A 56,148-nucleotide genomic window follows, 5' to 3' on the forward strand; every position below is an offset into this window, starting at 1 on the left:
CGTGGAGGCCTTGGGGTACACCAAGTAGGGGGAAGGTGCCAAGGAAACCCGTAACGGGGACAAAAAAGAGGACGGTCCCAAAAAAAAGAAAAAACGAAAAGCGGGGGGGGGCGAAGGAACCCCCCCACCGCACTCAAGTCCCACGTCAAGGGCGGACTTTACTAACCCTTGGCCTGCTTCGCCAGCTGGTCGTCCAGCTGCTCGTACGCTTCCTTGGCCTTCTTCAGGAAGTCCGAGAGCCCGTGCAGGCCCTGGATCGTCTTCGTCGCACCCTTCGTGAAGTCCTTCATGGAGTCGTCGTACGCTCCCGAGGCCTTCTGGGTGGTGAAGCCCTCCTCCACCAGTGCCGAGACACGCTTCTCGATGTTCTTGATCTTGTCTTCGAGCTCGTGCATGTCCTTGATCAGGTCGCCGGCGACCTTCTCCATCTCGGCATAAGTAAGGTCCGTGTCTTTGCCCTTGCCCATGTCGGCATCCCTCCCGTTGTGTTGTGGCCGCCCCAGGGCTCGCCCCCGTGGCTTGCTCCGATGGATCGGCCGGTCCTGACCCGGCCGTCCCATGCGCAAAGATCCTACGGGTGGGAGGCACGTGGCCGCAGGGGCCTCGTGCGAGGGAATCGTGAACCGGCGCAATCCCGTTGCGCCCGGGAAAGCCCGTCCGGCTAAGGTCACACCGAATGTGCCGGGCCTGCGAGGAGGACGAACGTGCGCCTGAGTCTGACGGTCGTCGACCCGGTCGGCGGTGCCACCGCCGACGTCGTGCTCGACGCCGATCCCGAGTCGACGGTCGGTGACGTGGCCCGGGAGCTGGCCCGGCAGGTCGGTCTGGGCTACCCGGACGTCGGCGAGGTCGCCCAGGTCATACCCATCGGGGCGCCGAGGGGGACCTCGGTCGTCCAGGCGGCCGGTCCGCTCGCCTACGTCGACGGCTACGCCCTCGACCCCGCCGCCACCGTCGTCGGCTCGCCGCTGCGCGACGGTGTCGTCGTCAGTCTGCACGACCCGGCCGGGTGTGTGCTCGGCGAGCCCACCGGGATCGTGGAGTTCCGGGTGGCGGGCGGTCCCGCGGCCGGTGCCGTGCACCGCCTCGGTGTCGGGCGGTACGACATCGGTACCGGCCCCGCCTGCCACATCCGCGTCGAGGACCCGGAGCTGCCCGCCCGCGCGGCCACCCTCACCATCGCCATCGACGGCACCTGCAAAGTACGGACACACGGCGACGGCGCCCGGCTCGACGGGGAGGAGTTCGAGGGCGAGGGCGACTGGCCGCTCGGTGCCCAGCTCGCCCTCGGCAACTCCCTGCTGGAGATCACCGGTTACGCGCCGCCCAACGCCGCCCTCAAGTGGTCCGACGACGGTGCCGGGCTCGACTACAACCGGCCCCCTCGGCTGCGCCCCGCCGAGCACCAGACGCACTTCTCGCTCCCGAACCCGCCCGGCGACTACGAGGCCCGGCCGCTGCCCTGGCTGATGGCGCTGCTGCCGCTCGTCGGTGCCGTGGTCTCGGTGTTCATGTTCCACCGCTGGTACTACCTGATCATGGCCGTGATGAGCCCGGTCATGCTCTTCGGCAACTACTTCATGGACAAGAAGCACGGGCGCAAGTCCCATGCCAAGCAGCTGAAGGAGTACAAGGAGCACAAGGGCCGGATCGAGGAGGACGCACAGGACGCCCTGAAGACCGAACGCAGCGACCGGCGGGCCGCCGTGCCCGACCCCGCCGCGGTGCTGACGTACGGCACCGGGCCGCGCACCCGGCTCTGGGAGCGGCGCCGCACCGACGCCGACCATCTGCTGATCCGCTTCGGCACCGGGCGCGTCCCCTCCGAGGTCGAGCTCGACGACCCCGAGCAGGACGAGCACAAGCGCAAGGTCCGCTGGTACATCGAGGACGCCCCGGTCGCCCTGTCGCTGCGCGACCTCGGGGTGATCGGCGTGGCCGGGCCCGGTGACGCGGCGCACGCGCTGGGGCGTTGGGCGGTCGCCCAGACCGCGGTCCTGCACAGCCCGATGGACGTGCAGTTCTACGTCCTCACCGACAACGACGCCGGCACCCGCTGGGACTGGGTGCGCTGGCTGCCGCACTCCCGTCCGGGCGGCGGCCAGGACGTGAACGTCCTGATCGGCACCGACTCCGAGACCGTCGCCGCCCGCGTCGGCGAGCTCACCCAGCTCCTCGACGGCCGGCAGAAGGCCCTCCAGCAGGGCGGGCGCAGCAAGATCGAGGGGCCCGCCTTCTCCGATCCGGACATCGTGATCGTGTGGGACGGGTCGCGGCGGCTGCGGTCCATGCCGGGTGTGGTGCGGCTGCTGAAGGAAGGGCCGGGAGTGGCCCTGCGCTCCATCTGTCTGGACGAGGAGGAGCGGTTCCTGCCGGGCGAGTGCCAGGGCGTCGTCGTCGCCGAGCCGGTGGCGGCCAAGGACGCGCCCGCGGCGGCCGTGGCGCAGCAGGCCGTCGGCGGCTTCCCCTCCTTCCGTGCCTGGCACCCGCAGGCCCAGGCCCAGCAGGGTGCGGAACAGGCCCCGCAGGACCTGGAGTTGCGGCTGCGGGTCGAGCAGAGCGGGGCGCTGCGCAAGCGCGACGTACGGCCCGACTTCGTCTCTCCCGCCTGGTGCGCCCGGCTCGCCCGCTCCCTGTCGCCGCTGCGTGACATCAGCGGGGAGTCCGAGGACTCGGCGCTGCCCGCCGCCAGCCGGCTGCTCGACGTGCTCCAGCTGGAGCCGCCCACCCGGGACGCGATCGCCGCGCGGTGGCGGATGGGCGGGCAGTCGACGATGGCGGTCATCGGGGAGTCGTACGACGGCCCGTTCGGCATCGATCTGCGGCGCGACGGGCCGCACGGGCTCATCGCCGGTACGACCGGTTCCGGCAAGTCCGAGCTGCTGCAGACCATCGTGGCCGCGCTGGCGGTGGCGAACACGCCGGAGAACATGACCTTCGTGCTCGTCGACTACAAGGGCGGCTCGGCGTTCAAGGACTGCGTCAAACTCCCGCACACCGTCGGCATGGTGACCGACCTCGACGCCCACCTCGTGGAGCGCGCGCTGGAGTCGCTGGGTGCCGAGCTGAAGCGCCGCGAGCACATCCTCGCCGCCGCCGACGCCAAGGACATCGAGGACTACCAGGACCTGGTGAGAAGGGATCCGTCCCGGCCGCCGGTCCCCCGGCTCCTCATCGTCATCGACGAGTTCGCGTCCATGGTGCGGGACCTGCCCGACTTCGTCGCGGGGCTGGTGAACATCGCCCAGCGTGGCCGGTCCCTCGGGATCCATCTGCTGCTGGCCACCCAGCGGCCGTCCGGTGTGGTGTCCCCCGAGATCCGCGCCAACACCAACCTGCGGATCGCGCTGCGCGTGACCGACGCCGGTGAGTCGACGGACGTCATCGACGCGCCCGATGCCGGGCACATCGCGAAGAGCACGCCGGGACGGGCGTACGTCCGGCTCGGGCACGCCTCGCTGATCCCCTTCCAGTCGGGCCGGGTCGGCGGCCGGCGCCCCGGGGCGGCCGACCCCGCGACCCTCGCGCCCTGGGCCGGGGCGCTGTCCTGGCAGGACCTCGGGCGGGCCGCGCTGCGCAAGCCCAAGTCCGAGGCCAAGGAGGACGACGAGATCACCGACCTGAAGGTGCTGGTCGACGCCGTGCGCGAGGCCAACACCGCGCTCGCGATCCCGGCCCAGCACTCGCCGTGGCTGCCCGCCCTGGACGACATGCTGCTGCTGGACGACGTGCCGGCCGTGCAGGCACAGGGTGCGCTGCCCGCCGCCCCCTACGGTGTCGAGGACCTGCCCGCCGACCAGGCCCGCCGTGCGGTCGCCGTCGACTTCGCGAGCTTCGGGCACCTCATCGTCGCCGGTGCCCCGCGCACCGGACGCTCGCAGGTGCTGCGCACCATCGCGGGGTCACTGGCCCGCACCAACTCCTGCGCGGACGTGCACCTGTACGGCATCGACTGCGGCAACGGCGCGCTCAACGCGCTGACCCGGCTGCCGCACTGCGGTGCGGTCGTCGGCCGTAACCAGACCGAGCGCGTGGAGCGGCTCATGGCCCGCCTCTCCGGCGAGCTGACCCGACGTCAGGAGCTGCTGGCCGACAAGGGGTTCGCGGACATCGGCGAGCAGCGGGCCGCCGTACCGGAGGCGGAGCGGCTGCCGCACATCGTGCTGCTCCTGGACCGCTGGGAGGGCTGGCTGCCGACCCTCGGCGAGCTGAACCACGGTGATCTCACCGACCAGGTCATGGTGATGATGCGGGAGGGTGCGAGCGTCGGCATCCATCTCGTGCTCACCGGTGACCGGCAGATCCTGGCCGGGCGGATCTCGTCCCTCACCGAGGACAAGTACGGTCTGCGGCTCGCCGACCGCGCCGACTTCTCGATGCTGGACATCAACTCGCGCAAGGTGCCCGAGGAGATCCCGCCCGGCCGCGCCTTCCGCAGCGAGACGGCCGCCGAGACGCAGTTCGCGCTGCTGTCCGCGGACACCACCGGTCAGGGGCAGGCCACCGCGATCGCCGCGATCGGCGAGGCGGCGGCGGCCCGGGACGCCCAGGTGCCGCGCTCCCGGCGTCCGTTCCGGGTGGACGTGCTGCCCAGCCGGATCTCCTTCGAGGACGCCTGGGCGATGCGGGATCCGGCGGTGGCGGCTTCACCACTGTGGGCCCTGGTGGGCGTCGGCGGCGACGAACTCACGGCCTTCGGGCCCGACCTGGCGCAGGGCGTGCCCGCGTTCGTGATCGGCGGTCCCGCCAAGTCCGGGCGTTCCACGACCCTGTTGGGCTTCGCCCGCTCCTACCTGGCCAACGGCGTACGGATCGTCGTCGCCGCGCCCCGGACGTCCCCGTTGCGCGAACTAGAGGGCCAGGAAGGCGTGTTGAAGGTCTTCACCGGGCGGGACATCGACGAGGACGAGCTGACCGAGGTCATCGCGTCGGCGTCGCCGGCCGAGCCGATCGTGGTCCTGGTCGACGACGCCGAGGTGCTGGACGACTGCGACGCGGAGGACGCCTTCAAGCGGATCGTGGAGAGCGGCGCCGAGGAGGGGCTCGCCGTGGTCATCGCCGGTGACGAGGACGAGATCTGCGACGGCTTCTCCGGCTGGCAGGTCGACGCCAAGAAGGCCCGCCGGGGCATCCTGCTCTCCCCGCAGGAGTCCGGCTCCGGCGAGCTGATCGGCATCCGGACGACCCGCGCGATGGTCGGCGGCCCGATCCAGCCCGGCCGGGGCATGCTGCACCTGGGCAGCGGGGAGCACGTCACGGTGACCACCCCGCAGTAGTCGTGGCCGTGAGGCGGGGGCTCAGTCCCCCGTCTTCGACATCACCGCCACCGGGTTCCCCTCCGCCGAGCTGTCGGACGTGTAGATCAGCTCGCCGTGGCTGGGGGTCAGGTACACGGTGGCCGGGTCGGGGTCGCAGCCGTCGTGGTTGCCCTCGACGCCCTCCGAGGACGCGACGAGCTTCTCGGCGGTCACCGACTTCAGGGTGAGTACGTCCGTGCAGACCCCGCCCAGCTGGTCGGTCTGGCGCACTCGGCCCAGCTCCCGGCCGACCGTCGTCTGTTCGACGCTGACCCGGAAGGTGCCGATGGGCAGGTTGCCGTCCAGGGCGGTGGCCGAGCCCTCCCAGGTGCCGAGGTAGGCGGCCGGGACCGAGCCGCCGCCCGACGAGGACGACGAGGACGACGAGGGTGATGTGGCGGCGGCGCCGCTGTCGTTGTTCGGTCCGCCGTCGCCGCCGAGGTACGGCTTCAACAGGAACCCCGCGCCGACGGTCACCACCGCCAGCGCCCCGGCCACCGCGAGCGCGACCGTGCAGCTCACCCGGCGCCCGCGCCCGCCCTCCCCCGCCGGTACGGCGGTCGCGGCGACGCTCACCGAGACCTTCCCCGGGGGTACGCCCGGGGGCACGGCGTCACGCGGCTCGGGTACGACCGCGGGCGGCACCGTCGGCGGCGGCCCGAACGCCCCCACCGCGGGAACGCCCCCTGGAACGCCCCCTGGAACGCCCGGGGCAGCACCCGTGGCAGCCTCCGGGGGCGCACCCGTGGGAACGCCTCCGGACGCGTCCACCGAAGGCGTGCTGAAGTCCACCGGCCCGGACGCCGGTACCGCCGCGCCCGGCCCCGTCACCTCCAGGTTCAGCACCTCCACCGCGCTCCGGCTGACCCGCTCCACCAGCGCCCCCGGCAGCCACCCGCCCGTCACCAGCCGCGCGGCACCCTCCGGGGCCAGCCGCCTGGCCACCTCGCCGGGGCCGGGCCGCGCCCCCGCCTCCTTCACCAGGCAGGCCTCGGTGACCTCCCGCAGGTCGCCGCTCAGCGCGCCGAGTTCGGGCTCCTCGTGGACGACCTTGTAGAGCAGGGCGGCGGAGGAGTCGCCGGGGAAGGGCGGTGCGCCGTTCGCCGCGTAGGCCAGCACCGCGCCGAGCGAGAAGACGTCCGCGGCGCCGGTGACGCCCTTGCCGAGGATCTGCTCGGGGGACATGTATCCCGGCGAGCCGATCGAGACGCCCGACGACGTCAGCGAGGCCGTGCCGTCCGTGGCCCGCGCGATGCCGAAGTCGATGAGCAGCGGGCCGTCGAGGGTCAGCAGCACGTTGGAGGGCTTCACGTCCCGGTGCACCAGGCCCAGTTCGTGCACGGCCGCCAGCGCCTCCGCGAGGCCGGCGCCCAGCGCCCGTACCGTATGCGCGGGCAGCGGGCCGCCGTCCACGACGGCGGCCGCCAGGGACGGGCCCGCCGCGTAGGCCGTGGCGACCCAGGGCACCGGCGCGTCCGGGTCGGCGTCCAGGACGGTTGCCGTCCAGGCGCCGCCGACCCGCCGGGCGGCCGCCACCTCACGGCGGAAGCGGGCCCGGAACTCCTCGTCCAGGGCGAAGTGCGGGTGCACGATCTTCACGGCGACGGTCCGGCCACCGGCCGAACGGCCCAGATAGACGCGGCCCATGCCACCGGAGCCGAGCCGGCCGAGCAGCCGGTACGGCCCGACGGTCGTAGGTTCGTCACCCGCCAGCGGCTGCATGCCCCACCCCCCAGTAAGTCCGGGCAGCAGCCTATTGCCTGTCAGGCCTCCAGAAGATCGACCTTCACATCCGCCGCGAAACCGGTCGTCGGCCCCACCCGGCGGGCGAACTCCGCCACCGCCGCCAGCTGCGGTGCGCCGAAGCTGAAATCGAGGGTGGTGAAGTACTGGGCCAGGGTCGCCTCGTCGAAGGCCTCCCAGCGGGCGGCCTGTTCGGCGACCTTGGCGACCTCCTCCAGGGAGAGGTTGCGGGAGTCGAGGAAGGCGCCGTGCACCTCGCGGGTGAGGTGCGGCTCGCGCTCCAGGTAGTCCCGGCGCGCCGCCCACACCGCGAAGACGAACGGCAGGCCCGTCCACTCCTTCCACAGCGTGCCGAGGTCGTGGACCTGGAGGCCGAAGCGCGGGGCGTCCAGCAGGTTGGCGCGCAGGGCGGCGTCGCCGATGAGCACCGCCGCCTCCGACTCCTGCATCATCAGGCTGAGATCGGGCGGGCAGGTGTAGTAGTCGGGCTGGACGCCGTAGCGGTCGGCGAGCAGCAGCTGGGCCAGGCGGACCGAGGTGCGCGAGGTCGAGCCGAGGGCGACCCGGCGGCCGTCCAGCTGGTCCAGCGGGACCTGCGAGACGATCACGCAGGACATCACCGGACCGTCGCAGCCGACGGCGATGTCCGGGAAGGCGACCAGGTCGCCGGCGTTGCGCAGGAACTCGACGAGGGTGATGGGCCCGATGTCGAGGTCGCCGCGCACCAACTGCTCGCTGAGCTTCTCAGGGGTGTCCTTGGTCAGCTCGAAGTCGAGAAGGGTGCCGGTTCTCGCGAGCCCCCAGTAGAGGGGCAGGCAGTTCAGGAACTGGATGTGGCCGACGCGCGGCCGGGTGCGAGAATTGTCCACATCGCGAGACTAGACCCCATGAGGTACGGTGCTGAGACCGCCCCCGCCGTCGGCACCGAAGCCACCCCGGGCGTCAACCCACTTGCGAGGCCGTTCAAACGTCCGGGTGACGTGATCTTGGCCTCTGTTGCTTTCGGCTGCCCACATGCTAGGCTCGCCGCAAGTTGCAGTTTGGTTTCCCTTGCAGTACAGAGCCTGCGGAGCATGTAACCGCAGGCTCTCGTCGTTTTCAGACGTATGCAGTTGTGCGGCACTTAGTTTGTTTTCACACTTGCAGGTTCTGGAGCAGGGCGACCCTTTTGAGCCCAAGGAGGGCTTATGGCTACCGGAACCGTAAAGTGGTTCAACGCCGAAAAGGGCTTTGGCTTCATTGCCCAGGAGGGCGGCGGCCCGGACGTCTTCGTTCACTACTCCGCGATCAACGCGAGCGGCTTCCGCTCGCTCGAGGAGAACCAGCAGGTGAGCTTCGACGTCACGCAGGGTCCGAAGGGCCCGCAGGCGGAGAACGTCACCCCCGTCTGATCTCACTGATCCAGACACCCCAGAGTCTGATTCCAGACTGAGTGCAGTACCCAAGGAGCCCCGCGCCTTCCGGCGACGGGGCTCCTGCCTTTTCCCGCCGCCCCCCGAATGCGTCGCATCACGCGTACGAATGCGGGGCCGGGCGCCGCCACCTCGCAGGAATGCGGAACATCCCCGCAGGACGTCGGAAATCCCCCGGGGTTCAATGACGGCTCCGCCGGGCCGAAGCGGTGGACTCGCGCCGCGGGTGAGTCGGGTCGTTGTCAGTGGTGGCCGTTAGTGTCCGCGGGCATGACCTCCGACTTCCTCGCCGCCACCCGTACCTTCTACGACACGGTCGCCGAGGACTACGCCGACCACTTCCGCGCGGACCTCGCCGACCGGCCGCTGGAGCGGGCCCTGTTGGCCGCGTTCGCCGAGCTGGTCGGCGAGGGCGGGGAGGTGGCCGACCTGGGCTGTGGGCCGGGCCGGGTCACCGCCCGGCTGGCCGGCCTCGGGCTGTCGGTCTTCGGGCTCGACCTGTCGGAGTCGATGCTGGCCATCGCCCGCCGGGAGAACCCCGGCCTCCGCTTCGTACCGGGGTCGATGCTGGAGTTGGCGGTGGCGGACGGGGCGCTGGACGGGGTGTTGTGCTGGTACTCGTCCATCCACACGCCCGCCGACCGGCTGCCGGCGCTGTTCGGGGAGTTCCGGCGGGTGCTGCGGCCGGGGGGCCGGCTGCTGCTCGCCTTCCAGGCGGGGGACGTGGCACGGCGGCATGAGGATCCGTGGGGGCATCCGGTGGCGCTGGACTTCGAGCGGCGACGGCCGGAGGAGATGGCACGCCTGCTGACGGAGGCGGGCTTCACGCTCCACTCCAGCACGGTACGGGAGGCCGACACCGCCCTCGGCGAAACGACCCCGCAGGCCTTCCTGTTCGCGCAGACCGGTGAAAAATGAGAAGACTTCCCATTCTGTTACGGTTGCCGCGTGGGTCTGAGGGAGAAGAAGGCGCAGCGGGTCCGGGCGGCGATCTACGACGCCATGATCGCGCTCGCCGAGCGGGACGGGTACGAGGCGGCCACTCTGGAGCAGGTCGCCGAGCGGGCCGAGGTGGCGGTCTCCACGGTCTACCGGTACTTCGCCAACAAGGACGCGATCCTGCTCGACCCGGTCGAACGCACCGTCGGCGTGCTCGCCGGGCTCCTCCGGGCCCGGCCGGAGGGCGAGGCCGTCGCCGTCTCGCTGGGACGGGTCGTGCGCGCCGCCCTCGACCTGGATCCTGACGAACAGGCCCGGATCCGCCGGCTGCGGGCGCAGCTCGACCGCGCGCCCGGGCCGCGGGCGCGGCTGTGGGACCTGGTGTACCGGGAGCGGCTGCTGCTGGAGGAAGCGATCGCCGAGCGCAGCGGCCGGGACCCACTGTGGAACGCGGCCGCCGCCCATCTCACGCTCACGATCGTCGGCATGGCGCACGACCACGCGCGCGACACCCTCGACGGGACGGCGCCCGCCGACTACGCGGACCGGATCATCACGATGCTGCACGAGGGCACCGCGGCACCGATCCCGGTGCTTGCGGGGCGGGCGGGGTAGGACCGCGCATGGCCGACGAACCGATCGACGTGGTGATCGCCGACGACCAGGAGCTGGTGCGGGCCGGTTTCGAGATGATCCTCGACGCCCAGCCGGGCATCCGGGTCGTGGGCGTGGCCCGCGACGGCGCCGAGTGCGTGGAGCTGGCCCGGCGGCTGAAGCCCGACGTCGTCCTGGTCGACGTGCGGATGCCCCGGCTGGACGGTCTGGAGGTCACCCGGACGCTGACCGCCGAACGGAACGGCGGTCACGGTCCGAACGTCGTCGTCATCACCACCTTCGACCAGGACGACTACGTACGGGACGCGCTGCGGTTCGGCGCCTGCGGGTTCCTGCTGAAGGACGCCTCGCCCGCGCTGCTGGTGGAGGCGGTGCGGGCGGCGGCGCGCGGGGACGCCCTGGTCGCGCCGGCCGTCACCGTCCGGCTGCTGCGGGAGCTGCGCGCGGGTCCCGGCCAGGACCCCGGCCCGGACACGGCCGGGCTGAGTACCCGGGAGACGGAGATCATGCGGCTGGTGGCGGTGGGCCGTACCAACCAGGAGATCGGCGACGCGCTGTTCCTGTCGCTGTCGTCGGTGAAGACCTATCTGGCCCGGATCCAGTCCAAGACCGGCGCCCGTAACCGGGTGGAGGTCGCTGCCTGGGCCTGGGAGCACGGCGTGGTCACCTCGCGGCACCACTGAGCGGGCTCATCCCGGCAGGCCGAGCTGCGGGTCCGCCGGGGAGCGGGGCACGCTGGCGCGGACCTCCCACTGGGCGGGGTCGACGGCCCCGGCCCAGAACTCCCCGTCGAGCGCCTCGATGCGCTCCCGCAGCCCGATCAGCCCGAGCCCGCTCTGCCCGCCCGCCGGACTGCCGGTACGGCGGTGGGCCAGGCTGTTGGTGACCGTGACATGGAGCCAGTCCGGGTCGGCGTCCAGCCGTACGACGACCCGCTCGCCCGGGGCGTGTCGGTGCACGTTGGTGAGGGCCTCCTGGACCACCCGGTACACAGAGGTCTCGACCTCGGGGCTGAACCTGCTGGTCCGGGCCGCCGCGCCGGCTTCGAACCGGGCGGCGGGGGCGTCGGAGCGGCGCCCGGAGAAGTCGGTGACGAGGTCCCCGAGGCCGGAGAGCAGGTCGGCGGGGCGCAGGGCCTGGTGGTTGTCCTCGCGCAGGACGCGGACCAGGCGCCGCATCGACTCCAGGGTCTCCGTACCGGACCGGGCGATCGCCTCCAGGGCCGGATCGACCTTCTCGGGCGACGTCGCGTGCACGGTGCGGGCCGCGTTGGCCTGCACGATGATCCCCGTCATGTGATGGGCGATGAGGTCGTGCAGGTCACGGGCGAGGGCGAGCCGCTCGGCGTACCGCACGTCCTGGACGGCACGCTGTCTGCGGGCCTCCATGGCACGCAGGAAGCAGCCGATGAGGACCGCCAGGGAGAGCGCGACCGTCAGCACGTACTGCCCGGCCACCAAAGTGGCCACCGTACGGCCGCGCAGCGGCAGCATCAGCACGGCGGCGACCAGGGCGGCGACGGTCCAGGCCGTGGTGCGGTCGGACTCCGTCTCGGCGAGCACCCGGACGATCAGGAACAGCAGCGCGAGGGTCTCCAGGAGACCCCAGTTCGCCACTCTCCCCGACACGGACAGGCAGACGCAGGTCAGCACGGCGGACATGGCGGCGACGCCCACCGCGCGGAACGTGAGCGAGGGCGACCGGCGGGTGTCGGGCAGCGCCAGCACGGCCAGCGGGCCGGTGACGAACACTGGCAGCCAGCGGACGGGCGCGCTCGCCCCGGCCGGCTGGAACAGCGCGACGAGGTCGACCACCCAGGTCAGGGCGAGGGCCAGCAGGGCGGCACCGGTGAGGAGCCGTCGTACCAGCGGCGAGAACGGAAGCTTCCAGTCCACGCTTCCAGCGTAGGAAACGGGCCGGATCAAGTGGTGTCGGCCGGATGACCGACACGGCGGGACACACCCCGGACGAACGGCCGACACGGCGGCGGGGCGGGGCCGCGCAGCATGGAGACCAGGCACAGGCGGTCCCCGGCACCGGTGTCCTCCCCACCCCTTCATGCCCCTCCCTTTCACGTCCTGACATTCGGAGTCTGTCTTCCTCATGGCTACATTCCTGCACCGGATAGGCCGGGGTGCCTTCACCCGCCGCTGGCTGGTTCTGCTGCTCTGGGCGGTCGTGCTGGGCGTCGCGGGTGCCGCGGCGGCCAACAGCACCGGCAGCGGCAACTCGAACATCACCCTGCCCGGCATCGAGGCACAGAAGGCGTACGACCTGCTCGGCAAGAAGTTCCCCGCCGCCAACGCCTCGGGCGCGAGCGCCCGGGTCGTGCTGCGGGCGCCCGGCGGGGAGAAGCTGACCGGCAGCGGTCCCAAGGCCGAGGTCCGCGCGCTGCTGAAGGACCTGCGGGACTCCTCCCCGCGCGTCGCCTCGGTCACCGACCCCTTCACCGCCAAGACCGTCAGCGCCGACCGCACCACCGGCTACGCCCAGGTCACCTACAAGGCCAAGTCCACCGCCCTCACCGACGCGGACCACCGGCACCTCGACGACGCCCTCGACGCGGCCCGTGCCAAGGGGCTGACCGTCGAGGCGTCCGGCGACGCGCTGGCGGCCGCCGAGTCCGGCAGTTCCTCCGAGGCGATCGGCTTCGTGCTGGCCGCGGTGATCCTGGTCATGACCTTCGGCTCACTGGCCGCGGCCGGCATGCCGCTGCTGACGGCCCTGATCGGCGTCGGTATCACGATGAGCGCCCTGACCGCGCTGACCAGCGCCCTCGACCTCAACAGCAGCACCTCGGCGCTGGCGACCATGCTCGGCATCGCGGTGGGCATCGACTACGCGCTGTTCATCGTCTCCCGCTACCGCTCCGAACGGGCCGCCGGACACGACGCCCGGGAGGCGGCCGCCCGTGCGAACGGCACGGCCGGCTCCGCCGTGGTCTTCGCCGGGCTGACCGTCGTCATCGCCCTGGTCGGGCTGGCCGTGGTGAATCTCCCGGTCCTCACGGCCATGGGCCTGGCCGCCGCCGGTGCGGTCGTCATCGCCGTCCTGGTCGCCGTCACCCTGGTGCCGGCGCTGCTCGCGCTCGCCCCCGAACGCGTCCTCGGCCGTGCCGCCCGCAAGCCGCGGACGGTCACCAAGACGCCCCTCGGCGAACGCTGGGCGGTCTTCGTCCTGCGTCGCCCCTGGAAGGTGCTGCTCGTCGCGGTCGCCGGCCTGATCCTGATCGCCCTGCCCGCCACCAAGCTCCAGCTGGGGCTGCCCGACGACGGTTCCAAGCCCCCCGCCACCACCGAGCGCAAGGCCTACGACATGCTCGCCGAGTCGTTCGGCCCCGGCTTCAACGGCCCGCTCACGGTCGTCGTCAGCGACTCCGACCCGGCGACGGCGAAGAAGGCCGTCGGTGAACTCACCGGCACCATGGGCGGGGCGAAGGACGTGATCTCGGTCGCCCCGGCCGTCTACAACCCGGCCGGCGACACGGCGATCATCACCGTGGTCCCGAAGAGCTCCCCCTCCAGCGAGGCGACCAAGGACCTCGTCCACGCCCTCCGCGACCAGGCCGCGGACACCCGTGCCGCCACCGGTGCCGAAGCCCTGGTGACCGGCACGACCGCGCTGAACATCGACATCGCCGCGAAGTTCGCCAACGCGATCGTCCCCTACATGCTGCTCGTCGTCGGCCTGGCCTTCCTGGTCCTCATCCTCGTCTTCCGCTCCCTCCTGGTACCGCTCAAGGCGGCCCTCGGCTTCCTGCTGTCCGTCCTCGCCGCCTTCGGCGCGATGGTCGCGGTCTTCCAGTGGGGCTGGTTCAAGGACCTGTTCGGGCTGCAGACCACCGGCCCGATCATGAGCCTCGTCCCCATCCTCACGGTCGGCATCGTCTTCGGTCTCGCCATGGACTACCAGGTCTTCCTGGTCACCCGGATCCGCGAGGCCCACGTCCACGGGGCCGGTCCGCGTGAGGCGATCGTCGAGGGCTTCCGGCACAGCGCCAAGGTCGTCACCGCGGCCGCGCTGATCATGACGTTCGTCTTCGGCGGCTTCATCGGCGGCGACGAGGCACTGATCAAGTCGCTGGGCCTGGGCCTGGCCGCGGCGGTCGTCTTCGACGCGTTCGTGGTCCGCATGACGATCGTCCCGGCGGTCCTCGCCCTCCTCGGCGACCGCGCCTGGTCCCTGCCGGGCTGGATCGACCGCCGCCTGCCGCACGTCGACATCGAGGGCGAGCGCCTGACCGGCGCCGCCCCCGCGAACCGTGAACCGGCAGCGAGGGAAGCCGGGTTCACCAGCGTCAACTGAGACCGGCCGAGGCGCCCGCACCCCGGGTGCGGGCGCCTCGCCGCACCACGGTCACGAACACCCGAATCATTTCCGTCCCGGGAGAGCCGTCCATGCGCAAAGGTCCCGCCCTGCTGGCCCTTGCGGCCGTCCTCGCTCTGCTGGCCCTCTCCCAGCACGCGCGGCAGCAGACGGCCGAGCTTCCGGACCTACGTGGCCTGACCCTGCGCCAGGCCCAACTGGCCGCCCGGGGAGCGGGGTTCCGCCAGCTCGCCGGTACGGATGCCCTCGACCGGCACCGCATCCCCATGCTGGGCTCGAACTGGCGGGTCTGTTCACAGCAGCCCCCGCCGGCCCGCCACAGCCTCACCACACCGGTCACCGTGCGCGTCGTGAAGACGGGCGAGGCGTGCCCGAGGAGACCCTGAGCGCGCCGCCGGCTACCTCTCCTTCGTGTCCTTCGTGTAGAGGCTCTCGATCTCCGTCGCGAAGTCCTTCATGACCGCCTCGCGGCGGAGCTTCATCGAGGGGGTCAGATGCCCGGCCTCCTCGGTGAAGTCGACGGGGAGCATCGTGAAGCGGCGGATGGACTCGGGGCGGGAGACCAGCTTGTTGGCCTCGTCGACGGCCCGTTGCAGGATCGCCTGCAACTCCAGGTCGTCCAGGAGGAGTTCCGGCGGCACCGGGTGTTTGCCGTTCATCTGGCGCCAGTGGGTGAGGCCGTCCCGGTCGAGGGTGATCAGCGCGCTGACGTACGGCAGTCCGTCGCCGACCAGCATCACCTGGGAGATCAGGGGGTGGGAGCGGAGCCAGTTCTCCAGCGGGGCGGGGGCCACCGACTTGCCGCCGGCCGTGATCAGCATCTCCTTCTTGCGGCCGGTGATGGTGAGGTAGCCCTCGTCGTCGAGTTCGCCGATGTCGCCGGTGGCCAGCCAGCCGTCCCGGGCCGCCGGGACGACCCCGCCGGCCTGCGGGTCCCAGTAGCCGCGCAGGACGTGGTCGCCGGCGACCAGGATCTCGCCGTCGGAGGCGATCCGGACCTTGGTGCCGGGCATCGGCCAGCCGACCGTGCCCAGCCGGGGCTTGAGCGGCGGGGTGCAGGTGGTGGCGGCGGTGGTCTCGGTCAGGCCGTAGCCCTCGTAGATCTCGATGCCGGCGCCGGCGTAGAACGCGGCGAGCCGGCGGCCCAGCGGGGAGCCGCCGCAGATGATGTGGCGGACCCGGCCGCCCATGGCGGTGCGGATACGGCGGTAGACCAGCGGGTCGTAGAAGGCGCGGGCGGTCTTCAGGGCGCGGCCGGGGCCGCTGCCGGTGCCGGTCTGGCTGGCCTCCAGGGCTTCGCCGTACCGCTGGGCGACCCCGGTGGCCCGGTCGAAGACCGCGACCCGGCCGCCCGCCTCGGCCTTCGCCCGGGCGGTGTTGAAGACCTTCTCCAGCATGTACGGGATGGTGAGCAGGCAGGTCGGTCTGAAGGCGGCCAGGTCCGGGAGCAGGTCCTCGGCCTTGAGGCTGGGGGCGTGGCCGAGGCGGACCCCGGCGCGTATGCAGGCGATCGCCACCATGCGCCCGAACACATGGGACATGGGCAGGAAGAGGAGGATGGAGACCTCGTCGTCGTTGCGGGCCTTGAAGATCGGGTAGAGGAGTTCGATCGCGTTGTCGACCTCGGCGAAGAAGTTGCCGTGCGAGAGGGCGCAGCCCTTGGGGCGGCCCGTGGTGCCCGAGGTGTAGATGAGGGTGGCGATCGTGTCGGGGCCCAGCATGCCCCGCCGTACGGCCACTTCGGCGTCCTGGATGTGGCCGCCCGCCTCCGCGAGCCGGTCCACGTGCCCCTTCTCCATCACCCACAGGTGGCGCAGGTCGGGCAGCCGGTCCAGTTCGGGGCCGAGCGCGGCGGCCTGTGCGGAGGTCTCGGTGACCAGGGCGACGGCGCCGGAGTCGTGCAGGATCCAGCGGGTCTGGAAGACCGAGGAGGTCGGGTAGACCGGGACGGTCACCAGGCCGGCCGCCCAGGCGCCGAAGTCGAGGAGCGTCCACTCGTACGTGGTCCGGGCCATGACGGCGATCCGGTCGCCCGGCATCAGCCCTTCCGCGATCAGCCCTTGGGCCACCGCCATCACCTGCGCGGCGAACTGGGCGGCCGTCACCTGTTCCCACCGGCCCTCGCCCGTCGCCGGCTTGCGGCTGAGCACGATCGCGCCGGGCTCGGCCTCCGCGTTCTCGAACGGCAGGTCGGCGAGCGAGCCGTGCCGCACCGGCGGCGCGAACGGCGGTACGGAGGCCTCCCGCACCACCCCGTCCAGCCGCTGGACGAGGGGTTCGATCAGGATCGGCTTCCCGTCGTAGTCCGTGGCCTGGATCGCGGTACCCGGGGAGACGGGGACGGCGTTCTGGAAAGAGGAAGTGGACACGGGGCGGCTCCTCGGGCGTGCAGCGGGTGAACTGCTTGCTGCATGTCGTACGCGCCTCGCGCACCGAGGCGTTCACCGGGGCCGGGCCTCAGAAAGGGGTTACCGGCAGTTAGGTCTGGAGATCGTACGGGGCCGCTGTGGCGGGGTTGTGGGGTTTCGGGGATGGTACGGGGCCGGGCCTGTGCAATCCCGGAGGTTACGTGAGGACCTCTCACATTAGGCCCCACTTCCGGAGCTTGACAGCTGTGACATAGACTTACCTTGGGTAACCTTACTTCAGAGTCAGCAGTTGGGCGATCCGGGGGGACGGACATGACGGACCGCTGTCGTTGTCCGCGCCGACGGCCACGGGAAGGACGGGCGCGGTGATCGTCCTCGGCGGCCCGCCCGCCCTCGGTCCCCTGCTCGCGCGTGGCGCGCTGCGGTCGCCCTTCAAGAGGCCGGCCGCCGACGCCCCCTTCCCCCGCACCCGCCTCGTGCTCCCCGCCGTCCGCGCCGACGTCGGCAGACTCGCCGCCTACGAACGTGTCTGCGGTTTCGCCACCGGCGACGACGGGCTGCCCGTCACCTACCCGCATGTCCTCGGGTTCCCGCTGGCCATGCGGCTCATGAGCGCGCGGGACTTTCCGCTGCCGCTGCTGGGCCTGGTGCACACCTCGGTCGAGATCGAGCGGTATACCGAGCTGCCCGGTGCGGGGACGTACGAACTCTCGGTCCACATCGAGAAGCTGAGCCCCCATCGGCGCGGCACCGAGGCCACCGTCGTCACCGAGGCGCGCGCAGGCGAGGACGTCGTATGGGCGTCGCGGAGCAGGTACCTGGCGCGCCACCGGACCCCGACGGTCCACGGCGGCACACCCCGGGAGGGCCAGGACCGCCCGGAGCGCCCGGAGCCGTTGCCGGTGGTCGAGGAGTGGCGGATCGCCGGGGATGTCGGCCGGCGGTACGGCGCCGCTTCCGGGGATCGCAACCCCATCCACCTCCACCCGCTCACCGCGAGGCTCTTCGGCTTCCCCCGGGCCGTCGCGCACGGCATGTGGACCGTGGCCCGCTGTCTCGCCGCCCACGGGGTGCCCGAACGCGTCCGGGTGGAGGCGGAGTTCCGGGCGCCGGTGCTGCTGCCGGGGACGGTCGCCTACGCGGCGGAGGGGGGACGGTTCGAGTTGCGCGGCGCGGCGGGACGGGTGCACGTGGTGGGCGGTGTCCGGCCGTGCGCCGGCTGACCACTCCCCCGGGCTGTGCGAAGAATGTGTTTCGCCTTTCTGTGGGACGGCTGTAGGCGGGTCGCAAACCCGCAGCTGGAAGGGGCGGGCACCACCTTTCCCACAGGAGATCCTCACCCTGCCCAAGGCTTCTGGAAGGCTTTCCTCATATTTCACAAAGGGAGCATTCCTAGCCTCTGCTCACTTCCCTGATCCCTTGCACGAAGGGCACTGAGCATGCCTTCCAGACGCGTCGCCGTACTCGCGGACTCGGACACCCGTTGGAAATGGGGTGCGTCGGTGGCCCGTCAGATCGCCCCCGGCCACGAGCTCGACGCGTACTTCCTGCGGAGCCGGTCCACCCCGACCGAACGGCAGCTCGCCGAGATCGGCATCGTGCCCGACACCCGGCGCGAGGTGCCCGCGGCCCGACTGGTCGACGACGAGGAGCTGGCGAACGCCGACATCGTCGTGCTGGCGGTCGCCGGCGGCACCGTCCTGGCGCTCGCCCACAGCCTGGGGCTCGCCTGGGCGGGCCGGGAACACCGGCCGGTCACGGTCAGCGGGTACGTCGGCGTGGTCTACGAGAAGATGGTCGACGGCCTCATGACCCGCGCCGGCACGGACATCGTGCTCGCCAACTCCGGCCATGACGCCCGGCACTTCCGGTCCGTCTTCGAGAGCGTCGGCGTCGACCCGGACTCGGTGGTCGAGTGCGCGCTGCCCTTCCTCGGCGGGGATCCCTACCGGCCGTCCCCCGACCGGCCGTTCACCGTCACCTTCGCGGTCCAGCCCTCCGTGCCCAAGGACCGCGACGCACGGCTCACGCTCCTCGAACGCGCCGCCGCGCACGCGCGGCGGTATCCCGAGCGGCTGGTGCTGATCAAGCTGCGCAGTCTGCCCGGCGAGCAGACCACCCATGTCGAGTCCGCCCCGTACCAGTTGCTCGTGGACTCCCTCGCCGAACCCGCCCCCGAGAACCTCCAGCTGGTCTACGGCAACATGGGCGAGGTGCTGGACCGCACCGACCTGCTGGTGACGGTGAGTTCGACGGCCGCCATGGAGTCGATGCACCGGCGGATCCCCACCGTGATCCTCACCGACTTCGGCGTCCGCGAGGCCCACGGCAACCACTACTTCGTGCACTCCGGCTGCCTGGCCTCCTGGGACGACATCGACGCGGGGGCGCTTCCGCAGCCCGCCCCGGAGTGGGCGGCGGCACACGGCATCGGCAAGAGCGACCCGTACGCGGCGGCCCGTGCCCGCGTCGCCGCGCTCCGGGCCGCCGGTCCGCTGAGGCCGCTGCGCCCGTACTACACCCCGGGGACCGCCGGCATCTACCTCGGCTCGATCCTCCGGCACAACGGGTTCGACGAGCAGGGGCGCCCGCTGCCCGTGCCGCTGGGCGCCGGCGGCCGGGGACGCGTGCGGCGGATGGTGCGGAAGGTGGCCCGGCGGGGCGCCAAGCGGCTGTACCGCGTGGGCTATCAGCGGCTGGCGCCCGCCCTGCGCCGCTGGGGCGCCGTGTGAGTACCGGCGTCCGCCGGCCCGGCCGGGTCCGGTGGCGTCGGCGTCGGCGTCGGCGGCGCCCAGGGGTGCCCGTCCATCAGGTTGCCCAGGCCCGCCCACGCGAAGTTCATCAGGGTCGTCGCCGCCTCTCGCGCGGTGACACCCGGAGTGACGTTCGCCCAGGCCGCGAGGGACTCGGCGGCGCCGACCAGGGCCTCGGCGAGCCCCGCCACCTCACGCTCGGGCAGGTCGGGATCGCGGCGCGCCTCGCGGGCGGCGACCACGATGAGCTGGGTCACGAACTCCACGATCTCCGTGCGCATCGCGGCGACCTCGGAGGCGAACCGCTCACCGTGTGTTCGCGCCTGCAGATGCAACACCGACCAGGCGTCGGGGTGTTCGGCGGTGTGCGCGAAGAACGCCTGTAGTCCGTCCCAGAGTTGGCGGTCGGCGGGCAGGTCCCGGCGTACGCCGGTCCGGATCGCCTCGGTCAGCGCCGTCGCCTCACGGCGGATGCACGCCGTGAACAGGTCGTCCTTGGAGTTGAGGTACAGATACACCAACGGCTTGGAGACACCGGCGAGTTCGGCGATCTCGTCCATCGACGCGGCCATGTAGCCGCGCTGCCCGAAGGTCCGCACGGCGGCGTCCAGCATCTGCTGCTCCCGGACCGCCCGCGGCATGCGCTTGGTCTTCACGGCACCCATGGGGCAAAGCCTAAGGGGGGCCGGCGGTGAGGGCGTCGTCCGGGAAGCCCGGGAAGCTCAGGAAGAGGTCTGGGCCTGCCCCTGGGCCGACGCCTGCGGCTGGGCGGCCTGCGCCTGCGCCGCCTCGTCGACGGCGTCGTCCTCCTGGCTGCGGTTGGCCTCGATGTTGGCCTTCATCCGGTCGACCCGCTGCGCGACCTGGACCGAGGCGCGGTCCCGCTCCTTGCGCAGCACGATGAAGCTGATCGGTGCCGACAGGACGAGGGAGAGCAGCAGGACCCACAGGAGGTTGGAGTCGCCGAAGCCGCGCGGGAACGCGCCGGCGTAGACCAGGCCCCAGACGACGAGGAGGCAGCCCGCGAAGATACCGAGGCGCATCAGCGTGTAGCGGAGCATCTCAATCCAGTCTTCCGATGACGAAAAGGGGCACCGTCCAGTGAAGCACGGCGTGAGACCGATCTTGCGGCGGGGTCAGACGAGCGGCAGCAGCATGGTGATGTCGTCGCGGTCGTCGCCGGGTGCGACGCGGATCGCGGCGGGGACGCGGCCGACCTCCTGGTAGCCGCAGGAGCCGTAGAACTTCTCCAGGCCGTGGCCGCCGCGGCAGCCGAGGCGTATCGCGGCTATGCCGTCGAAGCCGCGGGCCGCGTCGGCGGCGGCCGCGAGCAGGTCGCGGCCGTAGCCCTGCCCCTGGTGCTTGGGATGCACCATCACCGTGTACAGCCACACCCAGTGCTTCATGAGCCGGTGCGTGTTGAAGGAGAAGAAGGCGGTGGCGGCGACGGTACCGGTGTCGTCGTGGCCGACGAGGAGCCGGTGGCGGCCCTCGGCCATGGCGACGAAGTGCTTGACCAGCTCCGGGCGGATGTCGTCCGGGGTGACCGGCGCGACGAAGCCGACGGCTCCACCGGCGTTGGACACCTCGGTCCAGAGGTCGAGGATGCCGTCGCGGAGGGCGGGGGTGACAGCCGGGTCCAGGGTAAAGGTAAGGGACACGTCTGGATGCTATCCATTACATGGAGGCGGGTGCGACGACTATTCACCATGCGGACCGGGGCGCGTTGTCGACTGCGGGTGCGTGGGGGCTGATCGCGCAGTTCCCCGCGCCCCTGAAAGAAGGCCGGCTGCAGTGCGCCCCTTCAGGGGCGCGGGGAACTGCGCGACAAGCCACGACGCACCCGCACCCGAGAACGCACCCCGCGGCTCCCTCAGACCCGCATCGGCTGGGGGGACTCCCGGCGCGCCGGGTCCGGGCCGTCGTACTCGCGGATGATCTCGTATCGCGTGTTCCGCTCCACCGGCCGGAAACCGGCGTCGCGGATCAGGTCCAGCAGGTCCTCGCGGGTCAGCTTGTTCGGCGTGCCGTAGTTGTCCGCGTCGTGGGTGATCTTGTACTCGACGACCGACCCGTCCATGTCGTCGGCGCCGTGCTGGAGCGCCAGCTGCGCCGTCTGGACGCCGTGCATGACCCAGAAGACCTTGACGTGCGGCACGTTGTCGAAGAGGAGACGCGAGACCGCGAAGGTCTTGAGGGCCTCCGCGCCGGTCGCCATCTGGGTGCGCGCCTGGAGCCGGTTGCGGACCTTGCCGTCCTTCATGTCCACGAAGTCGTGCTGGTAGCGGAGCGGGATGAAGACCTGGAAGCCGTTCGTCTCGTCCTGGAGTTCGCGGAGGCGGAGCACGTGGTCGACGCGGTGGCGGGGCTCCTCGATGTGGCCGTAGAGCATCGTGCAGGGCGTCTTGAGCCCCTTCTCGTGCGCCAGCCGGTGGATCCGGGACCAGTCCTCCCAGTGGGTGCGGTGGTCCACGATGTGCTGCCGGACCTCCCAGTCGAAGATCTCCGCGCCGCCGCCGGTGAGGGACTCCAGGCCCGCGTCGATCAGCTCGTCGAGGATTTCGGAGGCGGACAGACCGGAGATCGTCTCGAAGTGGTGGATCTCCGTCGCCGTGAAGGCCTTGAGGGAGACGTCCGGGAGGGCCGCCTTCAGTTCGCGCAGCGACCGCGGGTAGTAGCGCCACGGCAGGTTCGGGTGCAGGCCGTTGACGATGTGCAGCTCGGTGAGGTTCTCGCCCTCCATCGCCTTGGCGAGCTTCACCGCCTCCTCGATGCGCATCGTGTACGCGTCCTTCTCGCCCGGCTTGCGCTGGAACGAGCAGTACGCGCAGGACGCGGTGCACACGTTGGTCATGTTGAGGTGGCGGTTGACGTTGAAGTGGACGACGTCACCGTTCTTCCGCGTCCGCACCTCGTGGGCGAGGCCGCCCAGCCAGGCCAGGTCGTCCGACTCGTACAGCGCGATGCCGTCCTCGCGGGTCAGCCGCTCACCGGCCCTGACCTTCTCCTCCAGCTCACGCTTGAGCCCGACATCCATGCCCACACCTTTCGTCACGACCACGACCACACCACCGTACGGCTAGACCTCTTCGGGCAGTTCCCCGACCCGGTTCTCCCACTTCGTGGACAACACGATGGTGGTACGGGTCCGGGAGACGCCCTTGGTCCCGGACAGCCGCCGGATGGTCTTCTCCAGCCCGTCCACGTTCGTCGACCGCACCTTGAGCATGAAGGAGTCGTCGCCGGCGATGAACCAGCAGTCCTCGATCTCCGGCAGGTCCCGCAGCCGCTGCGCCACGTCCTCGTGGTCGGCCGCGTCGGAGAGGGAGATGCCGATCAGGGCGATGACGCCGAGGCCGAGCGAGGCCGCGTTGACGGTGGCGCGGTAGCCGGTGATGACACCGGCCGCCTCCAGCCGGTTGATGCGGTCGGTGACGCTGGGTCCCGACAGTCCGACGAGGCGCCCCAGCTCCGCGTACGAGGCCCGGCCGTTCTCCCTCAGGGCCTGGATGAGCTGCCTGTCCACGGCGTCCATGCGATCGAAGCCTTCCGCTGAAAGTGCCCGAAGTAGATGAGAGGTACTGCAGAGGTGGTGCCAGGTGGTGCCAGGTGGTGCGTGGTGGTGCCGGGTTCTGCTACTTGCCGCCGCCCCCGAGGTCGCCCTCCCAGCGGCGGTACAGCCGGTGCCCCACACCGGCCGCGTCCAGCACCCGCCCGGCGACGAAGTCCACCAGGTCCTGGATGTGCGTAGCGCCCGCGTAGAACGCCGGGGAGGTGGGGACGACGACCGCCCCGAGATCGTCGAGGGTGACGAGGTGCCGCAGGGTCTGGCCGTTCAGCGGGGTCTCGCGGACGGCGACGACGAGCGGCCGACGCTCCTTCAGGTTGACACTGGCCGCCCGCTGGAGCAGGTCCTTGGAGAGCCCGAGCGCGACCCCGGCGACGGCGGCGGTGGACGCCGGCACGATCAGCATGCCCTTGGTCCGGTACGACCCCGAGGACGGCCCGGCGGCCAGGTCCCCGGCGTTCCAGTACCGCACCCGCGCCAGGTCCGTCTGGAAGGTCCCCGGCTTGCCGTCGGCCCCCCGGGCCAGCCACTCCCCCAGGTCGTCCTGCCAGTGCGCGTCCCGGAAGGAGATCCCCGTCTCGTCCAGCAGGGTGAGCCGCGAGGCCCGGCTGACCACCAGGTCGACGCTCTCGCCCGCGTCCAGCAGCGCACGCAGCACAGCGGCCGCGTACGGCGTACCGGACGCCCCGGACACCCCCACGATCCAAGGCACCCGCTGTGTTTCTCCTGCGTTCACACCTTGAGCGTACCGGCGCGCCCGGCCGAGTTCAGGACGGGGCCGCGGTGGTCGACGGTACTCAGACCGTCAGGCCCCGGACCAGCAGGTCCAGCAGGGCGCACAGGAAGAGGGCGATGCCGATGAAGCCGTTGACGCTGAAGAAGGCGCGGTTGAGGCGGGAGAGGTCGTGGGGGCGGACGATGGAGTGTTCGTAGGCGAAGGCGGCGGCGACGATCACCAGGCCCAGCCAGAAGAACCCGCCCGCGTGGGTCGCCACGGCGTACCAGACGAACAGTGCCGTGGTGATCAGGTGACAGGCGCGGGCGCCCCAGATCGCGGCCGGGATGCCGAAGCGGGCCGGGACCGACCGGACGCCGATCTCGCGGTCGGTCGTGACGTCCTGGCAGGCGTAGATCAGGTCGAAGCCGCCGATCCAGATGCCGACCGCGAGGCCGAGGATCACCGCGTCCCAGGACCACTCGCCGGTGATCGCCAGCCAGCCGCCGATCGGGCCCATGGCCTGGGCGACGCCCAGGATGGCCTGCGGGAAGTTCGTGAACCGCTTGCCGTAGGGGTAGACCACCATCGGGATCACCGCGACGGGCGCGAGGGCCAGGCAGAGCGGGTTGAGCAGGGCCGCCGAGCCGAGGAAGACCGCCACCGCGATCAGCGCGCCGGTCCAGGCGTGCTTCACGCTCATCGCGCCGGTGACCAGCTCACGGTGGGCCGTACGCGGGTTCCGGGCGTCGATCTCGCGGTCGATGATCCGGTTCACGGCCATCGCGAAGGTCCGCAGTCCGACCATGCAGATCGTGACCAGGAGCAGCCGCCCCCAGTGGATGTTCTTGTCCCACTCGAACATCGCGGTCAGCGCGGCGATGTACGCGAAGGGCAGGGCGAAGACCGAGTGCTCGATCATCACCAGACGGAGGAAGGCTTTCGTGCGTCCCGGCTGCGGGAGCGCTGCGGAAGCGGAGCTCACAGTCCGTACTCCTTCCAGCGGCGGTCGACCGTCGCCGCCGTATCCGGGTCCGACAGGACCATGTCCGGCCAGCCCCCGTCCCTGGTGTAGCCCTCCTCGGGCCACTTCCTGGTCGCGTCGATACCCGCCTTGCCGCCCCAGAACTGCTGGTAGGAGGCGTGGTCGAGATGGTCGACGGGGCCTTCCACGACCGTGAGGTCACGGGCGTAGTCGGTGTTGCCGAGGGCCCGCCAGGCGACCTCGTGCAGGTCGTGGACGTCGCAGTCGGAGTCGACGACCACGATGAGCTTGGTGAGGGACATCATGTGCGCCCCCCAGACCGCGTGCATGACCTTCTGCGCGTGCTTCGGGTACTTCTTGTCGATCGAGACGATCGCACAGTTGTGGAAACCGCCGGCCTCGGGAAGGTGGTAGTCCACGATGTCCGGGACGATGATCTTCAGGAGGGGCAGGAAGAAGCGCTCGGTGGCGCGGCCGAGGGGGCCGTCCTCCGTCGGGGGGCGGCCGACCACGATCGACTGCAGGAGCGGCCGCTTGCGCATCGTCACGCAGTCGATGGTCAGCGCCGGGAACGGCTCCTGCGGAGTGTAGAAGCCGGTGTGGTCGCCGAACGGGCCCTCGGGGAGCATCTCGCCGGGCTCCAGCCAGCCCTCCAGGACGACCTCGGCGTTGGCCGGGACCTGGAGCGGGACCGTCTTGCAGTCGACCATCTCGATCCGCCGGCCCGCGATGAACCCGGCGAACAGGTACTCGTCGATGTCGCCGGGGAGCGGGGCGGTGGAGGCGTAGGTGACGGCGGGCGGGCAGCCGAAGGCGATCGCGACGGGCAGCCGCTCGCCCCTGCGCGCCGCCACCTGGTAGTGGTTGCGGCTGTCCTTGTGGATCTGCCAGTGCATGCCGATGGTGTTCCGGTCGTGCCGCTGGAGCCGGTACAGGCCCAGGTTGCGGATGCCGGACTCGGGGTCCCTGGTGTGGGTCAGGCCCAGGTTGAAGAAGGAGCCGCCGTCCTGCGGCCAGGTGAACAGGGCCGGCAGCTGGTTCAGGTCGACGTCGTCGCCGTGCAGGACGACCTCCTGGACCGGGGCGTTGTCGGACTTCACCTTCTTCGGCGGGACGTGGGCCATCGCGCCGAGCTTCCCGAAGGCCTCCCGCACACCGACGAAGCCGTGCGGGAGCTCGGGGCGCAGCAGGCCGCCGATCTTCTCGGAGATCTCGCCGTACGACTTCAGGCCGAGGGCCTTGAGCAGGCGCCGGTCGGTGCCGAAGACGTTCATGGCCAGCGGCATGCTGGAGCCGCGCACGTTCTCGAAGAGCAGCGCGGGTCCGCCCGCCTTCTGCACCCGGTCGACGATCTCCCCGACCTCCAGATACGGGTCGACCTCGGCCTTGACACGCTTGAGGTCTCCCTCGCGCTCCAGTGCCCGGAGCAGGGAGCGAAGATCGTCGTAAGCCATGCGTCCCAGTATCGGCCACCCGGGGCCGGGGCCCGGTCACCGCCCCCTGCGATACCGCCTGCGATACTCGTCGGCCATGATCGTCCGCAGCCGGATACGCCGGTTACCGCTGCTCGCCCTGCTGCTCGTGCTCGCCGCCTGTGCGCCGCGCCAGGACACCGGCGGCTCGCCGGTCTCCGCGCTGACCCGTGTCGCGGCCGCCGACCGCCGGGCGGCCCCCGACCTGTCGGGCAGCGGCCTGGACGGCAGGGCGGTACGGCTCGCCGACTACCGGGGCAAGGTCGTCGTCCTGAACGTGTGGGCGTCCTGGTGCGGGCCCTGCCGGGCCGAGGCGCCCGAACTGTCCAAGGCTCAGCAGGAGTTGGCGGCCAAGGGGGTCCAGGTGTTCGGGGTGGACACGGACGCCCGGCGGGACAAGGGGCAGTCGTTCGCGCGTGCGCACGGGCTGGTCTACCCGAGTCTGCACGACCCCGGCAGCCGCAAGCTGCTCCGGCTGCCCCGGGGCTATGCGCCGCGGGCCCTGCCGTACACCCTCTTCATCGACCGGGGCGGGAAGATCGCCGCGAAGTACCTGAGCCCGCTCACGGCGGCGGACGTGCGCACGATCGTCCGGCCGCTGCTCGCCGAGAAGGCCTGACTACTGATCGCCGTCGCTCGCAAGGCACTTGGCGTCCGCCCTGATGGGCGCCACCAGGTGGCTGAGGTCCAGCAGCACCGCGTCCGGGCGGGTCACCGAACCGCCGATCGAGACCTCCACGGCCGGGCTGCGGCCGTAGGTGACCAGGTACTTGCGGTCGCCGGTACGGTCCCCCGCCTGCTCCCGCCACACCCAGTCCACGCCGTCCACGCTGACGCACGCGTCCGTCGTCGGGGCGGGCGGGGTGAGGCCGCAGCGCAGCTCCACCGCCCCGTGGCCCCAGACCGCGAGGCCCTCGAAGGTGACCGGGTCGCGGCCGGCGCCGCCGAGGCGGTCGGGGTAGCGGTCGGCGATCCGCGCGCACGCCGGGTCCTTCGCCAGTGGCCCCTGCGCCAGGCCGAACACCGGCGAGCTCAGCTCGTACGCCACCAGTCCGGCGCCGGCCGCCAGCCCGGCCGCGGCCACACCGGCCGCCGCCCGCCCCCTGCGAGACCACCCACGCACCACCGCTGCTCCCCCCTGTGCATCGAGGGACCCATCATGCCCACAGGACCGTCACCGGACGTCGCGCACCCGCTACTCTGGCCGCCATGCTCAGGTATCTGCCTCTTCTGCTGGTCCTCGCGCTGTGGATCTACGCCTTCGTGGACTGCCTGAACACCCCTGAGGACGAGGTCCGCGCCCTGCCGAAGCTGGCGTGGGTGCTGGTCATCCTGCTCTTCGGCGAGGTGCTGGTCGGCCCGGTGGCCTGGCTGGTCGCGGGCCGGGCGCGGCAGCCGCGGGAGCGGTGGGTCGCGCCGGACGACAACCCGGAGTTCCTGAAGTCCCTGAAGCCGGAGGATCCGCGCACCGACTGACCGGACGGGCCCCGCTAGAGCAGCGCCTTGACCTGGGCCGCGCTCAACGCCCGCCGGAAGACCTGGACCTGCTTGATCGAGCCGGGGAACCAGTCGGAGGGGCCGCCGTCGGCTGTGGCGCGGCCGATCACCAGGGGGCCGTTGGCGGCGACCGGGTTGCTGTCGTCGATGCCCGCCTCCTGGGTGCCGTCGACGTACAGGACAAGCTGGTTGCGTGGGCCCTCGTAGACACCGACCAGGTGGGTCCAGACGTCCGGCTTCGGGACGGTGTACGACAGGGCGCGCAGGCCGGGCCGGGCAAAGGCCCAGCGGTTCTCGGCGGCCGAGTACTGGAGGTAGAAGCCGCTGACGGCGTCGGCGTCCTGACTGACGGCGGTGGCGTAGGAGGACGGCCGGCCGCTCAGGCACACCCACGCGGAGACGGTGAAGCTGTGGCCCCGGTCGGTGCGGAGCACCGGCCCCCGGGTCATGATCTGGCTGGTGCCGCCGTCGAACAGGGCCGTCCCGTCCTTGCCCCGGCCCCAGCCGACGGCGGTGGCGATCCCGTCGTTGCGGCCGGTGTCGTCGGCGGCGACCGTGCCGGAGGTCTCTTCCAGCGGCCAGGCGCCGAACGGCGAGGGGACGGTGACACCGCCGACGGAGTACTCCGGGACCTTCTTGCCGCCACCCCCGTTGACGACGTGCGCCACCGGTACGGCGGCGAGCGCGGCCACCGCGAGCACTCCCCCGGAGACGAGGAACGCGCGACGGCGCACGGTCGGAGCGGCGGCGGGGGTGGTCGGCGGGCCGGCGTACGACACCTGGTGCTGGGCCGGGTCGAGCCGGGTGAGCGGGCGGGTGGCGGCGGGCGGGGTGCCCGTGGCCGTGAAGTCGCGCCTGGGGTCCTCGGCCACCGGTCTCGCGAGGAAGGCGGTCGCGTCGGCCGCGGGCCCGTTCCGGGCCAGGATCTGGCGCGGGGTGGGCCGCTGTGCCGGGTCCTTGGCCAGGCAGGCGGCGATCAGGGAGGCGAGCACGGGGTCGGTGACGGCGGTGATGTCGGGTTCGTCGTGGACGACGCGGTAGAGCAGGGCGGGGGTGGACCCGTCGCCGAAGGGGTTGCCGCCGGTCGCCGCGTAGGCGAGCACCGCCCCGAGCGAGAACACGTCACTGGCGCCGGTCACCTCCGCGCCCGCCACCTGCTCCGGCGACATGAAACCGGGCGAGCCGACCATGAGCCCCGCCCGCGTGATGGTCCCGGACTCCACACTGCGGGCGATACCGAAGTCGATGACCCGCGGCCCGTCCTCGGCGAGCAGCACGTTCGACGGCTTGAGGTCGCGGTGCACCAGCTGGGCGGCGTGGATGGAGGTGAGCGCCTCGGCGAGACCGGCGGCGAGCCCGAGCACGGTGGCGGCGGACAGCGGCCCCTGCTCCCTGACCGCGTCCTGGAGGGAGGGCCCGGCGATGTAGCTGGTGACCAGCCAGGGGAGCGGGGCGTCCGGGTCGGCGTCCACGACGGGTGCGGTGAAGGCACCGCTGACCTTGCGCGCGGCCTCCACCTCACGGCGGAACCGGGACCTGAACTCCGGCTGCCCCGCGACCAGTTCCGCGTGGACCACTTTCACGGCGACGGCCCGGCCGCCCGGGGAACGACCGAGGAAGACCCGGCCCATACCGCCCGCGCCGAGACGCCTGAGCAGCTGATACTCCCCGACGGAGCGCGGGTCGCCGGGCTCCAGAGCTGCCACGATTCCCTCCCGCCGAACGCCCGAAGACGCGGTCAGCATAGGACCACCGGCACCGGTGGTTGACCGATTCCGGTCCCCTCGGGGCAAGTTGCCCGCGGGTCTGCCCTTGCGGACAAGCCGCGGTCGCGGCGGGAGGCCGGGCATTCGGGGGCCGCGGCGCCGTCGTGGCTGGTCGCGCCCCTCGCTACACCGACGCGACGAAAACGTCCCACGCGGCGCGACCGAGGAACAGGACCGGACCGTCGGGGGACTTGCTGTCACGCACGGGGACGACGGAGGTGACAGATGCGCGCACTGATTCCGCATCACGGCGGGGCTCCCCACCGCATGACGCAGACAGCTCTCGTCCGGACACCCCGGCCCCGGAACCCGTCCCCGACTGCGCCGCCTGTGCGCTACCGCCCGAGCTTCACGGACTACGCCGTGCTGAGCGCCCCGTAGGGGCGCGGGGCCGTATCGGCATGCGGCTCCGCCGCGTGGGCACGACCAGCCACGACACAGCCGCGGACGACCCACAACGCATCGCCGCGCCTGCGCGGCCGCGCGCTCAGCAGGGCGCGTCCGGCAAGTGGTCCCGCGCCCACTCGCCGAGCGTCTTCAGCGACGGCTCCAGCGCGGCGCCCGCCACGGTCAGGCGGTAGGAGACCCGCAGCGGCGGGCCCTCGTCGACCTCACGCACGACGAGGCCCGCGGCGCCGAGTTCGGTGAGCCGGTCGGAGAGCATGCGTTCGCTGATGCCGGGGATGGCGCGGCGCAGGTTGGCGAAGTGGGTCGGCTGATCCATCAGGACGGACAGGATCGGGCCGTTCCAGCGCTTACCCAGTACCTGGAAGACGCGCGTGATGCCGACGTCCACACCTTTGCACTGCTCCGGGTCGTGCGCCTGGTCCACCGCCATGGGATCAGGGTACAGGCCCACCATGGGCAGGGGCTGAAAAAAAGTAAGCACCTGTGTTATCTATAGCTGAGTACGAATTCTCAGCCCCTCGCGTCTCGCGCCGGGCCCGCTATTCCTGTGTCTGGAGACACTCATGGCCACCCTTCTCCACATCGACTCGTCGCTCATGCCGGGCGAGGCGTCCGCCTCCCGTGCCGTCACGGAGGCCTTCCGCACGGCATGGCAGGAGCAGCACCCCGACGGCACGGTGATCTACCGCGACCTGGCGGTGAACCCGGTGCCGCACATCACGGCGGCCTCCCACAGCGCCGGTTTCGCCGACCCCGCCACCCACTCCCCCGAGCAGGCGGCGGCCTTCGCCGACCGCGTGAAGCTGGTCGAGGAGCTGGAGCGGGCGGACGCGATCCTCATAGGCGCGCCGATGTACAACTTCACGATCCCGTCGACGCTCAAGGCGTGGCTGGACAACGTGATCCTGATCGGTCGCACCGGCGGCGAGAACCCGTCCGCCAAGGGCACCCCGGTCACCGTCGTGGCCAGCCGCGGCGGTTCGTACGCGCCGGGCACCCCGCGGGAGCCGTTCGAGTACGTGCAGAACTACCTGTCCGCGGTCCTCTCCGGCGGCCTCGGCCTCGAAGTCGACTTCATCGTCCCGGAACTGACGATGGCTCCGCAGGTGCCGGCCATGGCCGAGCTCGTGCCGCTCTACGAGGCCTCCCGCGACCGCGCCCTCCAGGAGGCGGCCGACAAGGCGAAGGACCTGGCCGGACGCCTGGCCGCGTAGCGACCCCGGCGGAGCCGATTGCGCCGATCGGCCCAGCTCCGCATGCGGGCCCGATGGCGGGCGGTTGTGATGGACGCGTTCTCACCCCGCTACCAGGAGGCCTTCATGCGCATCCGAGCCCTCGCCGCCACCGGCGCCCTCGCCACCGCCCTCGTCCTCGGCGGCACCACCGCCGCCTTCGCCGACAACGGTGCCAACGCCACCGGTTCCGCCGTCGGCAGCCCGGGCCTGCTGTCGGGCAACGCCGTCCAGGTGCCGATCAGCATCCCGGTCAACGCGTGCGGCGACAGCATCAGCATCATCGGCCTGCTCAACCCGGCGGCCGCCAGCGCCTGCACCAGCGGCTGACCCGGCCGGAGCGCCGCCCGCGGAAGCTTCCGGAGGACCGACCCGCCTCCGGAAGCTTCCGCATGCGTGCAGGTTGTACGCCGGTGAGCCGTCCGAGACGGACAATGCGCCCCTGGGCCGGACCGGGCGCGAACCCGACACTTACCTCGTATGACGACTGCTCCCGCCGGTTCCACCACCAGTATCGCGCCCGAGTACGGCGACCGGGTCATCGCCGTGGAGGCGGCGGGCTCGGAACCGATCCCCGACGCCGAACGCCACGGCAGCCCGCTCCAGCTCCTGTGGACCTGGGCCTCCCCCAACATCGAGTTCGCGACCGTCTACATCGGCGTGATCGCGGTCCTCTTCTTCGGCCTGGACTTCTGGACGGCGACCGCCGCGATCCTGCTGGGCACCGCGCTCGGCGCGGTCACCCAGGGCGTGCTGTCGCTGGACGGGCCGCGGTTCGGCGTCCCGCAGATGGTGATCGGCCGCTTCTCCTTCGGCTACCTCGGCAACATCCTGCCCTCGGCCGCCAACGGCCTGCTCGCGGGAGTCGGCTGGTTCGCGGTGAACAGCGTGAGCGCGGCCTTCGCCCTCAACACGCTGACCGGCCTGCGGCCCCTCCCCTCCCTGCTCCTCGTCGTGGTCGCGGAGATCCTGATCGGCTTCATCGGCCACAACTTCGTGCACACCTTCGAGAAGTACGCGTTCCCGGCCCTCGCGGTGATCTTCCTGCTGGCCGGGGTGTGGACCTTCAAGGACGCCGACCTCGGCGGGGGCGGCTCGGGCGGCGGTGTCGGCGGCTTCCTGCTCGCGTTCAGCGCGGCCTGGGGGTACGCGGCCGGTTGGAACCCCTACGCCACCGACTACTCGCGTTATCTGCCGCGCACCGCGAACAAGGCGAAGACCGTCCTGTGGCCGGCGGTCGGCCTGTTCGTGTCGGTCTCGATCGTCGCGGTCATCGGCGCCGCCTCGGCCACCATCATCGCCCCCAAGGACGCCACGCCCACCGCCGCCTTCACCGGCCACCTCCCCGGCTGGCTCGGTGACCTCGTACTGCTCGCCATCATGCTCGGCGGGGTCTCGGCGAACGCCCTCAACGTGTACTCCGGCGCGATCTCCATCGCCTCCTTCGGCCTGAAGCTCCCCACCTGGCTGAGCCGCAGCGCGCTGGTCGTGGTGTCGGGCATCGCCGGTACGGCCGCGGCCTGGGCCTCACTGGACGACGCGGGCGCCGCCTACGAGGCGTTCCTGCTGGTCATCGCGTACTGGGTGGCGCCCTGGCTGGGGGTCGTGCTGGTCGAGCGGTGGCTCCAGCGCCGTACCGCGACCGACGAGCAGCTGGCCGCCCGCCTGTCCGACCGCTCCTTCACCAACTGGCCGGGGCTGGCGGCCCTGCTGACCGGCGTCGCGGTCTCCGTCCCGCTCTTCTCCAACCAGGAGGACTACGTGGGCTGGGTGCCGAAGCACCACCCCGCCTTCGGCGACATCACGCCGGTGGTCGGCTTCGCGGTGAGCGCGCTGCTGTACGCGGCGCTGCGGAGCCGGGCCAGGCGGACACCGTGACCCGGCCCGGGTGGGTGACCAGCTAGTCCTGCCGCGACCTGACGTACTCCTCGTACTTCTCGGCGCTCATCAGGCCGTCGAGAGCCTTCTTGTCGGAGACCTGGATCTTGATCAGCCATGCCTCGCCGTGCGGGTCCTCGTTGATCAACTCGGGTTCGGAGTTCAGCAGCTCGTTCACCTCGATCACCTTGCCGCCCACCGGCATGTAGACCTCGGTCACCGCCTTCACGGACTCCAGGGTGCCGAACTCCTGGCCCGCGTCGATCGTACGGCCCACGGTCGGTACCTCCACGAACACGATGTCTCCGAGCTGCTTCTGGGCGAACTCGGTGATCCCGATCTCGGCGGAGCCGCCGTTCATGCGGATCCATTCGTGTTCCCGGGTGTACTTGAAGTCGGTCGGGTACATGGCGCGGCTCCTTCGAGTTCGGTCGGCGCCATCAGCCTGCCACCCCCGTCGCCCTGCGTAACGATCCGGATACACCACCCGGGTGACGGTCCGCCCGGCCGGTGGCCGGCCTGGCGGGCCCGGTTGCGGGCCCGTTCAGTCGCGGCGCTGTGCTTCCTCCCGCGTCGGCTGGGAGGGGACTCTCGTCGTGACCGGTTCGGCAGGGCGGGCGGCGCTGCGGGGTGCTCCTTCGAAGCGGCTCGGAAACGGGTACTTCCGCTCCAGGAAGGTGTGGATCGCGGCCTGGGCGGCCGGTCTGGTCTCCGGCGGCGTGTCCACGTCGTTGAGGCAGAAGAAGTCGATGTCCTCGCCGGCCGTGAGGCGGGCCAGGCGGCGGCGCATGTCCGGTGTGCCCAGCTGGACGTAGCGGAAGCGGTAGTCGGCGGGGACGGCCCGGCCGGTCGCCAGCGCCCAGTGGTGGTGGAGCGTGGACGCGGGGGGCACGTCGGAGGTGGAACGGAAGCGCGAGTAGGCGGTCCGTTCGAGTTCCTCGATGCCGAGGCTCTCCATCTCCCGCATGACCGAGAGCAGTTGGGGATGCGGGGTGTGCAGCGACTTGTGCGTGATGTGTCTGCCGTGGAAGCGCCTGATCACCTCGCGGGCGTTCTTGCCCGCGGAGTTCGGGGCCGGTTCGAGCGGGTGCGGGGCGCCGACCCCGAGCTTCAGGGGGGACAGCGGGATACGGGCGATGCCGTTGCCGTGGAAGAAGTGCTCGGGCCCTACCGGACGGTTGATGAAGACGTCGTCGTTGAAGTAGAGGTAGTGCTCCGACAGGCCGGGGATGTGGTGCAGGCCGCTTTCTATGGCGTGGGAGTTGAAGACGGGGAGCGCGTCGGCCGGGAGGATGTCCCGGTGGTCGATCACCGTCAGGCCCTCCGCCTCCGCGTCCAGCCAGGCGGGGATCTGGGAGTCGGTCACGAGATACACGCGCCGGACGAACCCGGCGTACATCTCCAGTGAGCGCAGTGCGTACTTCAGTTCGTCATGGCTGGTGTAACGGGAGGCGCCGGTCTCGCGCGGAGCGATGCCGTTGTCGGAGCGTTCCTGATGGGCGCGGCGCTTCGCGGCCATCGCCGGGTCGTCCCCGTCGACCCAGGTGTACACGGCGTCGACGGGGAACAGCACCTCGTCGATGCCGGGCTCGGCGAACGGGGCGAACGTCGGGACGGCGCGGTGGCGACCCGCCGCCGGTTGCCGCGCGGCCACCGGCAGCACCTCCGCCACGGGGTTGCGGCGCGGGGCGACGAGCGCCGGACCGAAGACGTCCGGCAGCCGGCTGCCGGGCACGGTGAGCCAGGCGGGATCGGTGCCCGCGGCCGTACCCGGGGCGCTGCCCGCGGCCGGGTCCGGGACGGCGCCGAAGTCCCGGCCGTGCCGCCAGAACTCGATGTCGCACCCCGTTTCGAGGCCGCTGAGCACCTGCCCTGCCGGGCCGAGCCGCACCACACCGGTGCGGAGCACCGCGGCGCGCCGCAGGGCCCGCGGCAGCCTGCCGTCGGCCCACAGCACCGCGGTCGTCACGGCACCGTCCGGTCCGACGGCGCCGACGTACCCGGCGGTGCCCGCGAAGCGCCGGGCGGCCCGGGCGAGGACCGCGCCCCGGTACGACTCCTCGACGCCCACGGCCTGCCGCGGCGCGCCGTGCCCGTGGTCGGAGGGCACCAGGAAGTACGGGACCTGCAGCCCTTCCAGAAGGGTGCAGACCCGTTCGAGATCGGCTTCGACGGCGTCCGAGGCGGTGTACGCGGCGACCGTACGGCCGCACAGCCGCGCCGGTCCGAGGGCGATCCCCCGCGTTCCGGGGACGGCGGCCCGCAGGCGTCGTCGGGCCCGGGTCGCGCGCAGCGCCCAGAGCCCGCCCGACACCCAGGTCCACAGGCGCGCCAGCAGGCTCCCGGCGGCGCGCAGGCCCGCGGGTGCCGTGAAGCGGTGACGGATGTCCATGCCCCCCGGCCCCCGTCAGTCCTGCTTCTCGAAGGGGCTCGCGAAGGGGAAGTAGTCCTCCAGGAACTCGTTCATCCGGAGGCCGACCCGCTCCCGCTCCTCGGGCGGCACGTCGACGTCGTTGAGGCAGAAGAAGTCGAAGCGGCGGTTGCGGCGCAGCTCGGCCAGGCGGGCCTCCGCGTCCGGGCGGCTGATGTTGACGTACCGGAAGCCGAACCGGCCCGGCACGCCGTGGCCGGTCATCAGCGCGTACTGGTAGAGCAGCGGGGCCGTCAGGGCGATGTCCTGCGGCGAACGGAAGCGGGACGCCGTGGTGCGGCGGATGTCCTCCGGGAAGAGCTCCTCCAGGGCCCGCAGTGTCTCCCGCTGCTGCGGCAGCGGGGTGTGCATGAAGTTGTTCGTGGTCATCCGCCCGAACTTCTCCAGCAGCAGTTGGCGGACGTTCTTGCTCGCGGAGTTGGTCGCCGTCTCCTCGGCGTGCGGCTTGCCGACGCCGATCTTGAGCGGGGACACCGGGATCTTCATCAGACCGCTGCCGTGGAAGAAGTGCTCCGCGGTGACCCGGCGGCCGACGAACACGTCGTCGTTGAAGTAGAGGTAGTGCTCCGACAGGCCGGGGATGTGGTGCAGCCGGGTCTCGATCGCGTGCGAGTTGAACACCGGCAGGACGTCCGCCGGGAAGATGTCGCGGTGGTCGACGACCGTGATGCCCGGGGCGGTGTCGTCGAGCCAGTGCGGCTTCTGGCCGTCGGTCACGATGTAGATGTGGCGGACGAAGTCGGCGTACATGGCGAGCGAGCGCAGTGAGTACTTCAGCTCGTCGTGGCTGGTGTAGCGGGAGGCGTTGGTCTCCTTGTCCAGGATCTCGGCGGTGCCGCGCTCCTGGTACCGGGCGCGCTTGGCGCGCATCTCCGGCTCCTCGCCGTCCACCCAGGTGTATACGACGTCGACGGGGAAGGTCACGTCGTTCACGGTCGGCTGGGTGAGCGCGACGAAGCTCGGCAGTTCCCGGTCGCCGATCCGCACCATGGCCGGCTTCTGCTCGGACGCCGGCAGTACGTCCGTGATGCCGTTGTTCCGCGGTGCGACGAGGGACTCCGCGAAGATGTCCTCGGACGCCTGCGGCTGGACCGCGGCCAGGCGGCGGGGGCCCTTGTCGGAGGCGAGGAGTTCTGCCCCGTCCTCCCAGAACTCGACGTCGCAGGCGAGCTCCGGGCCGGCGAGCAGCTGGCCCGCGGGGCCCAGGAGGTTCTCCCCGACGCGCAGGACCGGGGCCGTACGCAGCGGGGCCGGCAGGACACCGTCCATGAACAGGGCGGGGTGCTTGAGCTTTCCGCCGGGCAGCGGCCTGCCGATGAACACCGCCTTCCCCGCGTTCCGCGCCTCCAGGGCGGCGAGGAAGCGCTCCCGGTCGAGGGCGTTCACGCCGATGGTGTGGCGGGTGCGCGAGGCCGGCACCAGGAAGTAGGGGATGCCTTCCTGCTCCAGCGCGGCGAGGACCAGGCCGAGGTTGGCGGCGGCCGCCTCGGCGGCGGTGAACCGGGTCACGACCCGTCCGTAGAGCTGCTGGCCGCGCACCGCCACCGGGCGGAGCACCGGGTCCGTGACCGCTGCCCTGCGGCGCCGCCGCAGGGTACGCAGCTGCCACACCTTCTCGGCGGCCTTCCGCTCGACTCGCGGTCGCACCCGCCGGGCAAAGGAACGCACGGTCACGTTCTGAGCTCCTCTACATCAACCCCTACACACCCTTGTGTTAACCAGACGGACACCTAAGGCGGATGGTTGTAGAAATCTTCCCGGAGATTTAAGGGAAAGCGGATCTCTCACACAACCAGCTCACACTCGCGTGTGCTAGGGAGAGGCGGCTCTAGCCGTCGTCCCGCAGTCGCCGCCAGATGCGGGTGCGGTGCAGCACGTAGACGGCGACGGCCAGGGTGACCAGCTGGAGGCCCACGGCGAGCAGCCAGAACTCGTCCCGGGTCTCCAGCCGGTCCGTCAGGAAGGTGAAGTTCATGCCGAAGAACCCGGTCAGGAACGACAGCGGCAGGAAGATCACCGACACGATGGCCAGCCGGTTGATCACACCGTTCTGTTCGCCCGCGACCAGGGACGAGTAGCTGGCCAGGGCGCGGCGCGCGGCGTCCTGGAGGGACTCGATGTCCGTGCGGACCAGGCGGGCCGCGCGCGCGAACTCCTGCGCGAGGCGCTGCCGTTCGGCCGGGAAGTCGCTGCTCATCATCCTGCGGGTGACCACCTCGTCGACCGCCTGGAGGTAGGGCAGCAGCGAGTGGTGCAGGAGGGCGGAGCGGCGGCGCAGCTGGGACAGCAGGTAGATCTGCTCGGGGTGCCGGTCCTCGAACATGGCGTCCTCCAGCTCCTCCACCTGGAGCAGCGCGTCCACCGTGGCCCGGCGGAACGTCGCCAGCGCCTCCTGGAGCAGCAGGAACAGCGTGGCCACGGCGTCATGGGGCCGCTCCCGCCGCAGCTGCGCCAGCAGGCCCGGCGCCAGGACGGCCGGGCCCCAGTGGGCGGCCACCAGGAAGCGCTCGCCGGCCAGGGCGTGCACGTGGGTGACCCGGTCGTCCACGACCACGGGTACGACGAAACCGGCGATGTCCCCCAGGAACTCGGCCCGCGGCGACTCGTCCGGCACACCGAACCAGTCCAGGTCCTCGTCGTCCAGCCCGAGCCGCCGGGCCACCGACTCCTCCACCGGCTCCTCCGCCGGGCCCGGCTCCTGCGGCAGCTGGACCCCGAGGATCAGGAACGGGTCCCCGGCGAGCCGCCGACGGGCCTCCGGCACGGAGATACGCGCCGTGCCCCCGTCCGGGGCCGTCACCCTCGTCACGATCATCACCTCACCGCTGATCCCTTCGCCCACGGGTCCCAGCGTGCGTGCGGTCCACGGTCGGCGCACTCGGAAACGCGCATGTGCCGTGCGGTACGGCCCCGGACGAGTGAGGGCCCGGCACGGCCGGGGATCGCCGAACCCGGCCGCGCCACGGTCCCGGAGCCGAAGTCGCAGAACCGGGGCGCCGACGCCCCCCGGCGCCGGCGCCCCGCTCCCGCTTCAGCCGCGGAAGGCCCCCTCAGCCACACCGCCGAAGAGCCCACCCGAAACGGAGGCACCGGCGTCGGTACCGCCCTCGCCGGGTCCCCCGTCCACGGCGGCACCGCCGTCGGCTCCGCTGCTGTCGCCGCCCCCGTCGTCCCCCGTGGGCCCGGTGGTGGTGGGTTCCCCGGTCCCGGTGCCGTCACCAGCCACGGTCAGTGTCACCAGGGAGCCGCCCGGAACCCCGGTCCCCGCCTCCGGGTTCTGCCCGATGACCGTGCCCGGGGTGGCCGTGTCGGTCACCTCGTCGGTCGTGGAGACCTGGAACCCCTGGGCTGCCAGGGCCGCCTGCGCGTCGGCGAGGGGCTGGCCCTGTACGTCCGGGACCGTGACCGTCTCGGCCGTCGCCGAGTCGGACGGCGCGCCGGACGTGTCGTCCGAGCCCGTCCCGCCCGGCAGAACCTCGTCGTCGGTGCCGTCGGAGCCGGCCTCGCGGGCCAGTCCGGCGTCCGGGTGCTCGACATCGACGAGCTGGTACACCTCGACCGGCTTGTCCTCGGCGGCGGGCTTGACCTTGGCCACCTTCTTCGGGTCGTACTTCGGCCACTTCCGGTTGCGGGCGTCGAACTTCACGTCGGCCTTTTCGACGTCGTGCTTGAACGAGGCCAGCGGGTTGCCGCAACTGCACTGCACCACCGGCTGTCCCAACCGGTCGACCAGAACGGCGATGCCCGCTTCCAGCAGCGCATCGAAGGCCTGTGCCCTGCCCTTCTTGAAGTCGTGGTCCTTGACCAGCGTGTCGGTGCGCAGCAGGACGGGCGTCAGCTTCGCCACGAAGCCGCCGATCTCGCCGACGTTCTTCAGCCCCTCGGCCCTGGCCCACTCCTCGGCCTTGTCCCGGTTCTCCGGCTTCTCCAGGAAATCGACGAGCCTGCCCTTGTCACAATGGCCGGCGTCCCGGGTCCCCCCGTACAGACCCGGGTCGTCGCCCCCGATCTCCCCGGCGATGAGGTTGATCGCCTCCCCGATGGCGATGTCGGTGCCGAGCTTTCTGAAGAAGGGCGCCAAGGTCGGCACGCCACGTGCGACGGCCTGTACCCCGACCGCCTCGGCGCCCTCGCCGGCGACGGCCGCGCATCCCGTCGTCAGCAGACCGAGCACCACCAGGACAGCCGCGAGCGCGATGGTGACGCGCCCACTCCCCCGAATGCGTTTCATGATCTTCCCCCTGGCTCCTTCCGGGTCGCGGTCAGCGAACGGTCCCGCCAGTGTGGGCGTCCGGCGGGGGCGGTCGCATCGGGGCGCCCACGGGTTCACCGGCCGCCGATGTCCGTGCCCGCACGGATGACGCGGCGGTCGCCGGCGGTGACGATGGACGCATGTCGCGCACCGTGCTGATCGTCGACGACGACCCCGGATTCAGAGCCGTGGTACGGGCGTTGCTGACAGCGGACGGCGACTACGCGGTGGCGGAGACGGGTTCGGGGGCCGGGGCGGTCGCCGCCGTGGTGAGGCTGCGGCCCGATGCCGTGCTGCTGGACATCGGGCTGTCCGGCAGGGACGGCTTCGGGGACGGCTTCGCCGTGTGCCGGGCGCTGCACAGGGTGGCCCCGGCGACGGCGGTGGTGCTGTGTTCGGCGCGGGAGGCCGAGTTGTACGGGGAGCGGATCGCCCGGTCCCCGGCGGTGGGGTTCCTCGCGAAGGAGCGGGTGTCGGCGGCGGCGCTGACGCGGCTGATCGCCTCGAGGGGACGATGAGCGGGCGGGTCAGTCGTCGGAGGCGAGATACATGAGCACCGCCCGCACCCGGCGGTCGTACATCTCCTTCGCCTCGGGCCGCAGGCCGAGCTTGTCGAAGACGGTGTTGACGTGGTCCTCGACCGTCCTCTTGCTGATGGACAGTCTCGCCGCGAGGGCCGAGTTGGACAGGCCGCGTGCCATGAGTTCGAGCACCTTCAGCTGCTGGCCGGTGAGGTCGGCCAGGTGGTCGCGGCGACGCGGGGTACGGTACAGGGCGCGCTGGATGTCGCCGTCGATGGCGTATCTGCCGGCCCCGACCTCGTCCACGACCTCGGTGACGAAGTCCGCCCCGGTCACCCGTGACTTGAGCTGGTAGCCGAGGCCTCCGGCGGCGGCCGCGGGCCCGGCCTCCAGCAGGCCGCGCAGATGGGTCAGCTCCATGTCCTTGGACAGCAACAGGATGCTCACCGCGGGATGGGCCCGGCGGATGTCCACCGCCGCCCGCAGTCCTTCCAGCGTGTGCGTGGGAGGCATCCTGATGTCGATGACGGCCAGGTCGGGCGCGGTGTCGGCGACCGCGGTCCGTAACCCGTGCGCCTCCCCCGCCCGCGCCGTGATCTCGTGGCCCTCGTCCTCCAGGATGGTCGCGAGCCCCCGCAGGTAGACCGGATCGTCGTCGGCGAGGACGATGCGCAGAGCCCGCCGCCGGGCCGCCCGGGGACCGAGGCCCGCGCTCATGTCGGTTCGCCCTTCTCGCTCCTGGTCCCGGTGGGCAGTGTCACCATCACGGCCGTGCCCTCGCCGGGACGGCTGCGGACGGTCAGCGTGCCGTCGTACGCGGAGACCCGGTGGCGCAGTCCGAGCAGACCGGTGCCGCCGTCGGGGTGCGCGCCTCCGATCCCGTCGTCGGTGACGCTCAGGTTCAGCGTCGCGTCGGCGTGGTGCAGGTCGACGCGGATGCCGTGGGCGTCGGCGTGCTTGAGCACGTTGCTGATCGCCTCCTTGACGACGTAGTACGCGGTGAGTTCGACCGGCTCGGGCAGCGGGGGCAGTCCGTCGGTGCGGAGGTCGACGGGCAGCGGCAGGTCGGCGGTCAGCGAGCGCAGCGCGGTCACCAGCCCGGCCTCGCTCAGCACCACCGGGTGGATGCCGCGCGCCGCCATCCGCAGTTCGGCGTGGCCCTTCTCCAGGGTGGCGAGCGCGCCGTCGAGGAGCGCCGCGAGTTCCGGGACGCTCGCCTCGCGGTCCAGCCGGCGGCGGGCGATACGCAGTTGCAGGCCGAGGTTGATGAACTTCTGCTGGGCTCCGTCGTGCAGGGCCCGCTCCACCTCGCGCCGCTGCTCGTCGCCGGCCTCGACGACCCGGCGGCGGGAGGCACGGAGTTCGGCGATCAGGGCCTGGTTGTCGAGCTCCAGCGCGGCGGCGGAGACGACCGCCTCCAGGACGTACCGGTCCTCGCGCAGTGCCGGGTCGTGCACGAGAACGCCGACCCGCCGCCCGCCGCGCTCCAGGGCGCTGGTCCACTGTCCGGGCCCGGGGGCCAGCCGTCTGCCGTCGGTGCCGACGTAACCGTCCCCGTCGGGTGCGGGGAAGCCCAGTTCGAGGGACTCGTCGTCGAGGGTCCTGGCGAGTTCGTGGCGCAGTTCGCCGCGGGAGGCGAGCGGCAGTCTGCGCAGCAGTTCGGCCACCGCGGTCCGGCCCAGCCGGATCCGCCACACGCCCGCGAGGAAGGCGAGCGGCAGACACAGGGTCGACAGGTGCGCGGCCGCGATCAGCGGGGTGTGCGACCACTGCCGGCCGGCGCCGAGCGCCGCGTCGAGCCCGGAGGCAAGGCCGCCCGCCAGGCCGACGGCGAGCAGCGGGGCGAGTTCGCGGCGGTACGGCCGTGAGGCTCGCGTCCAGCGCCAGAGCAGGACCGTGATCACGGCCGCGCTGCACCCGAGTTGCACGATGTCCGTCAGTGGCCGGAGCCAGTGCACGTCGTGCGCGAGGACCAGGTTCTCGGTCGTCGATGCGAAGAAGAACACGTCGATCGGCTGGAGGACGAAGGCCACCACGCAGCCGACGGCCAGCAGCACCCGGTCGGCGACGGCCGCGACCGCGCCGTCGTCCTCGCGCGAGCGCAGGCGGCCGTAGGGGAACACCAGCAGCAACGGGATCAGGAATCCGGTGGACGCCGAGCGCAGGAACAGGCCGACGGTGTGCACCACCGGGTGGGTGGAGATCTGCAGATCCTCCGCGAACCAGCCGATCCCCACGAGCAGCATCAGCAGCCCGACCACGTTGCCGGGCCGCCGCAGCCGGGCCAGCAGCCCCGCGCCGAGGTACAGGCCGCCGACCGTGCCCGAGAACAGCGTCGAGGTCGAGTCGGAGTACCGGTCGGGTGCGGTGACGACCAGGACGTAGCCACCGAACGCCGTACCGGCCACGGCGAGGGCGACGGCGGCGCGCCTCGGGGACAGGCCCGCTCTGGAGAACCGGTGGACCGTCGGCGGCCGGGAGACCAGGGCGGAGGCGAGTCCGGTCGTCCCGGTCCGGGACGACCGACGAACAGCGCGCCCCATACCCCCCACACCCCCCATAACCGCCTCCCCATGACGGCCGTCAGCACGCGCTTGCGCCCCCTCACGGTACGCGATCGGCCGACCGCTGTACGGAGTTTCCGTCCAGGTCGCAGGGGCCGATCGCGCTCCGCTCACGCCACCGTGCGCAGCCCGCCCACCGCGACCGCCGTCCCCCGCACCACCCGGTGCGCGCAGGCCGCCGTCAGGAGTTCGCCGAGCAGGTCCGGGTCGTCGATCTCCAGGCCCAGGAGGGACTCGATGCGTTCCAGGCGCTGGTAGAGGGACTGACGGCCGATGTGCAGGAGGGCTGCCGTGCGGGTCGGGGAGCAGCCGTGGCGGAGGTGGACCTCCAGGGTGCGGACCAGGTCGCTGGCGTGGGCGGCCTCCCAGGCCAGCAGCGGGCCGAGGGTGTGCCGGACGAGCGCGGTGAGGCGTTCGCGGTTGGCGGCGATCCCGCCCCGGGTCAGCTCCCGCTCCAGGGCGAGGGCGCGGGCGGAGGTCACCGACGGGCCCTGCGCCGGGGCCGGTTCCGCGGGCGGCACGGTCAGCGCGAGTTCGAGGGTGGTGCGGGCCGCGCGCAGCGTCTCGCTCCAGTGCAGCCAGCCGCCGCCCGCGTCGACGGCATGCCCGACGGCGACGGTGAGCCCGGCACCGGCGACCGAGCGAAAGGCCTCCTGGACCGCGCGCACGGGGTCGCGAGACCCAAGCCCCACACCGACATCCGCGCCGCCGTGGCCCGCGCCGCCTCGGCCGGCGCCCATGCCACCCCGGCCCGCGCCCGCACCACCCCGACCCGCGCCCGCGCCGCCTCGCCCGGCGCCCGTACGGGTGGCGGTGCCCGGTAGGGCGAGCAGTGCGAGCACGTCACCGGGGAACGCCGCCCGCATCGCCCCCGCCCCGCCCAGCAGCCGTACCGCCCGGTCCACGGCCCCGGTCTCCCGTGTCCCGTGCACCGACACCCCGATCAGCCGTGCCCCCGGCCCAGGTTGGAACCCGGCGAGCGCCGAGCGGGCCTCCACCTCCGGCTGGTTCAGCGCGGCCCCGTCGGCCAGGTCGGCGAGCAGGGCGGCCGTGTGGTCGTCGCCCCAGGGCCGTACCACCGCCCGCCCGGACAGTCCGCGCGCGACGATCGCACGGTTGGCGGCCTCCGTGATCCGCACGAAGGGCACCACCCGGTGCAGGGCCAGCAGGGGCAGGCCGCGGGCGCGGGCCTCGTCGGTCACCTCGGGCGGCATGCTCGGCAGCGACCGGCCGACCTCCACCGCGAGCCCGGCCGCACCGCGCGCGGCCAGCTCACGGACGTAACGGCGGCGGACCTCGTCGCCGACGTCGGTCAGCCCGAAGCCGTTGGTGAGCAGCAGCTCGCCGCCGTCGAGGAAGTTGGCGCCCTCGTAGACCTCACTGGAGTGCACCCAGCGGACCGGCCGGTCCAGGGCGTCCGCGCCGGCGAGCAGCTCGGGGCCGGCCGCCCGCACCAGGTCGAGGGCCAGGACCTCACGGAGGGTGAGTGCGGGCACGGGGACCTCCAGGGGACGGGACGGGCGCTGACATTTCGTCCGGCCACGGGTTGCCCGGAGGGTACTTTCCGCACGTTGCCCTCGTGTTTCGGCCACAGGAGAGTGAAGACATGGATCAGCTGCAAGCACGGACCTGGCTCGCCACCGCCGTCGCCGAGGCCCGCGCCGGGCTCGCCGAGAAGGGCATCCCTATCGGCGCCGCGCTCTACGGCGCCGACGGCGCACTGCTCGGCCGCGGCCACAACCGGCGGGTGCAGGACGGCGACCCGTCCCTGCACGCCGAGACCGCCGCCTTCCGCGCGGCGGGACGGCAGCGGTCGTACCGGGGCACCACCATGGTGACGACCCTGTCGCCGTGCTGGTACTGCTCGGGTCTGGTACGCCAGTTCGGGATCTCCCGGGTCGTGATCGGCGAGGCGACCACCTTCCACGGCGGCCACGACTGGCTGGCCGAGCACGGCGTGGAGATCGTCCTGCTGGACGACCCGGAGTGCACCGCCCTGATGCGCGACTTCATCAACGACAACCCGGCTCTGTGGAACGAGGACATCGGTGAATGACACGACCAGCGGCCCCCGTATCCCCACCGTCGATCTGCGGCCCTGGCTCGGCGGCGACGAGGACGCCCGGCGGGAGATCGCCCGGACCGTCGACGCGGCCCTGCAGACCGCCGGCTTCCTGCTCGTGACCGGGCACGGGGTCGAGGACCGGTTGCGCAACGGGGTGCGGGAGGCCGCGCGGGCCTTCTTCGCGCTGCCCGCGGAGGTGAAGGCGGTCTACGCGGCGAAGGTCGGCGGGCGCGGCTGGCTCGGGCCCGGCGCGGAGGCCAACGGCTACTCGGAGGGCACCGAGACCCCGCCCGACCTCAAGGAGTCGCTGACCTTCGCGACCCACGAGCCCTTCGAGGACCCGGTGACCAACGCGGAGTGGTACGCGCCCAACGTGTGGCCGGCCGAGGTGCCGGAGCTGCGGGCGGTCTGCGAGGAGTACCTGGACAGGATGGGCGAGCTGGAGAAGACACTGCTGGAGCTGCTGGGGTACGCGCTCGGGCTCGAAGGGGACTTCTTCTCCCGGCACATGGACCATCCGACGTACGGCTTCAACATCAACTGGTATCCGGGGACCGAGGTCGTCGGCGAGCCGGAGCCGGGGCAGTTCCGGATCGGGCCGCACACCGACTTCGGGACGGTGACCGTCCTGGACCGGCAGGCGGGCCGGGGCGGGCTCCAGGTGTACACCGACGACGGCGGGTGGGAGGACGCGCCGTTCGACCCGGCCGCCTTCACCATCAACATCGGTGACCTGATGGCCCGTTGGACCGGCGACCGGTGGCGGTCCGGGCGGCACCGGGTGCTGCCGCCGCCCACGGACGCGCCGAACGAGGAGCTGATGTCCCTGGTCTACTTCGGCGAGTGCACCCCGGGCACGGTCGTCGAGTCCGTCCCGGCACCGGTCGGCCGCGTGGCGTACCCGCCGGTCGACTCGCACGTCTACCTGAGGGGGAAGCTGGACTCCATCACGGTCGGCTGACGACCGTCACGGCCGACTGCCCACCGACACGGCCGGCCCTGTCACTCCCGGTGCCGGTTTCGTAACCATACGGACATCACTCGGTCTGGCCCGAAGCAACTCCCCCTTCTTACACTTGCGTTGAGGGGGGACTGCCTTGCACAGACGGTTGCACGGGCGCGGGGCGCTGTTCGACGTGGAGCCGGCGGGGCTCATACCGAGGTTCGTCGGGTTACGGCCGTACCAGCACCGGGCCCATCCCCTCGAACACCCCGGCGAGCTGCCGTTGGTGGTGCTGACCGGGGCGCGGGGGCTCGGCAAGAGCGCGGTGCTCGGGGAGTTGCGGGACGCCTACAAGGGGCACACTCCGGTCGCGCTCGTCGACTGTGCGGACGCACAGTTCACGGCGGCGCCCGCGGAGCGTCCCGCCGAGTCCTGGTCGCCGGTCGCGCAGGCCCTGCTGGTCGTCGCCGAGCAGCTGGCGGAACCGGTGACGGGTGCCGGGCGGATCACCTTCCCGCGTCTCATGTCCGGCCTGGTCGCGGTCGCCGCCGGGGGCTGGGGCGACGCCGACTCGGAGCGGATCCGGCGCGAGGTGGAGCGGATCCTGCTGCTGAACGAGAGCGGCTCCTGGGTCAGCGGGTTCGCGGGGCGGTGGGCCGGGAAGGTGGCCGCGAAGGTGGTCGCCGCCGCCACCGGCACCGGGCCGCTGGTCTCCGGCGCCATCGAGGCCACCCTGGAGTCGATCGCCGAGGGCTTCGCCAGCCGCCGGCACCAGAAGGCGTCGGTCTGGTACCGCACGTACCCGAACGCGGGCGGCCACGCACAGCGCGGGCTGATCCTGCTGTCCGGGCACTTCCGGGCCGGCGGCACCTCCCGGGAGCACGCCGAGCGGTATCTCGTACGGGGCCTGCTCGCCGACCTGACGGAGGCGTACGCGGGCGTGCTGCCGCGGATGCAGCGGCTCGGCCGCCCGCTGGTGCTGGTCGACAACGCGGGGACCGGGCCGGGTCCCGGCCTGCTGGACGCCGTGCTGCGCGACCGCGCCGACGGCGTCGCCGACCAGGTGGCGTTCGTCGCCGGGCTGCGCGGCGACGGCCGGGAGCTGCTGCGCAACGGCGTACGACGGGAGCTGGCCGAGGTCGCCCGGCGCACCGAGTGGGCACCGGACGCGGCCGCACCGTCCTCGCGGGCGCTGCTGGTGGCGTTGCCGCCGCTCTCCCCCGACGACACCCTGCACCTCGTCGCCACCCCGGCCGCACCCCAGTTCCCGCACGCCGTGCACCGGTTGACCGGCGGGAACCCGCTGGGCATCGCCGTGCTCGCGGAGGCCGCGGCCCAGCACCCGGACCGGGCCGGCGCGCTGAGCGAGTTGCTGACGGCCGAGGTACGGCTGACCGAGGACGGCCCGGCAGCCCCCGTGTACGCCCAGCTCCTGGACCGGCTGGTCCCGGAGGACCGCCTGGACGAACTGACCGTACTGGCCGCCGCCCACGACTACGGTTCGGCGTGCGCCCTGGCCGAGTCGCTGCTCCCGGACGACTTCGGACCGTCGGGCGTACGGGCGTTGCAGGACCGGCTGGCCCAGGAGGGAATGCCGGTCAGGTACGGGCAGTTCGTCGGCGACCGCTTCGTCCGCACCCTGCTGCTGCTCCGGCTGCATCTGCGGGGCGCCGACCACAGCGACTGGCGCACGGTCCACGAGACCCTGATCGCCTTCTACGCGGGGGACTGGCCGGCCAGCTTCCGGATGCACCTGCAGATGGCGCTCGGGGAGACCGAGCAGGCCGTCGCCCACCTCCGCGACACCTTCCTGACCGTGGAGACCCCCGTCTGGCTGCGCACCCTGCGTTTCCTCGCCTCGGCGCCCTACTTCCACGCCCATGACGCCGAGGGCCGCGACTTCGCCGGGCACGGCGACCGGCGGGCGGCGGTGGCGCTGGGCCGGACGGACGCGAGCCACCGGGTTCCGGAGGACGTGGACCCCGTACTGCACCTGCGCGTACGGCGGTTGCTGCACGCGCTGTGGTACCTCACCGACCCGCTGGTGGTGCCCGACCCGAAAGTCGGTGACCGGCTGCGCTTCGAGCTGGAGCAGTTGTCCAACCTGCGTCCGGCCGACAACGCCCTGCTGTGGCAGGCCTCCCGGGTCTGGCCCGCGGCTGCCCTGGCGGGCCGCCCGCCCGCCGACCCGGAGGACGACGAGAGCGACGACGAGCGGAGCGGGGTGGCGTGATGGCGCGGCGGGGTGTGGGCACATGGTTGCGCGAAGGCGTCTGGTCGATCCCACTGCGCCGTTATCTCGCCCTGCTGGTCACGGCGGGGCTGATCGCCGGCCTGGTGATCGGGGTGCGGGCGGCCCTCCACGACGACCGGTCCTGCGCACCGGGGGTGGCCCGGCCCGAGGACAGCGACGAGTGCGTGGGCGTGGCGACGACGGCGTTCGACTTCGGGCACCCGCAGCTGCGGGACACGGTCCGGGCGATCGCCCGCGAGAACGCCCGCCTCAAGGCCGGGCGTTACGTGACCGTGGCGGTGATGCTGCCGTACACCGCGACGGCGGCGGCGAACCTCGCCGACATCCAGCACGAGCTCCAGGGCGCCTACCTGGCCCAGTACCAGGCCAACCACGACTCCAACGGGGAGTCCCCGGCAATCCGGCTGGTGCTGGCCAACCCCGGTGCGACCAGCCAGTACTGGCAGCAGATGGTCGCGCGGCTGGCGCGGATGACCGGGTCCCCGGACCGGCTGCGGGCGGTGGCCGGGGTCGGGCAGAGCACCGACAACAACAAGAAGGCCGTCAGGGAGCTGACCCGGCTCGGGATCCCGGTGGTGGGCTCGTCGATCACCGCCGACGACCTCGCCAACGGGCAGGGCGGCAAGGACCCCTACCCGGGTCTGGCGCGGGTGTCCCCGACCAACACCGACGAGGCCCGGGCGCTCGCCTCCTTCGCCAAGGTCGGCGCGGGCCGGGCGCTGCTGGTGTACGACAGGCCGGGCGACCCGTACACGCGGACGCTCCAGACGTCGTTCGCCGCGCTGATCAAGGGCTCGCCGTACGAGCCCCAGCCGTTCACGCCGCCGGCCGACCGCAGCAGGGAGGGGACGACCGCGAACACGTTCCGGCAGATCACCAACCTGATCTGCGACACCTCGCGGTCGACCGACACGATCCTGTTCGCCGGCCGGCACACGCAGCTGCGGCAGTTCATCAACGCGCTGGGCGGACGGGGCTGCCAGGACCGGAAGTTCACGGTGCTGACGGGTGACGAGGGGTCGTACCTCACCGGCGAGAAGCACCTGGACCGGGCCGCCCTCCGGCACAACCTGTCGGTCCGGTACACCGCCCTCGCCCATCCGGACGCGTGGCTGAAGGGCAGCCCGAAGACCGGGGGTTCGGCCGTGGCGGCGGAGACGCTGACGCGGCTGCTGAAGAGTGCGCAGAAGTCGCCGGTGGGGCCGATCGGGCCGGTGGCGCTGGAGGACGGCCAGCTGATCATCGCGTACGACGCGATGCGGCTCGCGGTGCACGGCATCCGCGAGGCGGTGCCGGCGGGGAGGTCGGTGCCGACGCTGGCCGACGTGGGGTTGCAGTGGCCTCAGGTGAAGGGGTCGTTGCGGGTGGACGGGGCGAGCGGGTGGATCTGCCTCGACGTGCACGGGAACCCGTACGACAAGGCGGTGCCGGTCGTGGAGCTGCGGCCGGAGGGCGGGTCGCGGTTCGTGACCACCGCCTGGCCGGAGGGAAAGCCGCCCGGCAAGGAATGCCTGCCGCCGTCCTAGCCACGACCCGCCGCTGACCGTGCCGTCCGGACACCTCTGCGCCGCGGCGGCCGGGTGCCGCCGCGGCGCGTGGTGCGGATGCCGTCGCGGCCTGGTCGCCGGAAAGGGGGCGGAAGACTGCTTCGAGCAGGCGCCGGCGCTCCATGCCGAAGTGCCCTGCCCGCTGGAGACCGCCCGGCCCTGGCTCGTCTTCGGGAGGCGTCCCCTACGGAACACCGATATCAATCAAGCGTTCGAATCTGGTCCGCCAGCGCTGTTCCGTGTCCACCTCGCCCTTGAACTCGTGGGTGAAGCGCAGGGCGCTGCCCGCCTCCCCGTCGCGCTCCAGGTGGAAGCGGATCCGGCCGCCGTTCTCCACCGTGTACTCGGCGACCCGGTCCACGTCCCACGCCGTGACCCGGCCCGTGCCCAGGTCACGCAGGGCGACCGTGCCTCCCAGGCGGGGTTGCAGGACGTCGGCGGTGGTGAACCAGGCGGCCAGGCCGTCTGGGGTCGTCAGGCTGGGCCAGACCTGGTGCGGTGACCTCGGAAGCCGCACCAGGAAGTGGAGGATGTGCGTTCTCCCGTGGGTCTGACTGGTGGCCTGTTCGACGGAACCGGTCATGACACCAGCCTGACCCCGGCTCCCGGGATCCGCACCCCTAGGGTCGCTCCCCCGCCTTGTCGACCACGGCCCGCGCCATGATCGCCGTGCCGCCCAGCGATGTCCCGTGCAGGTCGTACACCCGCTCCCCCAGAGATGTGTGTCCACGTCCTCCCAGCTGTCCGTACGGCGAAGGCCGGTTCCCGTGACCTGGGTCACGGGAACCGGCCTTCGCCGGCAACGGGTCTACACGCCCGCGTAGGAGTGCTTGCCGGTGACGAAGATGTTGACGCCGTAGTAGTTGAACAGCCAGCAGCCGAAGGCGAGCATCGCCAGGTAGGCGGCCTTGCGGCCCTTCCATCCCGCGGTCGCGCGGGCGTGCAGGTAGCAGGCGTAGGCGACCCAGGTGATGAAGGACCAGGTCTCCTTCGGGTCCCAGTTCCAGTAGCGGCCCCAGGCGCTGCCCGCCCAGATCGCGCCCGCGATGATCGTGAAGGTCCACAGGGGGAAGACCGCCGCGTTCACCCGGTACGCGAACTTGTCCAGCGAGGCCGAGGCCGGGAGACGCTCCAGGACCGAGGCGGCGAAGCGGCCGGGGGTGCCGCCGGTCTCCAGCTTGTTCTCGTAGGAGTCCTTGAAGAGGTAGAGGATCGTGGCGACCGCGCCCACGTAGAAGACCGCGCCGCAGAAGATCGCGGTGGAGACGTGGATGTACAGCCAGTACGAGTGCAGGGCCGGGACCAGCGGCTCGCTCGCCGTGTAGAGGACGGTGACCGCGAGACCGAGGTCCAGCAGGACCGTGGTGATGAGGAAGAGTCCCATCCAGCGGACGTTCTTCTTCAGGGCCAGCAGCCCGAGGTAGATGGCGACGGCGACCGTGGAGAACGTGATGTTGAACTCGTACATGTTGCCCCACGGCGCCCGCTGCACGGAGGCCGCCCGGGTGATCACGCCGGCCAGCTCCACGAGGAAGGCGAGGACCGTGAGGGAGATCGCGATCCGGCCGTAGAGGTCGCCCTGCTCGTCGCCGCCGTGGGCGCCGGGACCGTCCGGCACGTCACGCGAGCCCGCCGCGGAGCGGACCACGATCTGCGGGCGTTCGAGTACGGCGGTGCCGCCGGCCTTCTTGACCGTGACCGCCGGCGCCGTCTTCGCCGTGCCCTCGGTGGTGAGCGCGTTGGCGGTACGGGCGACCCGGCTGCGGCTGCCCAGCAGCCACTCGAAGATGTAGGCGAAGAAGGCCAGCGTGTAGACGGCCATCGAGGAGTAGATGAGCGTGTTGCTCATGCTCGCGAGATGCTCGTTGGTCGCGGCGAGCGTGGTTGCGGCGGCGGAAGTCATCGCTTCTCAGCCCCTTCGGCAGGTACGGGGGATTCTGCGGAACGGTCGTCTTCGTCGGGGTCGGGAGCCCCCGAAGCCTGGTCGTAGAGGATGCCCGCGAGGTCGCCCAGCTCCTCGGGCACCTTCGCCGACTCGCTGCGGCCGAGGCCGGCCATCTCGACGACGGTGACGCCGTCGGGGCCCGGCACGGCCCGCACCCAGACGCGGCGGCGCTGGATGAACAGCGAGGCGGCAAGGCCGAAGATCGCGGTGAGGGCACCGCCCAGCGCCCAGCCGCTGCCGGGCTCCTGGACGATCTCGAAGCCGGCCCATTCCTTGACGTCCTTCTCGAACGTCACGGAACCGGCGCCGTTCGGCAGCTGCATGGTCTGCCCGGGCTTGAGGTTGTCCCGCAGCTGCGCTCCCTTGGAGTCCTTGAACTCCTTCATGTGGGTCTTGTCGAGCTGGTACACGCTCTGCGGGATGCCCGAGTTGACGCCGAGGTCGCCGTGGTACGGCGTCAGGTTCAGCACCGGGTTCCGCAGCGCCGGGAAGGTGGACAGGACCGAGGAGCCGCCGCCGTAGGTCGGCAGGAAGAACGCCGAGATGCCGAGCTGCTCGCCGACGCCCTGGGCGTCCTTGTAGCCGTCCATCACCTTGACCACGCCCTGGGAGGTGACGTTGGCGTCGAGCGGGAGCAGCGGCACGGCGTCGTGGTAGACGACGTTGCCCTTGCCGTCACGGACCGTGATGACCGGCGCGTAGCCGTGGCTGACGAGGTAGACCTTGGCGTCGTCGATGTGCAGCGGCTCGTTCACCTTGATGGTGGTCCGCTTCGACTTGCCGTAGGCGCCCTCGCTGTAGGCGATGTCCGCGCTGAAAGTGACCGGCGTGCCCTTGCTGGGGCCGCTGGTCTGGTAGCTGGCGTGGAAGTTCTTCAGGTCGAAGCTGAACGGCACCAGGTCGTCGGTGCTGAACAGGGAGCCGGACTTGAAGTCGTCGTACTGGAGGATCGAGTTGGCGAACCCGTCGCCCTCGACGACCAGCTTGGTGCCGTCCGACTTGTACATCTGGCCGGAGGCGAACGCGATCAGCAGCACGATCAGCGCGATGTGGAAGGCGAGGTTGCCGAACTCCCGGACATAGCCCTTCTCGGCGGCGACCGCGTCCCCGGCCAGGTGGGCGCGGAAGCGCCGCTTCTTCAGCAGCTTCAGCGCCGCCGCGCGGACCTCCTCGGGCTCCGCCGTGGTCCGCCAGGTGGTGTACGCCGGGAGGCGGTTCAGCCGCTTCGGCGCGCCCGGCGGACGGCCGCGCAGCTGGCCCACGAACTGCCAGGCGCGCGGGATGATGCAGCCGACGAGCGAGACGAACAGCAGGATGTAGATCGCCGAGAACCACACCGAGCTGTAGACGTGGAACAGGCCGAGCTGGTCGTAGACCGGCGACAGCGTCTTGTGGGCCTTGCGGAAGTCGGCGACCTTGTTGATGTCGGCGCCGGACTGCGGGATCAGCGAGCCGGGGATCGCGCCCAGCGACAGCAGCAGGAGCAGCAGCAGCGCGACCCGCATGGAGGTGAGCTGCCGCCAGAACCAGCGGGCCCAGCCGATGACACCGATGCCGGGGACGATCGGCGGCTCGTCCTGGGAGGGCGCGGTGGACAGCTGCGAGCCGGCCGCGCCCAGTTCCTGATCGTCGGAGGCGTTCCTGGAAGTCGTACTCATCGATCAGATCCCTACAGTGAAGCCGTCGGACCAGCCCTGCATCTCCTGCACGAGACTGTCCCAGGCCCCGGTCAGCAGCAGCACACCGGTCACGATCATCATCGTGCCGCCGATGCGCATCACCCAGACATAGTGGCGCTTGACCCAGCCGAAGGCGCCGAGCGCCTTGCGGAAGGCGACCGCGGCGAGCACGAAGGGCACGCCGAGGCCGAGGCAGTACGCGACCGTCAGTATGGCGCCGCGGCCCGCGCTGCCCTGCTGGGCGGAGAGGCTCAGCACGGCGGCGAGCGTCGGGCCGATGCACGGCGTCCAGCCGATCCCGAACAGCGCGCCCAGCAGGGGTGCGCCGACCAGACCGGCCACCGGCCGCCGGTGGAAGCGGAACTCGCGCTGGGTGAACCAGGGCATCAGGCCCATGAAGAACACACCCATGGCGATCATCAGGACCCCGAGCACCTTGCCGAGGGTGCCGGACTCCTCCTGAAGGTCCTGGCCGAAGTAGCCGAACAGGGCTCCGCTCGACACGAACACGGCGGTGAAGCCGAGCACGAAGAGAGCGGCGCCGGTGGCCATCCGGCCGCGCCGGGCCTCGGCCAGGTCGGTGCCGGCGACCCCCGTGACATAGGAGAGGTATCCGGGCACGAGCGGCAGCACGCACGGGGAGAAGAAGGAGACGAGTCCGCCGAGCAGGGCGATCGGCAGGGCGAGCAGCAGCGCGCCGTTCATGACGGTCGTGTTCGGTCCGTCGGTCGCCGCCGCGAACGTCAGGAGGGCACTCACGTCACTTCTCCGCGAGAACCGGCTTGATCATCTTCAGCAGGTTCTCCTCACTGAGTGCCGCCAGCGAGCGCGCCGCGACGTTGCCCTGCCGGTCGAGGACCAGGGTGGAGGGGATGGCCTGCGGGTTGAGCGTGCCCTTCTTGAAGCGGAGCATCAGCTTGCCCGTCGGGTCGTACAGGCTCGGGTAGCCGATGCCGTTCTGCTTCTCGAAGGCGACCGCGGAACCGGTGCTGGTGTCGCGGGTGTTGATGCCGACGAACTGGACGCCCTTGCTCGCGTACTCCTTGGAGACGGAGGCGAAGTAGGGCGCCTCGGCGCGGCACGGGCTGCACCAGGAGCCCCACACGTTGATGACGACGACCTTGCCCTTGTAGTCCGCGACGTCCAGCGTGCTGCCGTCGATGGTCTTGCCGGACAGGTCGGGGGCCGCCGCGCGGTGGCCCTTCGCGACCGTGTCGACGCCGTCCTTGCCGGCGACGAAGTTGGTGTCGCCGCCTCCGCCGGAGGTGCCGCCGTTGCCGCACGCGGACAGGGTCAGGGCCGCCGTGGCGGCCATGGCGCCGAGCAGGAGGGCGCGGCTACGGGTACTCATGTGAAAAGTTTCGCATGCCCGTTCTGGGGATCTTGCGCACCCCCCTTGGTCCGGGAAACGTCCCTTTCAGGCCGCGGCCCCCTGCTTGAGGAAGGTCTTCCAGCCGCTCTTCGGCTGCTGCCCCACGTCCAGCGTGCGGAGCTTCGCCAGGACATCCGGCTTCTGCACGTCCATCCAGTCCACGAACTGGCGGAAGGAGACCAGGCGGACGTCGGCGCCCTTCTCCTTCTCACGGGCGATGTGCTTGAAGGCCTCCTCGACGGAGTCCATGTAGATGCCGCCGTTCCACTGCTCGAAGTGGTTGCCTATGAAGAACGGCGCCCGGTTCGTCGTGTACGCCCGCTCGAATCCCGCTATGTACGACCCTGCCGACTGGCGCCGCCAGGCCGGGTAGTTGTAGGCGGGGGCCTTCGTCGAGTTGACCGACTGGTTGGCGAGCATGTTGTAGTCCATGGACAGGACCTCGAAGGAGTGACCGGGGAACGGTATCTGCTGGAGGGGCAGGTCCCAGATGCCCAGCTTCTTCTCCGGCCAGACCTGGCGGCCGCCGGGCGAGGAGGCGTCGTAGCGCCAGCCGAGGTCGCGGGCGGTGGGCAGCAGGTTGTTCTGGCCGAGGAGGCAGGGGGTGCGGCCGCCGACCAGTTCCTTGTCGTAGTCGAAGGGCAGGGACGGCAGGTCGGTCCAGCCGCTGTTGGTCCGCCACTCCTTCACGAACGCCTTGGCCTGGTCTATCTCGCTGCGCCACTGCTTGGGCGTCCAGTTGCCGACCGTGCCGTAGCCGCCGCAGAAGTGACCGTTGAAGTGGGTGCCTATCTCGTGCCCTTCGAGCCAGGCGCGGCGGACGTTGGTGAGCGTCGCCTTGATGTGCTCGTCGGTGAGGTAGCCGATGTCGGAGGCGCCACGGGGGTTGTTCGGCGGGTTGTACAGCCGCTTCTTCGACTCGGGGAGGAGATAGAGACCCGAGAGGAAGAACGTCATCGACGCGCCGTGTTCCCTGGCCAGGTCCAGGAAGCGCGGGAAGAGGCCGTTGCCGACCTCGCCGGCGCCGTCCCAGGAGAAGATCACGAACTGCGGCGGGGTCTGGCCGGGCTCCAGCGGCTCGGGGGCGCCGGGCTGGTGGGGCTGCTTGCCGCTGTTCGAGGTGGAGCCGTCGCCGAGGGGGCGCGCGGTGGGCTTGGGCTTGGGCTTTCCGGAGGGAGTCCCGCTGGAACCGCCGGCGTGGGTCGTGCCGTCCGACGATGTGTGTGTGGTCCCGCAGCCGGCGAGGCCCAGTCCGGCCGCGGCGCCCGCGCCGACGCCGAGTATTCCCCTTCGGGTGAAGGTCCGCATGGTTCCCCGATTCGTCGCGTCCTCTGGTGGTCACCCAGTCAGAGGGCGCGGCGAACGATCGGGTTCCTTCACTTCTTCGCTGTTTCAAGCCGAATGTGACGAAGGATCGGATAAGTACCGTATGTCATGGGGGCCTTACGCCCCGAAGGCCTTGTCCTTCCCCTTCACCGGCTTGGCGCCGGCGCGGAGGTGGGCCGGGACGAGGTCGATGGCCGGCTCGCTGTATCCGACGGAAACGATCCTGTCGCCTTCGTATGTGAAAGTCGTCAGGGAGGCGAGGGTGCACTGCCGC

At 71.6% G+C, this 56,148-nt stretch carries 51 protein-coding genes (1 of these 51 only partly in view); 19 read left to right on the forward strand and 32 right to left on the reverse strand.

Annotated features, from left to right (window positions below):
• Positions 1-161 precede the first annotated feature (161 nt).
• Positions 162-467 carry a WXG100 family type VII secretion target gene (locus ACZ5K7_RS37420; RefSeq protein ID WP_351317920.1) on the reverse strand — a complete coding sequence of 102 codons (306 nt, stop codon included), beginning with the start codon at positions 465-467 and terminating at the stop codon, positions 162-164.
• A gap of 237 nt (positions 468-704) precedes the next feature.
• Between ACZ5K7_RS37420 and ACZ5K7_RS37425 the strand changes: the two genes are divergently transcribed.
• Entirely contained in the window at positions 705-5,276 is a 4,572-nt protein-coding gene (locus ACZ5K7_RS37425; protein WP_468920967.1) for an FtsK/SpoIIIE domain-containing protein, read from the forward strand.
• 21 nt (positions 5,277-5,297) lie between these two features.
• Here ACZ5K7_RS37425 and ACZ5K7_RS37430 read toward each other — a convergent pair whose 3' ends face one another.
• Together ACZ5K7_RS37430 and ACZ5K7_RS37435 are read right to left on the reverse strand one after the other, a co-directional pair.
• Complete coding sequence (locus tag ACZ5K7_RS37430) at positions 5,298-7,019, reverse strand: serine/threonine-protein kinase (RefSeq protein WP_468920971.1); 1,722 nt, start codon at positions 7,017-7,019, stop codon at positions 5,298-5,300.
• A gap of 41 nt (positions 7,020-7,060) precedes the next feature.
• Positions 7,061-7,909, reverse strand: a complete 849-nt coding sequence (locus ACZ5K7_RS37435) for a menaquinone biosynthetic enzyme MqnA/MqnD family protein (RefSeq protein WP_351694172.1) — start codon at positions 7,907-7,909, stop codon at positions 7,061-7,063.
• 318 nt (positions 7,910-8,227) lie between these two features.
• Here ACZ5K7_RS37435 and ACZ5K7_RS37440 point away from each other — a divergent pair, with 318 nt between their 5' ends.
• The 4 genes from ACZ5K7_RS37440 (at position 8,228) to ACZ5K7_RS37455 (ending at position 10,689) form a co-directional block, all read left to right on the forward strand.
• Entirely contained in the window at positions 8,228-8,431 is a 204-nt protein-coding gene (locus ACZ5K7_RS37440; protein WP_003992177.1) for a cold-shock protein, read from the forward strand.
• A gap of 291 nt (positions 8,432-8,722) precedes the next feature.
• Positions 8,723-9,370 carry a class I SAM-dependent DNA methyltransferase gene (locus ACZ5K7_RS37445; protein WP_468920974.1) on the forward strand — a complete coding sequence of 216 codons (648 nt, stop codon included), beginning with the start codon at positions 8,723-8,725 and terminating at the stop codon, positions 9,368-9,370.
• A gap of 30 nt (positions 9,371-9,400) precedes the next feature.
• Positions 9,401-10,006, forward strand: a complete 606-nt coding sequence (locus ACZ5K7_RS37450) for a TetR/AcrR family transcriptional regulator (RefSeq protein ID WP_351694177.1) — start codon at positions 9,401-9,403, stop codon at positions 10,004-10,006.
• A gap of 8 nt (positions 10,007-10,014) precedes the next feature.
• Positions 10,015-10,689 carry a response regulator transcription factor gene (locus ACZ5K7_RS37455; protein ID WP_351694180.1) on the forward strand — a complete coding sequence of 225 codons (675 nt, stop codon included), beginning with the start codon at positions 10,015-10,017 and terminating at the stop codon, positions 10,687-10,689.
• Between the two features lie 6 nt (positions 10,690-10,695).
• Here ACZ5K7_RS37455 and ACZ5K7_RS37460 read toward each other — a convergent pair whose 3' ends face one another.
• Complete coding sequence (locus ACZ5K7_RS37460) at positions 10,696-11,901, reverse strand: sensor histidine kinase (protein WP_351694183.1); 1,206 nt, start codon at positions 11,899-11,901, stop codon at positions 10,696-10,698.
• A gap of 208 nt (positions 11,902-12,109) precedes the next feature.
• On the opposite strand from ACZ5K7_RS37460, the gene ACZ5K7_RS37465 reads away from it, so the two are divergent.
• Together ACZ5K7_RS37465 and ACZ5K7_RS37470 are read left to right on the forward strand one after the other, a co-directional pair.
• Entirely contained in the window at positions 12,110-14,311 is a 2,202-nt protein-coding gene (locus ACZ5K7_RS37465) for an MMPL family transporter (protein ID WP_468920978.1), read from the forward strand.
• Between the two features lie 92 nt (positions 14,312-14,403).
• Positions 14,404-14,718 carry a PASTA domain-containing protein gene (locus tag ACZ5K7_RS37470; RefSeq protein ID WP_351694189.1) on the forward strand — a complete coding sequence of 105 codons (315 nt, stop codon included), beginning with the start codon at positions 14,404-14,406 and terminating at the stop codon, positions 14,716-14,718.
• Positions 14,719-14,730: 12 nt separating this feature from the next.
• Here the strand turns inward: ACZ5K7_RS37470 and ACZ5K7_RS37475 are convergent, their stop codons facing one another.
• Positions 14,731-16,650 (reverse strand): AMP-dependent synthetase/ligase, encoded by a 1,920-nt coding sequence (locus ACZ5K7_RS37475; protein ID WP_468921200.1) that lies wholly within the window; start codon positions 16,648-16,650, stop codon positions 14,731-14,733.
• Between the two features lie 380 nt (positions 16,651-17,030).
• On the opposite strand from ACZ5K7_RS37475, the gene ACZ5K7_RS37480 reads away from it, so the two are divergent.
• Positions 17,031-17,924 carry a MaoC family dehydratase gene (locus tag ACZ5K7_RS37480; protein WP_468920982.1) on the forward strand — a complete coding sequence of 298 codons (894 nt, stop codon included), beginning with the start codon at positions 17,031-17,033 and terminating at the stop codon, positions 17,922-17,924.
• 216 nt (positions 17,925-18,140) lie between these two features.
• A complete protein-coding gene (locus ACZ5K7_RS37485; RefSeq protein WP_468920984.1) occupies positions 18,141-19,433 on the forward strand; it encodes a DUF6716 putative glycosyltransferase in 1,293 nt (430 codons plus the stop codon).
• Here the strand turns inward: ACZ5K7_RS37485 and ACZ5K7_RS37490 are convergent.
• The 8 genes from ACZ5K7_RS37490 to ACZ5K7_RS37525 all read right to left on the reverse strand — a co-directional run bounded on the left by ACZ5K7_RS37490 (position 19,391) and on the right by ACZ5K7_RS37525 (position 26,176).
• Entirely contained in the window at positions 19,391-20,119 is a 729-nt protein-coding gene (locus ACZ5K7_RS37490) for a TetR/AcrR family transcriptional regulator (protein WP_468920986.1), read from the reverse strand. The genes ACZ5K7_RS37485 and ACZ5K7_RS37490 overlap by 43 nt on opposite strands.
• 57 nt (positions 20,120-20,176) lie before the next feature.
• On the reverse strand, positions 20,177-20,515 hold the full coding sequence (locus ACZ5K7_RS37495; RefSeq protein WP_351694201.1) for a DUF4229 domain-containing protein: 339 nt from the start codon (positions 20,513-20,515) through the stop codon (positions 20,177-20,179).
• Positions 20,516-20,590: 75 nt separating this feature from the next.
• On the reverse strand, positions 20,591-21,115 hold the full coding sequence (locus ACZ5K7_RS37500; RefSeq protein WP_468920989.1) for a GNAT family N-acetyltransferase: 525 nt from the start codon (positions 21,113-21,115) through the stop codon (positions 20,591-20,593).
• A 212-nt stretch (positions 21,116-21,327) separates the two neighbouring features.
• On the reverse strand, positions 21,328-22,491 hold the full coding sequence (gene mqnE / locus ACZ5K7_RS37505; protein WP_093499805.1) for an aminofutalosine synthase MqnE: 1,164 nt from the start codon (positions 22,489-22,491) through the stop codon (positions 21,328-21,330).
• 42 nt (positions 22,492-22,533) lie between these two features.
• Positions 22,534-22,989, reverse strand: coding sequence for an Lrp/AsnC family transcriptional regulator (locus ACZ5K7_RS37510; protein WP_351694208.1), 456 nt, complete (start codon positions 22,987-22,989; stop codon positions 22,534-22,536).
• A 100-nt stretch (positions 22,990-23,089) separates the two neighbouring features.
• Positions 23,090-23,734, reverse strand: a complete 645-nt coding sequence (locus ACZ5K7_RS37515) for a UbiX family flavin prenyltransferase (protein WP_351694544.1) — start codon at positions 23,732-23,734, stop codon at positions 23,090-23,092.
• A gap of 85 nt (positions 23,735-23,819) precedes the next feature.
• Complete coding sequence (mqnP, locus tag ACZ5K7_RS37520) at positions 23,820-24,722, reverse strand: menaquinone biosynthesis prenyltransferase MqnP (protein WP_351694211.1); 903 nt, start codon at positions 24,720-24,722, stop codon at positions 23,820-23,822.
• A complete protein-coding gene (locus ACZ5K7_RS37525) occupies positions 24,719-26,176 on the reverse strand; it encodes a menaquinone biosynthesis decarboxylase (RefSeq protein ID WP_351694214.1) in 1,458 nt (485 codons plus the stop codon). Before ACZ5K7_RS37525 ends, mqnP begins: the two co-directional genes overlap by 4 nt.
• Before the next feature lie 76 nt (positions 26,177-26,252).
• On the opposite strand from ACZ5K7_RS37525, the gene ACZ5K7_RS37530 reads away from it, so the two are divergent.
• The gene (locus tag ACZ5K7_RS37530; protein ID WP_468920999.1) at positions 26,253-26,813 is read left to right on the forward strand and encodes a TlpA family protein disulfide reductase; all 561 of its coding nucleotides are present in this window, start codon (positions 26,253-26,255) and stop codon (positions 26,811-26,813) included.
• On the opposite strand, the gene ACZ5K7_RS37535 is transcribed toward ACZ5K7_RS37530, so the two are convergent.
• Positions 26,814-27,317, reverse strand: a complete 504-nt coding sequence (locus ACZ5K7_RS37535) for a DUF3515 family protein (RefSeq protein ID WP_351694220.1) — start codon at positions 27,315-27,317, stop codon at positions 26,814-26,816.
• 86 nt (positions 27,318-27,403) lie between these two features.
• Here ACZ5K7_RS37535 and ACZ5K7_RS37540 point away from each other — a divergent pair, with 86 nt between their 5' ends.
• The gene (locus tag ACZ5K7_RS37540) at positions 27,404-27,670 is read left to right on the forward strand and encodes a PLD nuclease N-terminal domain-containing protein (protein ID WP_351694223.1); all 267 of its coding nucleotides are present in this window, start codon (positions 27,404-27,406) and stop codon (positions 27,668-27,670) included.
• Between the two features lie 14 nt (positions 27,671-27,684).
• On the opposite strand, the gene ACZ5K7_RS37545 is transcribed toward ACZ5K7_RS37540, so the two are convergent.
• From ACZ5K7_RS37545 to ACZ5K7_RS37555, 3 genes are all read right to left on the reverse strand, one after another.
• Entirely contained in the window at positions 27,685-29,397 is a 1,713-nt protein-coding gene (locus ACZ5K7_RS37545) for a protein kinase domain-containing protein (RefSeq protein ID WP_468921002.1), read from the reverse strand.
• Positions 29,398-29,581: 184 nt separating this feature from the next.
• Positions 29,582-29,752, reverse strand: a complete 171-nt coding sequence (locus ACZ5K7_RS37550; RefSeq protein WP_351694231.1) for a DUF397 domain-containing protein — start codon at positions 29,750-29,752, stop codon at positions 29,582-29,584.
• Between the two features lie 192 nt (positions 29,753-29,944).
• The gene (locus tag ACZ5K7_RS37555; protein ID WP_351694234.1) at positions 29,945-30,295 is read right to left on the reverse strand and encodes a winged helix-turn-helix transcriptional regulator; all 351 of its coding nucleotides are present in this window, start codon (positions 30,293-30,295) and stop codon (positions 29,945-29,947) included.
• A 133-nt stretch (positions 30,296-30,428) separates the two neighbouring features.
• Here ACZ5K7_RS37555 and ACZ5K7_RS37560 point away from each other — a divergent pair, with 133 nt between their 5' ends.
• From ACZ5K7_RS37560 to ACZ5K7_RS37570, 3 genes are all read left to right on the forward strand, one after another.
• Complete coding sequence (locus ACZ5K7_RS37560; RefSeq protein WP_468921007.1) at positions 30,429-31,079, forward strand: FMN-dependent NADH-azoreductase; 651 nt, start codon at positions 30,429-30,431, stop codon at positions 31,077-31,079.
• Positions 31,080-31,184: 105 nt separating this feature from the next.
• Positions 31,185-31,427: a chaplin gene (locus ACZ5K7_RS37565; RefSeq protein WP_351694240.1), complete on the forward strand. Its 243-nt coding sequence runs from the start codon at positions 31,185-31,187 to the stop codon at positions 31,425-31,427.
• Between the two features lie 150 nt (positions 31,428-31,577).
• Complete coding sequence (locus tag ACZ5K7_RS37570; protein WP_450972804.1) at positions 31,578-32,975, forward strand: purine-cytosine permease family protein; 1,398 nt, start codon at positions 31,578-31,580, stop codon at positions 32,973-32,975.
• Positions 32,976-32,997: 22 nt separating this feature from the next.
• Here the strand turns inward: ACZ5K7_RS37570 and gcvH are convergent, their stop codons facing one another.
• The 5 genes from gcvH to ACZ5K7_RS37595 form a co-directional block, all read right to left on the reverse strand.
• On the reverse strand, positions 32,998-33,384 hold the full coding sequence (gene gcvH, locus ACZ5K7_RS37575; protein ID WP_468921012.1) for a glycine cleavage system protein GcvH: 387 nt from the start codon (positions 33,382-33,384) through the stop codon (positions 32,998-33,000).
• Between the two features lie 135 nt (positions 33,385-33,519).
• The gene (locus tag ACZ5K7_RS37580; protein WP_468921014.1) at positions 33,520-35,367 is read right to left on the reverse strand and encodes a stealth family protein; all 1,848 of its coding nucleotides are present in this window, start codon (positions 35,365-35,367) and stop codon (positions 33,520-33,522) included.
• A gap of 15 nt (positions 35,368-35,382) precedes the next feature.
• The gene (locus ACZ5K7_RS37585; protein ID WP_468921016.1) at positions 35,383-37,080 is read right to left on the reverse strand and encodes a stealth family protein; all 1,698 of its coding nucleotides are present in this window, start codon (positions 37,078-37,080) and stop codon (positions 35,383-35,385) included.
• A 154-nt stretch (positions 37,081-37,234) separates the two neighbouring features.
• Positions 37,235-38,248 (reverse strand): CorA family divalent cation transporter, encoded by a 1,014-nt coding sequence (locus ACZ5K7_RS37590; RefSeq protein ID WP_468921019.1) that lies wholly within the window; start codon positions 38,246-38,248, stop codon positions 37,235-37,237.
• A 189-nt stretch (positions 38,249-38,437) separates the two neighbouring features.
• Complete coding sequence (locus tag ACZ5K7_RS37595; RefSeq protein ID WP_468921021.1) at positions 38,438-39,637, reverse strand: DUF6777 domain-containing protein; 1,200 nt, start codon at positions 39,635-39,637, stop codon at positions 38,438-38,440.
• 161 nt (positions 39,638-39,798) lie between these two features.
• Between ACZ5K7_RS37595 and ACZ5K7_RS37600 the strand changes: the two genes are divergently transcribed.
• A complete protein-coding gene (locus tag ACZ5K7_RS37600) occupies positions 39,799-40,176 on the forward strand; it encodes a response regulator (RefSeq protein ID WP_351694262.1) in 378 nt (125 codons plus the stop codon).
• Positions 40,177-40,185: 9 nt separating this feature from the next.
• Here ACZ5K7_RS37600 and ACZ5K7_RS37605 read toward each other — a convergent pair whose 3' ends face one another.
• From ACZ5K7_RS37605 to ACZ5K7_RS37615, 3 genes are all read right to left on the reverse strand, one after another.
• Positions 40,186-40,896 carry a response regulator transcription factor gene (locus tag ACZ5K7_RS37605; protein ID WP_468921025.1) on the reverse strand — a complete coding sequence of 237 codons (711 nt, stop codon included), beginning with the start codon at positions 40,894-40,896 and terminating at the stop codon, positions 40,186-40,188.
• Positions 40,893-42,722, reverse strand: coding sequence for a sensor histidine kinase (locus ACZ5K7_RS37610; RefSeq protein WP_468921028.1), 1,830 nt, complete (start codon positions 42,720-42,722; stop codon positions 40,893-40,895). The genes ACZ5K7_RS37605 and ACZ5K7_RS37610 overlap by 4 nt, the downstream gene beginning before the upstream one ends.
• 131 nt (positions 42,723-42,853) lie before the next feature.
• A complete protein-coding gene (locus tag ACZ5K7_RS37615; protein WP_468921031.1) occupies positions 42,854-44,239 on the reverse strand; it encodes a PucR family transcriptional regulator in 1,386 nt (461 codons plus the stop codon).
• Positions 44,240-44,349: 110 nt separating this feature from the next.
• Here ACZ5K7_RS37615 and ACZ5K7_RS37620 point away from each other — a divergent pair, with 110 nt between their 5' ends.
• From ACZ5K7_RS37620 to ACZ5K7_RS37635, 4 genes are all read left to right on the forward strand, one after another.
• Positions 44,350-44,799: a nucleoside deaminase gene (locus ACZ5K7_RS37620; RefSeq protein ID WP_351694274.1), complete on the forward strand. Its 450-nt coding sequence runs from the start codon at positions 44,350-44,352 to the stop codon at positions 44,797-44,799.
• Positions 44,792-45,769, forward strand: coding sequence for an isopenicillin N synthase family dioxygenase (locus tag ACZ5K7_RS37625; protein WP_351694277.1), 978 nt, complete (start codon positions 44,792-44,794; stop codon positions 45,767-45,769). Before ACZ5K7_RS37620 ends, ACZ5K7_RS37625 begins: the two co-directional genes overlap by 8 nt.
• 136 nt (positions 45,770-45,905) lie before the next feature.
• Positions 45,906-47,984, forward strand: coding sequence for a hypothetical protein (locus ACZ5K7_RS37630; RefSeq protein ID WP_468921034.1), 2,079 nt, complete (start codon positions 45,906-45,908; stop codon positions 47,982-47,984).
• The gene (locus tag ACZ5K7_RS37635; RefSeq protein ID WP_468921037.1) at positions 47,984-49,531 is read left to right on the forward strand and encodes a type 1 periplasmic-binding domain-containing protein; all 1,548 of its coding nucleotides are present in this window, start codon (positions 47,984-47,986) and stop codon (positions 49,529-49,531) included. The genes ACZ5K7_RS37630 and ACZ5K7_RS37635 overlap by 1 nt, the downstream gene beginning before the upstream one ends.
• Positions 49,532-49,736: 205 nt before the next feature.
• On the opposite strand, the gene ACZ5K7_RS37640 is transcribed toward ACZ5K7_RS37635, so the two are convergent.
• The 7 genes from ACZ5K7_RS37640 to ACZ5K7_RS37670 form a co-directional block, all read right to left on the reverse strand.
• Positions 49,737-50,135, reverse strand: a complete 399-nt coding sequence (locus ACZ5K7_RS37640) for an SRPBCC domain-containing protein (RefSeq protein ID WP_468921039.1) — start codon at positions 50,133-50,135, stop codon at positions 49,737-49,739.
• 225 nt (positions 50,136-50,360) lie between these two features.
• Positions 50,361-51,455, reverse strand: coding sequence for a c-type cytochrome biogenesis protein CcsB (gene ccsB, locus ACZ5K7_RS37645; RefSeq protein ID WP_351694288.1), 1,095 nt, complete (start codon positions 51,453-51,455; stop codon positions 50,361-50,363).
• Entirely contained in the window at positions 51,452-53,155 is a 1,704-nt protein-coding gene (resB, locus tag ACZ5K7_RS37650) for a cytochrome c biogenesis protein ResB (protein ID WP_468921042.1), read from the reverse strand. The genes ccsB and resB overlap by 4 nt, the downstream gene beginning before the upstream one ends.
• A gap of 3 nt (positions 53,156-53,158) precedes the next feature.
• Entirely contained in the window at positions 53,159-53,935 is a 777-nt protein-coding gene (locus tag ACZ5K7_RS37655; protein WP_351694294.1) for a cytochrome c biogenesis CcdA family protein, read from the reverse strand.
• 1 nt (position 53,936) lies between these two features.
• On the reverse strand, positions 53,937-54,527 hold the full coding sequence (locus tag ACZ5K7_RS37660; RefSeq protein ID WP_351694297.1) for a TlpA family protein disulfide reductase: 591 nt from the start codon (positions 54,525-54,527) through the stop codon (positions 53,937-53,939).
• Positions 54,528-54,593: 66 nt separating this feature from the next.
• Positions 54,594-55,856, reverse strand: coding sequence for a polysaccharide deacetylase family protein (locus ACZ5K7_RS37665; RefSeq protein ID WP_468921046.1), 1,263 nt, complete (start codon positions 55,854-55,856; stop codon positions 54,594-54,596).
• Between the two features lie 135 nt (positions 55,857-55,991).
• On the reverse strand, positions 55,992-56,148 hold the 3' portion of the coding sequence (locus ACZ5K7_RS37670; RefSeq protein ID WP_351694303.1) for a histidine phosphatase family protein. Its footprint extends 527 nt past the window's final position; only the last 157 of its 684 coding nucleotides appear in the window; its start codon lies off the right edge, out of view — the gene reads right to left on this strand; the stop codon is at positions 55,992-55,994.

It is taken from the genome of Streptomyces sp. NPDC031497, from assembly GCF_055580905.1.

Bases quoted from the DNA above. Each gene is read 5' to 3' on its own strand.
- ACZ5K7_RS37420 (WP_351317920.1), bottom strand. From the start codon at position 467: ATGGGCAAGGGCAAAGACACGGACCTTACTTATGCCGAGATGGAGAAG.
- ACZ5K7_RS37430 (WP_468920971.1), bottom strand. From the start codon at position 7,019: ATGCAGCCGCTGGCGGGTGACGAACCTACGACCGTCGGGCCGTACCGG.
- ACZ5K7_RS37440 (WP_003992177.1), top strand. From the start codon at position 8,228: ATGGCTACCGGAACCGTAAAGTGGTTCAACGCCGAAAAGGGCTTTGGC.
- ACZ5K7_RS37445 (WP_468920974.1), top strand. From the start codon at position 8,723: ATGACCTCCGACTTCCTCGCCGCCACCCGTACCTTCTACGACACGGTC.
- ACZ5K7_RS37455 (WP_351694180.1), top strand. From the start codon at position 10,015: ATGGCCGACGAACCGATCGACGTGGTGATCGCCGACGACCAGGAGCTG.
- ACZ5K7_RS37465 (WP_468920978.1), top strand. From the start codon at position 12,110: ATGGCTACATTCCTGCACCGGATAGGCCGGGGTGCCTTCACCCGCCGC.
- ACZ5K7_RS37470 (WP_351694189.1), top strand. From the start codon at position 14,404: ATGCGCAAAGGTCCCGCCCTGCTGGCCCTTGCGGCCGTCCTCGCTCTG.
- ACZ5K7_RS37485 (WP_468920984.1), top strand. From the start codon at position 18,141: ATGCCTTCCAGACGCGTCGCCGTACTCGCGGACTCGGACACCCGTTGG.
- ACZ5K7_RS37490 (WP_468920986.1), bottom strand. From the start codon at position 20,119: ATGGGTGCCGTGAAGACCAAGCGCATGCCGCGGGCGGTCCGGGAGCAG.
- ACZ5K7_RS37495 (WP_351694201.1), bottom strand. From the start codon at position 20,515: ATGCTCCGCTACACGCTGATGCGCCTCGGTATCTTCGCGGGCTGCCTC.
- mqnE (WP_093499805.1), bottom strand. From the start codon at position 22,491: ATGGATGTCGGGCTCAAGCGTGAGCTGGAGGAGAAGGTCAGGGCCGGT.
- ACZ5K7_RS37510 (WP_351694208.1), bottom strand. From the start codon at position 22,989: ATGGACGCCGTGGACAGGCAGCTCATCCAGGCCCTGAGGGAGAACGGC.
- ACZ5K7_RS37525 (WP_351694214.1), bottom strand. From the start codon at position 26,176: ATGGCTTACGACGATCTTCGCTCCCTGCTCCGGGCACTGGAGCGCGAG.
- ACZ5K7_RS37530 (WP_468920999.1), top strand. From the start codon at position 26,253: ATGATCGTCCGCAGCCGGATACGCCGGTTACCGCTGCTCGCCCTGCTG.
- ACZ5K7_RS37540 (WP_351694223.1), top strand. From the start codon at position 27,404: ATGCTCAGGTATCTGCCTCTTCTGCTGGTCCTCGCGCTGTGGATCTAC.
- ACZ5K7_RS37555 (WP_351694234.1), bottom strand. From the start codon at position 30,295: ATGGCGGTGGACCAGGCGCACGACCCGGAGCAGTGCAAAGGTGTGGAC.
- ACZ5K7_RS37560 (WP_468921007.1), top strand. From the start codon at position 30,429: ATGGCCACCCTTCTCCACATCGACTCGTCGCTCATGCCGGGCGAGGCG.
- ACZ5K7_RS37565 (WP_351694240.1), top strand. From the start codon at position 31,185: ATGCGCATCCGAGCCCTCGCCGCCACCGGCGCCCTCGCCACCGCCCTC.
- ACZ5K7_RS37570 (WP_450972804.1), top strand. From the start codon at position 31,578: ATGACGACTGCTCCCGCCGGTTCCACCACCAGTATCGCGCCCGAGTAC.
- gcvH (WP_468921012.1), bottom strand. From the start codon at position 33,384: ATGTACCCGACCGACTTCAAGTACACCCGGGAACACGAATGGATCCGC.
- ACZ5K7_RS37580 (WP_468921014.1), bottom strand. From the start codon at position 35,367: ATGGACATCCGTCACCGCTTCACGGCACCCGCGGGCCTGCGCGCCGCC.
- ACZ5K7_RS37595 (WP_468921021.1), bottom strand. From the start codon at position 39,637: ATGAAACGCATTCGGGGGAGTGGGCGCGTCACCATCGCGCTCGCGGCT.
- ACZ5K7_RS37600 (WP_351694262.1), top strand. From the start codon at position 39,799: ATGTCGCGCACCGTGCTGATCGTCGACGACGACCCCGGATTCAGAGCC.
- ACZ5K7_RS37605 (WP_468921025.1), bottom strand. From the start codon at position 40,896: ATGAGCGCGGGCCTCGGTCCCCGGGCGGCCCGGCGGCGGGCTCTGCGC.
- ACZ5K7_RS37610 (WP_468921028.1), bottom strand. From the start codon at position 42,722: ATGGGGCGCGCTGTTCGTCGGTCGTCCCGGACCGGGACGACCGGACTC.
- ACZ5K7_RS37620 (WP_351694274.1), top strand. From the start codon at position 44,350: ATGGATCAGCTGCAAGCACGGACCTGGCTCGCCACCGCCGTCGCCGAG.
- ACZ5K7_RS37635 (WP_468921037.1), top strand. From the start codon at position 47,984: ATGGCGCGGCGGGGTGTGGGCACATGGTTGCGCGAAGGCGTCTGGTCG.
- ACZ5K7_RS37640 (WP_468921039.1), bottom strand. From the start codon at position 50,135: ATGACCGGTTCCGTCGAACAGGCCACCAGTCAGACCCACGGGAGAACG.
- ccsB (WP_351694288.1), bottom strand. From the start codon at position 51,455: ATGACTTCCGCCGCCGCAACCACGCTCGCCGCGACCAACGAGCATCTC.
- resB (WP_468921042.1), bottom strand. From the start codon at position 53,155: ATGAGTACGACTTCCAGGAACGCCTCCGACGATCAGGAACTGGGCGCG.
- ACZ5K7_RS37660 (WP_351694297.1), bottom strand. From the start codon at position 54,527: ATGAGTACCCGTAGCCGCGCCCTCCTGCTCGGCGCCATGGCCGCCACG.
- ACZ5K7_RS37665 (WP_468921046.1), bottom strand. From the start codon at position 55,856: ATGCGGACCTTCACCCGAAGGGGAATACTCGGCGTCGGCGCGGGCGCC.